Source organism: Streptomyces sp. NPDC007875 (genome assembly GCF_042868035.1).
Lineage (GTDB): Bacteria > Actinomycetota > Actinomycetes > Streptomycetales > Streptomycetaceae > Streptomyces > Streptomyces antimycoticus.
In genome coordinates this window covers 728,898-783,589 of record NZ_JBIADZ010000001.1, presented here as the reverse complement: position 1 = coordinate 783,589, position 54,692 = coordinate 728,898, and the positions used below count along the sequence as shown (strand labels likewise).

Here is a 54,692-nt window from a genome sequence, read left to right as displayed (position 1 = left end):
GGCGGGGCGCGGGGGGCCGACGGCGCGGCCGCGGCAGCCTCGGCGGTCTGCCGCCGCTCATGACTCCTCGCCCTCGGCCTCGGGGGCGCCCGGCCCACCGGCCGGGGCGCCGCCGCCGGCGGGCCCCTGGGGGCCTTTCGGGGGCTTGGGCGTGTTGGCCTGCGGGGGCTTCTGGGTCTGGGGCTTCTGGGGGGACTTGGTGTGGCCGGGCTTCGTGGTGCGGCCGGGGGCTTGCGGGCGGCCGGAGCCCTTGGCCGGCGGCTTGGCGGTGGCGGGGTGCTTCTTCGGCGGGGTGTGCGACGCGTCCGCGGGGTGTTTGACGGGCGGGTGGGCAGCCGGATGCGAGGGCGCGTGGGTGTGCTTGCGGTGCCCCGCGGCCCGGTGTCCCTCGGCGGACTCGCGGGTGCCGGGGCGGGGGTGCGCGGGGGAGTGCCGGGGCGCCGCGCGGTGGGCCTTGGGCGGGGCGGGCTGCGGGGGCGCGGGCCGCGGCCGGGTGGTGATGGGGGGCAGGGCGACGGGCTCCCGGGCGGCCCGGGGCGCCGGACGCTCGGAGTCGCGCCGGTGGCGCTGGTGCTGACGGTGAGTCGGGGCGTACGCGTACTCCTGCGTGTCGTCGCGCCGCTCATGCGACTCGGAGGGCCCCGAACGCCCCTCCGGGGTGTGCTTCGGCTGCCGGCCGAACGCCTCGGTGGCGACGGGATGCCCGGGGATCAGCGTCTGCGGCGCGAACGGCGTACCGCCCGCGTAGCCCAGCCCCAGGACCGCCGAATAGCCGAGGCAGGCGGCCCCCGCGACCACGCCCACATGTCGTACCAGTCGGCCACGGCGCCCGGAGAGGTCCACGAACACGGGCCCCTTCCGGGCCACGTCAGCGCGGAGGGGACGCGAGGGCGCGCGCTCGGCCACATCTGACTGAGGATCCATACGGAAGAGGCTAATGCAGAAAATACGACATGCGACATATAAGTCAAACATGCGGTGTGTCATAGTTCAGTAGGCTTCACCGAATATGCGAGGTTTGGCGAGGAGAACGGCACGGGCGGCGCAGCCCCCGGCGCCTCGTACCGGACCGCAAGAAGGAGCCAGAGCCATGAGGGCCAGCCCCCGCATGAGCGGAATCGCCGTGGCCGGCGCGGTGGTCTGCGCCACCATCGCCGTATGGGCGGGACACCACAAACAGTCGCCCGAGCCGCACGCCGCGCCCTCACAGCCGCAGGCGTCGCAGCCCCCCGCGGCGAGGCCACCCGCCGAGTTCGTGCCGTACGTCAACGCCTGGTCGGACTCGGGGTACGACATGGCCGCCGCGGCCGCGCGCGGAGTCAAGGAGTTCACCCTGGGCTTCGTCGTCGCGGGCGACGGTTGCGTCCCGGCGTGGGACGGCGGCACCTCGCTCGACGACCAGGCGCTGGAGGCCCGGGTCGAGGGCGTCCGCCGGGCGGGCGGTGACGTACGGATCTCCTTCGGCGGCGCCGAGGGCACCGAGCTCGCCACCGTCTGCACCGACGTCCCCGAACTCGCCTCCGCCTACGCCGAGGTGATCGAGCGATACCAGGCGCACCGGATCGACTTCGACCTCGAGGGCGAGGCGCTCGCCAACACCGAGGCGGCCGCCCGCCGCGCCCAGGCGCTCGCGCTGATCCAGCGCACCCACGAGGGCCTGAACATCTCCTTCACCCTGCCCGCCATGCCCGATGGGCTGACCGCCGAGAGCGTCGCCCAGTTGGAGGCCGCCAAACAGGAGGGGGTCATCCTCTCGACCGTCAACATCATGGCGATGAACTACAGCGGGGACCATACGGGCGACATGGGCGACTACGCCGTCCAGGCGGCCACCGCCGCACAGGCCCGGATCCGCGAGGTGCTCGGCATGTCCGACGCCGCCGCCTGGAAGGTGCTCGCCGTGACACCGATGATCGGGGTCAATGACGTCACCGGCGAGACCTTCACGCTGGAGGACGCGTCCGGGCTGGCGCGGTTCGCCGCGGACAAGGGGATCGGACGGCTGTCGATGTGGTCCGCCGAACGCGACCAGCCGTGCACCCCGGAAATGACCCAGTCGGCCACCCCCGCCGCCCCCACGGCCGGTGCCGCGGGCCCCGAGACGGTTGAGAACGTCGTCCCGAACACCCGCTGCAGCGGCGTCATCCAGCGCCCCGGCGCCTTCGAGGCGGCACTGAGAGGCTGAACGGCCCAGCCCGCCCAGGCCCCTGTCCCAGCCCGTCCCGCGCTCGAGGACAGGGCTGGTCCCGGGCCCCTGTCCGAGCCCGTCCGGCGTTTGAGGACAGAGCCGGTCCCGGGCCGGGCGGGGGTCCGGGGGCGGAGCCCCTGGGATGGGACGGGTAAGGGCGGCCGGGGGCGCATCCGGCCCCGCCGCCCCGAAGGCGTTACGCCACCCCCGGCCCCCGCACCGGAATACTCGTGAACGTCGGCTGCGGCGCCGGGTCCTGGAAGAAGTCGTTCCCCTTGTCGTCCACCACGATGAACGCCGGGAAGTCCTCGACCTCGATCCTCCAGACCGCCTCCATGCCCAGCTCCTCGTACTCGAGAACCTCGACCTTCTTGATGCAGTCCTGCGCCAGCCGCGCCGCCGGACCGCCGATCGAGCCCAGATAGAAGCCGCCGTGCGCGGCACACGCGTCGGTGACCTGCTTCGAGCGGTTGCCCTTGGCCAGCATGACCTTCGAGCCGCCCGCCGCCTGGAACTGCTCGACGTACGCGTCCATCCGGCCCGCCGTCGTCGGGCCGAACGAACCGGAGGCGTAGCCCTCGGGGGTCTTGGCCGGGCCCGCGTAGTAGACCGGGTGGTTCTTCAGGTACTCGGGCATCTCCTCGCCCGCGTCCAGCCGCTCCTTGATCTTCGCGTGCGCGATGTCCCGGGCGACGACCAGCGTGCCGGTGAGCGAGAGCCGGGTCTTGACCGGGTGCCTGGTCAGCTCGGCCAGGACGTCGTCCATCGGCCGGTTGAGGTCGATGGCGACCGCGTCCAGGTCCGGGCCCGCGCCCTTGGTCAGCTCCTCCTCCGTCGTCTCCGGCAGGAAGCGCGCCGGGTCGGTCTCCAGCTGCTCCAGGAAGACACCCTCCGGCGTGATCTTGGCGAGCGCCTGGCGGTCGGCGGAGCAGGAGACCGCGATCGCGACCGGGCAGGACGCGCCGTGGCGCGGCAGCCGCACCACCCGGACGTCATGGCAGAAGTACTTGCCGCCGAACTGCGCGCCGATCCCGATCTTCTGCGTCAGCTCGAAGACCTTCTCCTCCAGCTCCTTGTCGCGGAAGCCGTGCCCGGTCGGGGAGCCCTCGGCGGGCAGCTCGTCCAGGTAGTGCGCGGAGGCGTACTTGGCGGTCTTGAGCGCGTACTCGGCGCTGGTGCCGCCGACCACGATCGCCAGGTGGTACGGCGGGCAGGCGGCCGTGCCCAGCGAGCGGATCTTCTCCTCCAGGAACTTCATCATCGATGCCTCGTTCAGCACCGCCTTCGTCTCCTGGTAGAGGAAGGACTTGTTGGCCGAGCCGCCGCCCTTGGCCATGAAGAGGAACTTGTAGGCGCCGCCGTCGGTCGCGTACAGCTCGATCTGCGCGGGCAGGTTGGAGCCGGTGTTCTTCTCCTCCCACATGGTCAGCGGGGCCATCTGGGAGTAGCGCAGATTGAGCTTGGTGTACGCGTCGAAGACGCCCCGCGACAGGGCCTCCTCGTCGCCGCCTTCGGTGAGCACGTTCTGCCCGCGCTTGCCCATGACGATCGCGGTGCCGGTGTCCTGGCACATCGGGAGCACCCCGGCCGCCGCGATGTTGGCGTTCTTCAGCAGGTCCAGCGCGACGAAGCGGTCGTTGGCGCTGGCCTCCGGGTCGTCGAGGATGCGGCGCAGCTGGGCGAGGTGGGCGGGGCGCAGATAGTGCGAGATGTCGTGCATCGCCTCGGCCGCGAGCCTGCGCAGCGCCTCCGGCTCGACCTTCAGGAAGGTGCGCCCATCGGCCTCGAAGGTGCTCACGCCGTCGGAGGTCACCAGGCGGTACGGCGTGGTGTCTTCTCCTAGGGGCAGCAGGTCCGAATAGGCAAACTCTGGCATCGCGGCCATTCCTCACTCGACAGGGCTTCGGCTGACTTCGTCGACAGCGCGTCCATAAGCGTAGAACGGGGCGGCGGAACGGGACCTGTGAGGTAAGGCTCAGTAGCGGGCGCGGGGGTGGGTAGGGGAGAGGATCAGGGAGACGTCAGGGATCGTCCCCTAGTCGCGATAGATCGCGACTGGATACCCTGAGTCCGTGGATGAGCAGCAGCCCGTGCCCCTGACCAAATCCGCCCTCGCACCCGCCCCCGCGGCCCCCGGGGTCGCCTCGGCTCCGACCCCGGCTCCGGCCGCGGCCCCGGCTCCGGCCGCGGCCCCGGCTCCGGCCGCGGCGCCCGCGCCCGTCGCGGAGGGGGAGCTCCGCGCGTCCGACGCGGACCGCGACCGGATCGCGGACATCCTGCGGGAGGCCCTCGCCGAGGGGCGGCTCCAGCCCGAGGAGCACGCCGAGCGGATCGACGCGGTCTATCGCGCCAAGATCCTCGGCGAGCTGGAGCCCCTGGTGCGCGATCTGCCCGTCGCCCCCGCCCGCGGCGCCGGCTCGGCGCCGGCGCACGACGCGGAGACGGACTGGGCGCGCACCGTGCCCGAGTCGGAGAACCTGGTGGCGGTCTTCGGCGGTTCGACGCGCAAGGGCCGCTGGCGGGTCAGACGCCGTACGAACGCCCTGGCGGTCTTCGGCGGCGTCGAGATCGATCTGACCGAGGCGGTGTTCGAGCACCGGGAGATCGTCATCAATGTCGTGGCCGCCTTCGGCGGGGTGGACATCAAGGTCCCGGAGAACGTCTCGCTGCGCGGCTCGGGCGCGGGCATCCTCGGCGGCTTCGACGTCAGGACGTACGAGGCGCAGGACCCCGACGCACCGGTGATCCACGTCACCGGGTTCGCGGTCTTCGGGGGTGTCGAGGCCAAGCCCAAGCGGGGGAAGCGGCTGAAGAACCTGCGGGCATAAGCCCTGAAGAACGAGCATGTGCGGGGGAAGTTCCGGGTGGGACAACGGTGTGCATAAGCGCGCGCACAGCGGGTAAGGCTTGGTGCATCGTCTCTCGTACGGCTGATGGGGGTGCTCACGGGGCCGTACACCTCGAGGCGGGCAAGGGTGACCACCGGAGCCGTCGTCAGGAGTAGACCGTGCTGCAACCGCATCAGCCCCTGCTGGAAGCCGCCGTGCCCCCGCAGCGCGTCCCCGCGCGGGATCAGGCCGGCCCCTGGCACTCGGAGGCGGTGTGCCGACGCGACGAGGCCGGGCTGTTCTTCGCTCCTTCCAAGGAGCCCACGGCTGCCAGGCTGTCGCGGGAAGAGGCCGCCAAGCGCGTCTGTGCGCGCTGCCCGGTCATGGTCGAGTGCCGGGAGCACGCACTGCTGCAGCCCGAGCCGTACGGCGTGTGGGGCGGGCTGACCGCGGCCGAGCGCCGGGTCGTGCTGGCCCGCCGCCGGCGCCGGGAGGCGGAGCTGCAGCGCGCGGTGCGGGTCGCCGCCGCGGGCTGAACTCTTCGGGACCTGGGCCGGGCCCGCCGGGAGGCGGAACCCGGCCCTTGTCATGTGCCGTCTGCGCTGGGTGCCGTCGGCATTACGTGCCGTCTGCGTGATGTCCCGTCGCGCGCTCAGCTGGGCCGTTCGAAGTCGACCGCGGCGTAGGCGCGCAGCTTGGCCAGCCGGTGGGTGGAGTCGATCTGCCGGATGGTCCCGGACTTGGACCGCATGACCAGCGACTGGGTGGTGGCGGTCTCCGCGCGGTACCGCACCCCGCGCAGCAGATCCCCGTCCGTGATGCCGGTCGCGACGAAGAACACATTGTCGCCGCTGACCAGGTCGTGCGTCTCGAGGACCTGGTCGAGGTCGTGGCCCGCGTCGAGGGCGCGCTGCCGCTCCTCGTCGTCCTTGGGCCACAGCTTGGCCTGGATGGTGCCGCCGAGGCACTTGATCGCACAGGCCGCGATGATGCCCTCCGGTGTACCGCCGACGCCCAGCAGCAGGTCCACACCGGTGCTCTCGCGCGCGGCCATGATCGCTCCGGCCACATCGCCGTCGGAGATGAACTTGATCCGGGCGCCCGCCTCCCGGATCTCCTTGACGATGCCCTCGTGGCGCGGGCGGTCGAGGACCACGACCGTGACGTCCTCGGGGCTGGACTTCTTGGCCTTGGCGATCCGGCGGATGTTCACGCCGGGGGGCGCGGTGATGTCGACGAACTCGGCGGCGTCGGGCCCGGTGACCAGCTTGTCCATGTAGAAGACCGCCGACGGGTCGAACATGGTGCCGCGCTCGGCGACCGCGAGCACGGAGACGGCGTTGGCCATGCCCTTCGCGGTGAGCGTGGTGCCGTCCACGGGGTCCACGGCCACGTCGCACTCCGGGCCGGTGCCGTCGCCCACGCGCTCACCGTTGAAGAGCATCGGGGCCTCGTCCTTCTCCCCCTCTCCGATGACGACGACGCCGTTCATCGAGACGGTGTGCACGAGGGAGCGCATGGCCTTCACGGCGGCGCCGTCGGCGCCGTTCTTGTCGCCGCGGCCCACCCAGCGGCCGGAGGCCATGGCACCCGCCTCGGTGACCCGGACGAGCTCCAGGGCGAGGTTGCGATCGGGAGCCTCGGGGCTGACCTCGAGCTGGGAGGGGAGATGATGCTCGGTCATCGGAGCGCACCTTTCTGTACGGCGACGGACCGGGATGTCCCTCCTTCCCGCAGGGGGCTAGGAGGGTGAGGGTGTTCATGACTTTATCCGCTGATTGGCTAAGTGAGCAGACAGCCCCACGCATGAGCACGGCCCTGTTGCGAGGTGCGGCGACCGGATGAGGGACGATAGGGGGCGTGGCAGGTATGCGTGGCAAAGAGACGGTCCGGGACATGGTGCTGTCGCTGGCGGCGATCGGCGTCGTCGCGGCGGCCATCTACCTCTTCGGTATCCCGCACGACGAGGGCGCCAAGGGCTCCGGGGTGAAGACGGTGGACTACCGCGTGGAGCTGGACACGGCCCGCCGCGCCGCCCCGTACCCGGTGGCCGCCCCCGAGCCCGGGAGCCTGCCCAAGGGCTGGCGCGCGACGTCGGTGACCTACCGCCCGGCCGCCGAGCCGGACGGCGCGCTCTGGCACCTCGGCTTCCTCGACCAGGGCGAGGAGTACGTCGCGGTCGAGCAGAGCGACGGCAAGCCCGTGCCGTTCGTGGAAGAGGTCACACAGCAGGCGCGGGAGACGAAGCGCACCCAGCGGATCGACGGCGAGGAGTGGGTCCGCTACGAGGGCGACAAGTACGACGCGCTGGTGCGCCAGGAGCCGGGCGTGACCACGGTGGTCACCGGGACGGCGTCGTACGGGCAGCTGACGAAGATGGCCGCCGCGCTCACCGAGAAGAAGGGCTGAGCGCGACGGCCGAAGGGCGTGGTCCGGACCGCTGGTCCGGACCACGCCCTTCGGTCTGTGGTCTGTGGTCTGAGGCCGATCAGACCGTGGTGATGACCTGGTCGTAGTCCAGGCGCGGGCCACGGGGGAACCAGGCGTCCTCGCCCGGCTTGCCGATGTTGATGACCACCAGCGGGGTGTGGTCCTCGTCCAGGAATTCCTTCTGGACCCCGGCGGCGTCGAAACCGGTCATCGGGCCGGCGGCGAGACCGGCGGCGCGGATGCCCAGGATGAAGTAACCGGCCTGCAGCGAGGCGTTCAGCCCGGCGGCCTGCTCACGGGCGGCCCGCTCGGAGAAGAAGACGTCCTTGGCCTGCGGGAAGTGCGGGAAGAGCGCGGGGAGCTCCTCGTGGAACTCGTTGTCCGCGGCGAGGATCGCGACCAGCGGGGCGGTGGAGGTCTTGGCCTGATTGCCCTCGGCCATGTGCTGGACCAGCCGCTCACGGGCCTCCGGGGAACGGACCAGCACGACGCGCAGCGGCGACTGGTTGAACGCGGTCGGCGCGTACTTGATCAGGTCGTAGATCGCCTGCACCTGCTCCTCGGTCACCGGCTCGTCGGTGAAGGTGTTCGCGGTGCGGGCCTCACGGAAGAGAAGGTCCTGAGCGGCGGAGTCGAGTACGAGTGCCATGGAAGAAACCTCTGCATAAGCGGGGATATCGCTGACGGGTCCTACTGTACGGCGCTTAGATTAATGTTCAACTAAAAAGCCGGCGCAGTGTGCGGAAGGTGCTCTGAATCACACAGTGCGCAGCGCGCCCGTGCCGGACGCGGTGGATCGAGTGCGGCCGTACGACGGCGGGCAGCAACCCAGCCCGGCCGGTCGGCGGCGAGTAATAAGCGGTGAGCGGTAAGTTGTGAGCGATAAGCGGTGAGACGTAAGCGGTGAGCGGTAAACCGCCGGCGGTCATCCCTCCGCCGGGCGCTCCGCGCCTTCGGCGCCCCCGCCGTCCCCGTCCTCGTCCGCATCCGTCCCGTCCGCCAGCGCCGCGTCCAGCCGCGCCCGCGCGCCCTCCAGCCAGCGGCGGCAGACCTTCGCCAGCTCCTCGCCCCGCTCCCACAGCGCGAGCGACTCCTCCAGGCTGGTGCCGCCCGCCTCCAGGCGGCGGACCACCTCGACCAGCTCGTCCCGCGCCTGCTCATAGCCGAGCGTGGTCTCCGCCCGCGGTGCGGCGCTCTGCGCGGTCTGCTGGGCCTGCTCGTCCGTCTTCGCCATGCCCCTCACCCTATTCAGCCGGACCGACAGTGACGCGCGCCCGGAACTCGCCCTCGGCGACCCGGGCCCGCAGCTCCTCGCCCTCCGTGACCTCGTCGGCCGCCCGCACCACCGAGCCGTCGGGATGCTGCAGCACCGCATAACCGCGTCGCAGCGTCGCGGCGGGGGAGAGGGCCACCACCCGCGCCTGGGTGTGGGACAGCTCGGAGTCGGCGCGGTCCAGCAAATGGCCCAGGCAGCGGCGGGCGCGCTCCAGCACCGCCGTGATCCGCTCCGCCCGCTCGTCCACCATCCGGTGCGGCTCCCGCATGCACGGCCGGGCCAGCGCGGCGGCCAGCCCCCGCTCCTCCCGGTCCAGCAGCCCGTGCACACTGCGCAGCGCGCGCTCCCGCAGCTGCTGGACGCGCATCAACTCCTCGCCCACGTCCGGCACGATCTTCTTCGCCGCGTCGGTGGGCGTGGAGGCGCGCAGATCGGCGACCAGGTCGAGCAGTGGCGAGTCCGGCTCATGGCCGATCGCGGAGACCACCGGCGTACGGCACGCTGCCACCGCCCGCACCAGCTGCTCATCGGAGAACGGCAGCAGGTCCTCCACACTGCCGCCGCCGCGCGCCACCACGATCACATCCACTTCCGGCAGCGCGTCGAGCTCCTTGACCGCCTCGATCACCTGCGGCACCGCGTGCACCCCCTGCACCGCCACATTGCGCACCTCGAAGCGGACGGCGGGCCAGCGCAGCCGTGCGTTCTCCAGCACATCGCGCTCGGCGGCCGAGGCGCGCCCGCAGACCAGCCCTATCAGCTGCGGCAGAAAGGGCAGCGGCTTCTTGCGGCCGGCCGCGAACAGCCCCTCCGCCGCCAGTGCCTTCTTCAACTGCTCGAGCCGCGCGAGCAGTTCGCCCACGCCCACCGGGCGGATCTCGGCGGCCCGCAGGGACAGCTGGCCCCGCGGCGCGTACCACTCCGGCTTGGCGTGCACCACGACCCGCGCGCCCTCGGTGACCGTGTCCGCGATCCGGTCGAAGACGGCGCGGAAGCAGGTGACGGTCAGCGAGATGTCGTAACTGGGGTCGCGCAGGGTCAGAAACACCACACCGGCGCCCGGGCGCCGGGACAGCTGGGTGATCTGCCCCTCGACCCACACCGCGCCGAGCCGGTCGATCCAGCTCCCGATCAGCCGGGACACCTCGCCGACCGGGATCGGCGCCTCCGCGGACGTGTTGACAGCCATGACCGCGAGGGTATCGGTCACCACCGACAGACCCCGGGGTCATCGCCCCTACCATGGGGGACATGACTGCAACCTCCGCCCGCCGGGTCCTGCTCGCGGCCCCCCGTGGCTACTGTGCCGGTGTCGACCGTGCCGTGATCGCCGTCGAGAAGGCCCTGGAGCAGTACGGCGCGCCGATCTATGTGCGCAAGGAGATCGTCCACAACAAGTACGTCGTCCGGACCCTGGAGAAAAAGGGCGCCATCTTCGTCGACGAGACCGAAGAGGTGCCCGAGGGCTCCATCGTGATCTTCTCGGCGCACGGTGTCGCGCCGGTGGTCCACGAGGAGGCCGCCGAGCGCAAGCTGGCCACCATCGACGCCACCTGTCCCCTGGTGACCAAGGTCCACAAGGAAGCAGTCCGGTTCGCCAAGGAGGACTACGACATCCTCCTGATCGGTCACGAGGGCCATGAGGAGGTCATCGGCACCAGCGGTGAGGCTCCGGACCACATCACCCTGGTCGACGGCCCCGACGATGTGAAGAACGTCGACGTGCGCGACGAGTCCAAGGTCGTCTGGCTCTCCCAGACCACCCTCTCGGTCGACGAGACCATGGAGACCGTGGACGCGCTCAAGGAGCGCTTCCCGCAGCTCATCAGCCCGCCCAGCGACGACATCTGCTACGCCACCCAGAACCGCCAGATCGCCGTCAAGCAGGTGGCCGCCGAGTCCGACCTGGTCATCGTGGTCGGCTCCAAGAACTCCTCCAACTCGGTGCGGCTGGTGGAGGTCGCCATCGGCGCGGGCGCCAAGGACGGCCATCTGGTCGACTACGCGAGCGAGATCGACGAGGCATGGCTGGAGGGCGTCACCACGGTCGGCGTGACCTCGGGCGCCTCCGTGCCGGACGTGCTCGTCGAGGGCGTCCTGGAGTGGCTGGCCGAGCGCGGCTTCGGCGATGTCGAGGTCGTCCAGCCCATGCAGGAGTCCCTGACCTTCTCGCTCCCCAAGGAGCTGCGCCGGGACCTGCGGGCGGAGGCGGCAGCGGCCGCGACGTCCGCCGGTGAGCCGGAGGCCGCGGCGGTCGCCGCCGAGGCGGAGGGATCCCAGCGGTGACGCAGGACCAGGGGGCCACGGGGGTGTCCGCGGCGAAGGTGTTCGGCCTCGACATCGGCGGTTCGGGCATCAAGGGCGCCCCGGTGGACCTGGACCGGGGCGAGCTCGTGGAGGAGCGCCATAAGGTGCTCACCCCGCATCCGTCCACGCCCGAGGCGGTGCTGGACGGTGTGGTGGAGGTCGTCCGGCATTTCGACTGGTCCGGGCGGCCGGTCGGGGTGACCTTCCCGGGCGTGGTGAAGAACGGTGTCACCCTTACCGCCGCGAATGTCGACAAGAGCTGGATCGGCACCGATCTGGCGTCACAGCTCGGCGAGCGGCTGGGCTGCCCCGTCACGGTGCTGAACGACGCGGACGCGGCCGGGGTCGCGGAGGTGGCCTTCGGCGCCGCCCGCGGCGTCAAGGGCACCGTGATCGTGCTCACCCTCGGCACCGGCATCGGCAGCGCGCTCTTCACCGACGGGCATCTGCTCACCAACACCGAGCTGGGCCATCTGGAGCTGGACGGCCACGAGGCGGAGAAGCGGGCCTCGACCAAGGTCAAGGACGATCATGAGCTCAGCTGGTCGCACTGGGCGCGCCGGGTGCAGAAGTACCTCCATCATCTGGAGATGCTCTTCTCACCGGAGCTCTTCGTGCTGGGCGGCGGGGTGAGCCGTAAGGCGGACAAGTTCCTGCCGCTGATCGAGGGCGTCAGGGCCGAGATCGTGCCTGCGCAGCTGCAGAATAATGCGGGGATCGTGGGTGCCGCGATGGCCGCGGCCGCTGCTGCCGACGACGCCGGGTGACCAGCACGGCCCGCCGTACGAGCACGATCACCACGGTCAGCAGCGTGCCCGCGTAGAGCCAGCCGGCCTGCAGCGACAGCGCGGTGAACACCCCCACCGCCTGTCCGCTGAACCCCGCGGAACCGTCGTTGATCGGCAGCAGCCCGACCGTATAGGCCAGCGGCGCCGTCACCGGCGCCGCCAGCAGATCGGCGGGGCGCACCCACATCCCGCAGGCCGCGCAGGCCGGCAGGAAGAGCACGCTGTAGACGGCGGGCGAGCCGGAGAACAGCAGCGCGTCCAGGCAGCCGATGCCCAGCATCGTGAGCGCGGTCAGCAGCCCCGCGCCCAGCCCGGTCAGCCGGGGGTCCGGGAGGGACAGCCCCCGGGCCCGCCGCAGCGCGGCGGGCAGCGCCGCGGCCGGACCGGACGGCCCCGTCCGGCGCGCGGGCGGCCGGGCGTCCCGGATCGGGCCGCCGGGCCGTCCACGGCCCTGACCCGTGCCTCGGCTCCGGCCGGTATACGTGTCGTCCGCGGCCGGGCGGGGCGGCGGGGCCGCCGCGCGGCGCGGCGTACGCGTGCTGTATTGCTCCACCCGACCAACGTAGGCGGCCGGAGGGCGGGAATCCGGTCTTGGACACGCCCTTCGCAGGACCTTGGCAGTGTGTTCGACCGATTGTCAGCCCGGCCGGGTGATCGGCCGGGTGGTCGGGGGCGGCCCCGTAGACTGGTGGACCGGCCCCGCCGGGGTCCGTCCTCTGTCCTCACATCCCGACCACGGGAAGTTACGGGAAGTCGCCAACGTGTCGCTCACGATCGGAATCGTCGGTCTGCCGAATGTCGGCAAGTCGACCCTTTTCAACGCCCTGACCAAGAACGACGTGCTGGCGGCCAACTACCCGTTCGCCACCATCGAGCCCAACGTCGGCGTGGTCGGCGTCCCCGACCCCCGCCTGGACAAGCTCGCCGAGATCTTCGGCTCGGCCCGCAAGCTGCCCGCCACCGTCGACTTCGTCGACATCGCGGGCATCGTCAAGGGCGCCTCGGAGGGCGAGGGCCTGGGCAACAAGTTCCTGGCGAACATCCGTGAGTCCGACGCCATCTGCCAGGTCATCCGCGCCTTCAAGGACGAGAACGTCGTCCATGTCGACGGCAAGATCTCGCCGAAGAGCGACATCGAGACGATCAACACCGAGCTGATCCTCGCCGACCTCCAGACCATCGAGAAGGTGCTGCCGCGCCTGGTCAAGGAGTCCCGGATCAAGAAGGACAAGCAGCCCCAGGTCAAGGCCGTCGAGGAGGCCAAGGCCATCCTCGACGAGGGCCGCACCCTCTTCTCCGCCGGCATCGTCCAGGGCAGCGAGCGCGCCGCCCTCCTCCACGAGCTGCACCTGCTCACCACCAAGCCCTTCCTCTACGTCTTCAACGTCGACGAGGACGAGCTCACCGACGAGTCCTTCAAGGCCGAGCAGCGCGCCCTCGTCGCCCCCGCCGAGGCGATCTTCCTCAACGCCAAGCTGGAGGCCGACCTCGCCGAGCTGGACGAGGACGAGGCCCTCGAGCTCCTCCAGTCCGTAGGCCAGGAGGAACCCGGCCTCGCCACCCTCGCCCACGTCGGCTTCGACACCCTGGGCCTGCAGACCTACCTCACCGCCGGCCCCAAGGAATCCCGCGCCTGGACCATCAAGAAGGGCGCCACGGCCCCCGAGGCGGCCGGTGTGATCCACACCGACTTCCAGAAGGGCTTCATCAAGGCCGAGGTCATCTCCTACGAGGACCTGGTCGAGACGGGCTCCGTCGCCGAGGCCCGCGCGGCCGGTAAGGCGCGCATGGAGGGCAAGGACTATGTGATGCGGGACGGGGACGTGGTGGAGTTCAGGTTCAATGTGTAGCGGCTGACTTATCACCACGTCGCTGATCTTGCGAATGTGCAGGTCGGAAGGGGTCTGACTCTCCGGGGTCAGGCTCCTCATTTATTCCCGTGCTGGGATGGTGCTGGGAAGAGATGAGAAAACTGACCTTGAATCCGCGGGTCAAGGGGATCATCGCATCTGGCGCCGGCATGAACGTGAAGTACCAGGAGACGGCCCGGGGCGGGCTCGCGGTGAACATCATCGAGTGCTGAGGGGCTGGGGCTCCTACCCAGGTCCACGCACCCCGGATGCGATGACGACCGCCCGTGCGGCCGGGTCTCGGCTGCACGGGCGGTCGTCTGCGGCGGGCGCGGGGCCGTCTCAGAGGTGCTGTTCGGTGGCCCGGGTGCGGTGGTACTCGTCCTGGCGCTCGTCGGTGATGTACGCCGGGATCGGGAAGTCCCACCAGCCGGGCACCCAGGGGCCCGCGGCGTCGCGGTCCGTGGGAACCTCGATCACGGCGGGTGCCCCGGACTGGACCGCCTTGCGCAGGGTCGGCTCCAGGGACGCGGCGTCGTTGACCTTCCACGACTCGATGCCGAAGGCCCGGCCCATGGCCGCGAAGTCGGGGCTGTACGGCGAGCCGTCGGGGTGGGAAAACTCGGTCCCGATGTGGCGCGAGGTCTGCTTGCGCTGGCCACCGCGGATGGACATGTAGCCCGCGTTGTTCTGGACGACGAAGATCACCGGTGCGCCGGCGGTGACGCTCAGGGCGATCTCCTGGGAGGTCATGAGGAAGTCGCCGTCGCCGAGGACACACACGACCGGGCTGTCCGGTCGGGCGAGTTTGGCGCCGATGGCCGCCGGGATGGCCCAGCCCATGGAGGAGAAGCCGCCGGAGGTGAGGTGGGTGCGCGGCGAGTAGACGGGGAAGGTCTGCTTGACCGCCCCTTGGGTGTTGCCCGACCCGGCGACGATGATCGCATCGCGCGGGAGCACGGAGCGCAGGGCGCCGAGCGGGCGCTGCGAGGTGAACGGGAAGCGGTCGCTGTCACGGCGGCCGGCGAGCTTCTCCTCCCAGTCCTGCTTGAGGCTTGCGAGTTCGGCCAGGTACTCGGAGCGGTCTACGCCCTTGCTGGGGAGGGAGTCGACGATGGCTGCCACGGCTCGCTGCGCGTCCGCGACGATGCCCACTTCGGCGGGGTAGTTCTTGCCGATCTCGTGCGGGTCGATGTCGATGTGGATGAGCTTCGCGGGCGGGATGGAGAAGCTGATGCCCTTGGCGTAGCTGGAGGCGGACCAGTCGGTGAAGCGGCAGCCGACGGAGATGACGACGTCGGCGGAGCTGGCGATCGCGTTGCCGGTCATCGTGCCGGTCTGGCCGACACTGCCGGCGAACAGCTCGTGGTCCTCGGGGAAGGCGCTCTTGCCGTTCCAGGTGGTGACGACCGGGATCTGCCACCGCTCGGCGAGCGCGAGGACCTGGTCGGACGCCTCGGACGTGATCGCACCGCCGCCGACCACGATGACCGGCCGGGTGGCCGCGCGCAGCACGTCGACCGCACGCTCCACGGCTTCCGGGTCGGGGTGCTGGCGGCCGACCGGGATGCGCCGCTCCAGGTCGTGAAGCTGCACGTCCGCCGCCTCGGCCTGTACGTCCATGGGGACTTCGAGGTGCACCGGGCCCGGGCGGCCGGTCAGCATGGAGTTGAAACAACGGTGCAGGACGAAGGGGAGCTCCTCGACCCGGGTGACGACCCAGTGCCGTTTGCTGACGGCCTCGGCCACCTTGGGGAAGTCGTTCGCCGTGTAGCGGTCGAGTTCCTGCAGCAGTCCGTGGCCGCGCATGTGGGTCGGCGGGCCGCCCGTGACGACGAGGACACTGGTGGAGTCCGTGAACGCGGTGCCCATGCCGATGACGGTGTTGCTCGCGCCGGCGCCGATGGAGGTCACCGCGGCCTGCGGGCGGCCGGTGACGCGGTAGTAGCCGTCGGCGAGGTGGACAGCGCTCTGCTCGTGGAAGGTCTGGATGAAGGGGATCCTGGACTCGTCGTCCAGGAAGGCGTCGGTCAGTGACCAGATGCCGTGGCCGGGGATACCGGCGACGACGTCGACCCCGTAGTTGCGCAGGGTCCGTGCGACGATCTGGCCTCCGGTGAGGACAGGCATGGTGTGTTCCCAATCAGCTCGGATCGGACGGTGGGATCAGGCGTTCTGACGGGCGGCCCAGGCGAAGCCCTGGGTGCACAGGCGGGTGACGTCCGGGTTCTGGAGGTCGTCGAGGTCGTGTCCGACCGCGCTGTAGAAGACGCGGCCCTCGCCCCAGGTGCGGGTCCATGCCTGAGGGATCGTCTTTCCCTCCAGCCACGCCAGGTGTTCGCCGGTGAAGGTGGACTCGGCCAGGACGTGGTTGTTGGGGTCGACGGACATGTAGTACTGCTCCGACGCGACCCGGAAGTCCTTCACCCCGGCGGTGATCGGGTGGCCGGTGTCCGTGACGGTGACCTCGTAGGGGTACTTCACGCCTTCGCCCGCGGGGTGTTCGAGGAAGCTGCCGCCGAGCAGCCAGTGGTACTTGAGGCTGGTGCGGAACGCGGCAGCCGCGCCGTGCCAGGCGGCGATCCCGGTGCCGCTCTCCACCGCCCCAAGCAGGTTCGACTCCTGGGCGGCGGTCAGCCCCTCGGACAGCAGGGCGTTGTTCCAGTTGAGCGCGATGAGGTCGTAGCCGGTGAGGTCGGCGTCGAGCGAGAAGATGTCGTTGGTCTCGTCGACGTCGAATCCGAGGCTCTTGAAGATCGGGAGGGCCCACCCCTCGGCCACCTGGTAGGGCTTGTGCCCCGGCCAGCCTCCGTACAGATACAGGACGCGTGTCATGCGGGGTTCCCTCCGGTCGTGCTCTCAAGGGCCGCGGCGCGGCTGCGCAGGCGCTCGGCCACCTCCATGGCGTCGCCTTCCGGCGCGGTCGACTTGCGGTCCGGCTTCATGGTCAGCAGATACACCAGACCCACGGCCGAGACGACGAGGAAACCGACGAGTGCGATCCACTGGTCCACGAACGAGGTTCCCGAGCCGCCGGTGGGCAGAGCGAGAAGAACCATCCCGAGCACGCCGTAGACCAGGGCCGCCACGTTGACCACGAATCCCCAGCGGCCGAGGCTCCAGGCTCCGGCGGGACGCCAGCCCTTCAGGCGCATCCGCAGCGCGGCCAGTACGACCATCATGAACGCCGCGTATCCGGCCAGCACCTGGAACGACACGATCTTGGTGAGGGAGTCGGGCGAGAAGTAGACGAACACGTAGATCAGCACCGGGACGACGTTCACGGCCAGCAACGCGTTCATGGGGACGCGGCGCTTGCGGGAGATCTGCGAGAAGACGCGGGATCCCGGGAACATGTCGTCGCGGGCGAAGGAGAAGACGATCCGGCTCGCGGCGGCCTGCTGGCTCATCACGCCAGCGATGAAGGACGTGATGGTGACCGCGAGCACCGCCTTCGTGCCCACGATGCCGAGCGAGCTCTGCAGGATCGAGGGGATCGGGTTGGTGTCCTTGCCCGAGAGGATCGAAGCGAGGTCCGGAGCCGCGAGGGCGTAACCGACGAACGCGAGGAGCGCGGCCACTCCACCGACGGCCACGGTCAGCTGCATGGCCCGCGGGATGCTGCGGGAGGGATTGGGGACCTCCTCCGCGATCTCGCCGCATGCCTCGAAGCCGTAGAAGAGGAAGAGCCCGACGAGCGAGGCGGCGATGAAGGCCACGAGGTAGTTGTCGTGGTTGGAACTGCTGGTCTGGAAGAAGACCGAGACGGAGTTGTGCCGTTCGAAGATCAGCAGGTAGAGGCCCACGAGAACGATGCCGATCAGCTCCGCGGCAAGTCCGATCTTCGAGATCAGAGCCAGTGTCCTGGTGCCGAAGCAGTTGCAGATCAGGCAGATGACGGTCATGCCGATCGCGATCCACAGGCGCTGGGTGGGGGTGGAGCTGATGCCGGGCGCGTCGGCGGTTCCGGCGAAGAGGCTGGCCAGGAAGTCCGAGCTGAAGAGTGCGGTGCTGGTGATGCCGATGGTGATGGTGCATATGTAGATCCAGGCGTTGAACCAGGCATATCGCCCGTTCCACAGTCGTCTGACCCACTGGTAGAGCCCGCCCGCGAGCGGGAACTGCGAGACGACCTCGCCGAAGACCAGCGCGACCAGGAACTGCCCGACCCCTACGATGCCGAGCGCGGGCTTTGCGGAGAAGGCCGGGACGTCACTGCCCGCCGAGGGCGCCGGCAGCACGGGCCGGGTCTGGCTGCTGGCCGTCCTGGCGCTGATGGTGATGCTGTGCGAGGGCGCCGCCAACGACTGGAGCGCCCTGCACCTGAAGGACGTCATGGGTGCGTCCGCCGGTGCGGCGGCCTTCGCGTACGGCACCTTCGCCGCGGCCATGACCGTCGGCCGACTGCTCGCCGACCGCGTCGCCGCCCGGTTCGGTTCCCTGGCGATCCTGCGTCATGGCGCGGCTGTGGCCGCCGTCGGCATCACCCTCGTGGCCCTGGGCCCGTGGATGTGGGCGGTGTTCACCGGCTGGACGCTGTTCGGGCTGGGGCTGTCCGGCTGCGTCCCGCAGCTGTTCAGCGCGGCCGGCCACGCCGACCCCTCCGCCGCCGGGGCCAACGTCTCCCGCGTCGCCGGACTCGGCTACGTCGGCATGCTCGCCGGCCCGGCCGTGATCGGCTGGCTGACCCACGTCGTCGCCCTCAACCACGCCTTCGTCCTGTTGACCCTGCTGTGCGCGACCACCGCCGTGAGCGCCGGCGTCCTGCACGCCGGACCCGACCGCGCCCGCCGCCCCGTGATGGCGGCCGGCGTCCACTGACCGCTTGTGCGGCACGGTCCCTGACAGCCGTGCCGCACAAGCTCTCCTCCCCCGGTCACCAGGGCCGGGAGCAATGCCCTCAGCCGACCGAAGGAGCCCCAGATGTCCGAGTCACCCGCACCCCCCGCCCGCGGCCCTGTCGGTGTGATGCTGCCGCTCGATCTCCCCGTCGGCGAGGTGCTGCCTTATGTCCGGCGCGCCGAGGAGCTGGGGTTCGACCAGGTCTGGGTGGTGGAGGACCTCGGCTGGCGCGGCGGTGTCGCCCAGGCCGCCACCGTCCTTGCCTCCACCAAGAACCTCACCGTCGGGATCGGGATCATGCCCGCCGGCGCCCGCAACGTGGCCTTCGCCGCGATGGAACTGGCCACCCTCGCCCAGCTCCACCCCGGCCGGCTCATCGCGGGGATCGGCCACGGCATGCCCGGCTGGATGCGCCAGGTCGGGTCCTGGCCCGAAAGTCCTCTGACGCTGATCAAGGAGTACGCGAGGGCGCTGCGCCTGCTCATCGCAGGTGAGCCCGGTCCCGAGAACGGCCGGTACGTCCGCTGCGAAGGCGTGGTCCTCACCGAGATCCCGGACATCGTCCCCCCGGTGATTCTTGGCGTCCGCGGCCCCAAGTCGCAGGCAGTCGCGGGCGAGGTCGCCGACGGGCTCCTGCTGGCCGAGCCCGCCGCACCCGCGTACATCACCGCCTCCCTGCGCAACCTGGGCGCCTCCGCGAACCCTCGGGAGACCGTCGTCTACGACGCTGCAGCCGTGGACGACGACGAGGAAGCCGCCCTGACCCGTGTCCGCGCCGTCCTGGAGTCGGTCGGTGAGCCGCAGTGGGCCGCGCACATCGACCCCCTGCCCTTCGCCGAGGAACTGCACGCACACCGCGCCGCCAGCCCCGACGCCCGGCACTTCGCCCGGACGATGCCCGCCGACTGGGTCCGTCAGCTGAGCATCGCCGGCACCCCCGCCCAAGCCCGCGCGGCGATCGACGCCCGCCACGCCGCCGGGGCGACCAGCGTCGTGCTCGCCCCGGCGGGCCCCGACGCCCTGGCCGCCCTCGACTCCCTCGCCCGCGCACTGCCCGACCGGCACTGAACTCGACGCCCCGAGACCCAACGGAACCGACCTTCATGACCACCGACCGCCGCCGCATCGTGCTCTTCGACCTCTTCGGGGTCATCGCCCGCCACCAACGCCCGGGCGCACTGGAGAAGATGGCCGCCCGCTGCCACACCTCCGCCGACGCCTTCACCACGGCCTACTGGACCCACCGCCTGCCCTACGACGCCGGCCGGCACACCGCATCCGCGTACTGCACCGACGTACTGCACGCGCTGTCCCGCCCTGCCGACGCCGACACGATCGAAGAGCTGCGGCTCACCGACATCGACAGCTGGTCCCGCGTCGACGACCGCATGGTCACCTAGTGCGGACCCTGCGGGACCGCGCCCGGGTCGCCCTGCTGTCCAACATCCCGGCGGACCACGCGGACGCCTTCCTCGCCGCCCAGCCCTGGCTGCACGACCTCGGCCTCCCGTGCTGGGATGGTGCTGGGAGGCGCCCGCATTTCCGCAGTTCAGGGCCTCCGCCATCCACGGTGGGCCACCGAAACTGGATGGCGTCGTCCTCCCAGAAGCAGACGGGGCAGATCTCGTACGTAAACAGCCATAACGCATGCCAACGGAGAAATGGCTGGTCAGAGCAGTGGATGGAGCTCCGCCGCAGGTCAGGATCGGCCGCAGGCATTCCGGTTCAACGTGTGAACTCCCCCGCGTCGCTGACCCGGGGGCGACCCCGGCAGGGGCCCCGGCACGTCAGCCGCCGCGTCCAGTGGGATACAGCCGGCCGGATCGATGAATAAAATCGGCTCTCATGTCGAACGCTGACGAACTACTCGTTGACGTGGCCGCCATGGTGGAGTCCGAGCAGAGCAATCAGATGTCGCTGACCGTGGTCACCGGCGGCGCTGTCATCACCGGACGGTTGGCTCCCGAAGCCGTGTGGAGGCGGCGTGTGTCGGAGATCCTGAGGGACTCGGACCGTCTCCGCCCCTTCGCCGGTGTCTTCACCGCCGACGGGACGCAGGAGGGGCCCGACCGCGGTGGGCTGCCCACCCATCTGCATTTTCACGTGGCCCGAATCCTGCAAGGAAGCATGGGGATCCCCGAGACGGGGGGAATGTACCGCGTCGCGATCAAGGACGTCAGCGGTTGGACCGTTGGCGACTTCAGCTACTCCGACTCATGAGTCACGGACCTCTGGTCGGCCCTGGAGGCGCTGTCCTGCCGACCGGACACTGAACGCGTTGAGGGCTCGACCGGCGCGCGCCGGTCGAGCCGGTGACCGTCGGGTGGGAGAACGGGCTCGGGAACGCCTCGCGCTCCGCTCAGCCCGGGAAGCGGCCCGTCGACCGCAGCTGCCAGCGCCGCTCGGCGTAGGCCAGGTCGTCCCGCCACAGCCGCCCGGCCACGGCGCGCACCAGGGGACGCAGCAGCGGCGCGGCCCGGCGGGCGGCGGCGAAGCCCGGACGGTCCGAGGCGGTCACCACCGCCTCGATGACGGCGGTGCGCGGGCGGCCGGACGCGTCCGCGCCGAGCGGGGTGGCGTGGGTCTCCACGACGGAGCCCGCGCCCTCGCCCTTGGCGATGTGCATGACGACAGTGCGGGGTTCGGGCGCCGTGAAGACGGCACGGACCGGTACGACCAGCCGGCCCGCCACCTTGAAGGACACGTCGACGGTAAGGGCGTCCGCGCCGTCGTCCGCCGCGCAGGCCGGGCCGCCGGGCGCGTCCACCACCGTCAAGTCGACGAACGAGTAAGGGTGGAACCACGCCCCGTGCCATGGATCGAGCCGGTTGGCCAGCACGTCCTCGGGCTCACAGACACCCACCCCGGTGTAGACGGCCGTCAGGGCGCGGGCGGGCTCGGGCCGCCGCGGTACGACCGGTGCGTCCAGCGGCTCCTCCCCGCCCACCGTGTCCAGCCGCACCCACACCAGCACCCCGTCGTCACGCACCGGCAAGGGCGACCAGCCCGCGTACGGGCTGCCGTCCAGGGCGAGCCCGTGCCAGTGGCACACCAGCGTGCCGCAGCGCACCGGGCTGTCCCGCAGCGGAGCCCCCAGGTGCGGGCAGATCCCCGGTCCGCCGACGAGGCGCCCGTCGGGCCCGCGCCAGACCACGACCTCCTGACCCGCCACGGTCCGCGCCAGCTTGCCGTCCCCCCGCAGGGCGCGGGAGGCGCCGACGACGTACCAGTTCCCGGACGGGCGGGCCTGCGCCCGCTTCAGCGCCCCGGCGATCACCGCGGGCCGCGCCTCGCGCCAGGTGGGCCGCTGACGCCCCCAGGGCACGGCGTGGCGGCGCAGCGACAGCGGCAGGCGAGGGCGGTTCACGCGGCCTCCTCGGCGGAGCGGACGGCCATCGCCGGGGAGGGCGCGGCCGCGGGCAGGGGCCGGGCGCAAGCGGGCGGCCGGTGTCCGGGACCGGTCCGCGCACGCAGCCGGGCCGCCGCCACCCGGGCCAGCCCGTCGACGGCGACCACCGCCCTGCGCCGCCGCCGCACCACCGACCGCCGGTGCAGCACGGCGTAGCCGTCGCGGGCGACGGTGTCCAGGATGCCGCTGTACAGGACGGTCGCAGTGCGGATGCAGGGCCGCGCCACCGGTTCGAGCATCTCGATGCCGGACACCGCCACCCGGTACACGCCGCGGGTCAGCGCCTCGAACTCTTTGAGCGCGGCGGTGATCCGGCGGTCCGGGTGGCCCGTCGCGCGGCTGCGGACCAGCAGCTCCCGGTCCACGCCGTGACCGGCGAGCAGGTCGGCGGGCAGGTAGACGCGCCCGCGGTCCAGGTCCTCGCCGACATCCCGCAGGAAGTTGCTCAGCTGGAAGGCGACGCCCAGCGCCGCGGCGTACGGCGCGGCCTCCTCCCGCGGCACCACCGTGCCCAGCACCGGCAGCATCTCGAGCCCGATCACCGCGGCCGAGCCGTGCATGTAGGCGCGCAGGTCGGCGTAGGTGGGGTAGTCCGTCACGATTAGGTCGGAGCGCATCGCGGTCATGAAGTCCCGGAAGTGGGCGTGGTCGATGGCGTAGCGGCGGGCGGTGTCGGCGAGTGCGCGCACCACGGGCTCGCCGCTGCCGCCCCGCCGCAGCCCCTCCTCCAGCTCGCCCTGGAGCCGGCTCAGCGCCCGCACCCGCACCTCCGCTCCGGTGCCGGGGTCGAGGGAGTCGACGATGTCGTCGGCCCAGCGGGCGAAGCCGTACAGGGCGTGCACGGCGGGCCGGCGTTCGACGGGCAGCAGCCGGGTGGCGAGGAAGTAGGTCTTGCCGTGCCGGGCGTTGAGGGCGCGGCAGTGGCGGTAGGCCGCACGCAGCGCCGGATCGGTGATCCCCGCCGCGTCGAGCTCTCGATCGGTCATCCGGTCCTGCCTTCGGTCGCGGGGGCCGTGGGGTCGGTGAGATCGGCCGGGGGGCTTTCCGGCGCCGGGCGCTGAAGTGCGGCGGCCGGGGGCTTCGGCGAGGAGGCCGGCGGCTCCTGCGCGCCGGTCAGGCCGGGGCGAGGTGCCTCGAGCGCTCGTGGGGTGGCCGCCGCCTCCCGCGCGGCGGCCCGGAACACGGACGGGACCGAGGAACGCGGGCGAGCCGGGGCGCCGGCCCTCGCCGGGTGGGCGGTGGTCGCAGAGGGGCGCGAGCGGGTGGTCCCGCGTCCGGGTACGCCGGTCACGCGGGCCGCGGCCAGCTTCCCCGACAGCAGCACGGTCGGCACGCCGACGCCGGGCGTGGTGCCGCAGCCGGCCAGAACCGCGTTCTCCGTGCCGCGCACCAGGTTGCGCGGCCGGAACGGGCCGGTCTGGGCGAAGGTGTGGGCGGCGGAGAAGGGTGTCCCGGCGGCGTGCCCCCGGGTGTGCCAGTCGGCCGGGGTGATCAGGCACTCCTCCTCTAGGGCGGCTTCGACGCCGTCCAGCCCGCGTCGTTCCAGCTCCCGCAGCAGCGTGTCCCGGTAGCGCGGGCCGAGGTCGGACCAGGCCGCCGCGTGCGGGCCGATGTCGGTGTTGGGGCAGGGGGCGAGGATGTAGTGCAGGTGGCGGCCCGGCGGCGCGAGGCCGGGGTCGGTGGCGGTGGGGCGGGTGATGAGCAGCGACGGGTCGCTCATCAGCCGTCCGGCACGGGTGAGTTCGTCGAACGTGGTGTGCCATGCCGCGCCGAACGAGAGCGTGTGGTGGGCGAGGTGGGGCCAGGTGCGGTCCGTGCCGGCGTGCAGCACGACCGCGGAGGGGGAGTGGCGCAGCCCGAGCGGTCTGCGTGGCCGGCGGCCGAGCAGCCGGTAGGCGACGGGCAGGTCCGGAGTGAGGACGACCGCGTCGCACGGGATGCGGCCGGTGTCGGTGACGACGGCCGTGATCCGCTCGCCCGACCGCTCCAGGCGGGTCACCTGCTGCCCGTACCGCAGCTCGGCGCCCGCGTCGGCGGCTGCCTCCGCCATCGCCCGCGGAAGGGCGTGCATGCCGCCCCGGGGGAAGTACACGCCGGCGACGGTGTCCATGTAGGCGATGACCGCGTAGGCGGCCAGCACTCGCGCCGGGGGCACACCCGCGTACAGGGCCTGGAAGGAGAACACCCGGCGCAGCCGCTCGTCCCTCAGGAAACGGCCGATCCGGGCGTCGAGACGGCCGAAGCCGCCCAGCGCGGCCAGCCGGGCGAGGTCGGTGTTGAACAGGCCGAGCGGCGAGTCGAAATTGACGTCGATGAACCGGCGCATCTGAGCCCGGTACAGCCGCTCCAGCCAGTCGCGCAGCCGCCGGTAGCCCGCCGCCTCGGCCGGCCCGGCGAACCGCTCCACCTCCGCGGCCATCGCGTCCGCTCCGGTGTGCACGTCAAGACTGCTGCCGTCCGCGAAGCAGGCCCGGTAGGCCGGGTGCAGCGGGACCAGGTGGACCCGCTCGTACAGGCTGTCGCCGACGGCGGCGAACGCCTCGTCGGCCAGCTCCGGCATGGTCAGCACGGTGGGCCCGGTGTCGATCCGGTAACCGGCCAGGTCGAGGCGTCCGGCCCGGCCGCCGGGCAGGTCCTCGCGTTCGACGACGGTGACCCGGCGTCCGGCGCCCAGCAGGTGCAGCGCCGCCGACAGCCCGGCGAGTCCGGCGCCTACGACCACCACGTGGTCCGTGGGGCCGGGCAGGGCGCGGGTCATCGGCCGGTCCCCTCGGTGCCGCAGGGCCGAGTCCCGCACGGATCGTGCGCGGGCCGCAGGCGTACGGCGGCATCCCCACCCGGTCGAGCCCCGGCCGCCGCGAGCAGCAGACTGCGCAGCGGGCCGGTGCCCTCCGGGTCGAGCGGGGCGCTGTCGAAGTGTCCCAGCCCGTGCGCGGCAAGCCGGTCGATCCTGGTCTCCACGGTGGCGCGCGCCCCTGTCGCGATCAGTACGTCCCGCACCTCGTCCAGGCCGCGTTCGGTGAGCGTCGCGTCACCGAGCCACCGCTCCAGCACGGCGAGCGCGGCGCCGTCGCCGGCGGCCTCGGCCCGCGCACGTGCGACCGCGACCAGATAGGTCGGTTTGCCCTCCCGGACGTCGCCGCCGCACGCCTTGCCGGTCTCCCGCGGGCCGCCGAAGACGTCGTCCAGGTCGTCGCGGAGCTGGAACGCCAAGCCGACACAGCGGCCGGCGTCGCACAGCCGGCGCAGCGTCGCCTCGTCCGCGCCCGCCACGGCGGCCCCCAGGGTGAGGGGCCGCTCCACCGAGTACCGGGCGCTCTTCAGGCAGGCGGCGCGCAGCGCGCGGGACAGGGACCGCGTGGCGCTGATCTGGCCCCGTACGTCCAGGTATTGGCCCGCCACCATCTCCGTGCGCATGTCGCTCCACAGCCGCCGCACCACCACCCCGGTGCTGGGCGCCAGCGGCGTTTCCGCCATCAGGTCGTCGGCCCAGGCCAGCGCCAGATCCCCGGCGAGGACCGCCGCCGACTGCCCGAACCGCTCGGCCCGCTCGGGCCCCACCCGGTCGGCGTACCAATCGGCCACGTCCGTGTGCAGCGCGGGCCGGCCGCGCCGCAGCACCGCCCGGTCCATGACGTCGTCGTGGACGAGCGCGCAGGTCTGGAGCAGTTCCAGGGCGCCCCCGATCCGCAGGGCCGCTGCCGCGGACACCGGATCCCGGCCGGCGCAGGCCCGCGAGGCCCACCACACCAGCTGCGCGCGCGTGCGCTTGCCGCCCTCCAGGGTGAAGCGTGTCACCCGTTCGGCCAGCTCCTCGGCGAACAGCGGATCCGCCAGCCGAGCGCGGGGCAGGCGCTCCGCCAGCACATGGCCGAGCATCCGGCCGACGGCGCCGGGCACGTCGGCGTCGATCTGGCGCACCTCAGCGGATCCGGTGGGAAGCGGCCCGCTCGCCGCGGGCCACGCCTCCGTCGTGCCATGTCCTGCGCCGCCGTCGGCCACCGGGCTGCGCGGAGGTGACGCCACGGGCGCCTCCACCACCGCGACCAGGCACGGCGGCGCGGTCGCAGGGTCCTTCGCGTGGGTGGGACGCATTCCGGTTCCCTCCGTCGTGTCCGTCGTTCTCGTCACACGTCTGCTTCGCGGGCGGCGCGGACGGATGTGCGAACGCCGCACGCGATCGCGGCGACCACCGCCCCTTCACGGTGCCGTGTCCGGCGCTCGGGCGCTCGCCGTCAGGGGGCGCCCTGCATCCGCCGGGGTACACAATGTGGAAAACCGTGACGAGATATCCGGAAACGGGTGTCGTGTGCCCCATCCGCCGGGCGGCGGGGGAATCACCCCGGAGCCCCTCACCGCCGTAGGACCCCGCCGCCGCGCGTCGGAAGCAGACCGCGTCGGAAGCAGACCGGGTGGGAAGCAGACCGGGTCGGAAGCAGACCCAGGAAGGGAGGCGCCGTGCCGGAGACGGACGTGGCCCTTGTGGGGGCGGGCGCCGCCGGGCTGTCGCTGGCCCACCGGCTCGCCGGACGCGTTCCCGGCCTGCGGACACCGTCCGTGGTCCTGGTGGACGCGCCGCCTGGTCCGCTGCGGCCGCCGCCGCGGACCTGGTGCTACTGGGCGGCGGGACCCGGGCGGTTCGACGCGGCGGTGCGGGCCGAGTGGCGGCGGCTGAGGGTGCGCCCGCGCACCGGCGCCCCGGTCGAGGGGGACATCGCCCCGCTGCGGTACCGAATGATCCACTCCGCCGACTTCGAGCGCCTGGTCTCCCGGGACCTGGCCCACAGCCCCAACGTCCGGCGCCTGGAAGCGATCGTCGAAACGGTGGAGGACGAGCCCGGTGGGGCTCACGTCCACCTGAGGGACACCGACGGCCGGGTGCGGGTGCTCAGCGCCCGCTGGGTGCTGGACTCCCGTCCCCCGAGCAGCCTGCCGGCCGCTCGCACCACTCTGCTGCAGCACTTCCACGGCTGGTTCGTGCGCACCGCCCGGCCCGCCTTCGACCCGGCCGCAGTGGAGCTGATGGACTTCCGTACCCCGCAGCCCGCCCACGGCCTGTCCTTCGGCTACGTCCTGCCACTCGGGCCGTGCGAGGCGCTCGTGGAGTACACCGAGTTCTCTCCGCGCGCCCTCACGCCGGACCGTTACGAGGCCGCCGTACGGCACTACGCCGATGAAGTGCTGCGGCTCGGCGAACGGCAGGTGCTGGCCACCGAGACCGGCGTCATCCCGATGACGGACGCGCCGATCCCCCGGCAGGCCGGCGCCTCGGTCTTCCACATCGGCGCCGCCGGCGGAGCAACCCGCCCCGCCACCGGCTACACCTTCGCCGGACTGCAGCGCCAGACGCGGGCCGTCGCCGACGCCCTGCGCCGTGGGCGCCGCCCGGTGCCGCCCGCCGCCCACTCGGCGCGCTCCCGTGCCATGGACGCCGTCCTGCTGCGTGCCCTGGACAGCGGCCGGGCCGACGGCCCGGAGCTGTTCAGCCGCCTGTTCGCCCGCGTGCCCATGGCACGGCTGCTGCGCTTCCTCGACGGAGCCACCCGTCTGCACGAGGACGTGTCCATCGGCCTGCGGACGCCCATCGGGCCGATGCTGCGCTCCGCCCTGGAGCTGCCCCGCCTGCCCCGCCGCCCCTTCGACCTGCCCGCGTCGCCGCGTCCGCCGGTGCGCCCCGCCACTGCGCCGTGTCCCACGCCGGACCCGCCCGCCCCGCCCCTCCCCCCGACGGAGACCGCATGACGCTGCTGCGCGACGAGCGCCTCGCCGCCGCCTTCGACCATGCCTCCCGCAGCTACGACACGCTCGTGGCCGCCAACCCCGGCTACCACGCCCACCTGCGCCGCTCGGTGCGCCGGCTCGGCCTGCCCGGACATGGGCAGGGGCTGCGCCTGCTCGACCTCGGCTGCGGCACCGGCGCCTCCACCGCCGCACTGCGGTCCGTCCTGCCCGCCGCCGACATCACGGCCGTGGACGCCTCGGCCGGCATGCTCCGGCGGGCCGCGGCCAAGCCGTGGGCGGGCGGGGTGACCTTCGTGCACGCCCCCGCCGAGCGGCTGGCCGAAGCAGGGGTGCGCGGCCCCTTCGACGCGGTTCTGGCGGCCTACCTGTTCCGCAACGTCACCGACCCCGACGCCGTCCTCGCCGGCGTGCGCGGGCTGCTGCGGCCTGGCGGCCGGCTCGGCGTGCACGAGTACACCCTCCGCGGGCGGCGCGCCGACCGCGCGGTGTGGACGCTGGTGTGCCGGGGCGTCGTCCAGCCCGTCGCGACCTTGTTGGGGGACGGGACGCTCTACCGGCACCTGTGGTGCAGCGTGCTGGAGTTCGACACCGCCGGGCGGTTCGCGCGGCGCCTCGGCACGGCCGGCTTCGACCAGGTCCGCGCGCTGCCGCTGCCGGGCTGGCAGACGGGCATCGCCCACACCTTCGTCGCCCACCGGACGCAGGACCGGAGGCAGGACGCATGAGGACCCCGCGCCAGGGCGCCGCGCGCCGGGGACGCGACCGCCGGGCCCGGACGCTGCCGGCCCGGCCCGGAGCGCCCCGGGTGCGGGGGACCCCGCCGTCGGTGGCGGTGGTCGGCGCGGGCATCGCCGGCCTGGCCGCCGCCACCGTGCTCGCCGAGCGCGCGGTGGCCGTCACCCTGTACGAGAAGCGGCCCTGTCTCGGCGGGCGGGTCGGCGGATGGCCGACCGAACTGCGCGACGGCACCACGGTGACCATGAGCCGCGGCTTCCACGCGTTCTTCCGGCAGTACTACAATCTGCGCGGACTGCTGCGCCGGACCGACCCCGGCCTGGAGCGGCTCACCGGCCTCCCGGACTACCCGCTGCTCAACGCCGGCGGCCTGCACGACAGCTTCCGGCACGTCCCGCGCACCCCGCCGTTCAGCGCGCTCGGCTTCGTGGCGCGCAGTCCCTCCTTCCGGCTCGCGGACCTGCGCGCCATGGACCCCGTCGCGGCCCTGCCACTGCTCGACGTGCGCGTGCCGGAGGTGTACGAACGCCTGGACGGCACCAGCGCCCACGACTTCCTGGCCGCCGTGCGCTTCCCCGAAAGCGCCCGCCATCTGGCCTTCGAGGTGTTCTCCCGCAGCTTTTTCGCCGACCCGCGGGAGCTGTCGGCGGCCGAGATGGCGCTGATGTTCCACATCTACTTCCTCGGCTCCGCCGAAGGGCTGCTGTTCGACGTGGTCCGCGACCCCTTCCCGGCCGCTCTGTGGGACCCGCTCGCCGGCTATCTGGCCCGGCACCATGCCGAGGTGCGCACGGGCACGGCCGTCGAGCACATCGCGCCCGTCCCGGACGGCGGGTTCGTGGTCGCCTCCGACCGGGACGAGCGCCGCCACGACGGGGTCGTCCTCGCCTTGGACACCGCGGGGCTGCGCTCGCTGGTCGCACGCTGCGGACAGCTGGGCGACGCGCCCTGGCGCGAGCGGATCGGACGGCTGCGCACCGCACCGCCCTTCCTGGTCAGCCGCCTGTGGCTGGACCGGCCTGTCGCACCCGACCGGCCCGGCTTCCTCGGCACCAGCGGCTTCGGCACCCTCGACAACATCAGCGTGCTGGAACGCTACGAGGACGAGGCGGCCCGCTGGACCGCGCGCACCGGTGGCTCCGTCGTCGAACTGCACGCCTACGCCGTACCGCCCGACGCCCCCCGGGATGTCGAACACAAGCGTCTCCTCGACCAACTGCACCGCGTCTACCCGGAGACCAGCAAGGCCACGGTCGTCGACGCCCGCCACGAGTGGCACGACGACTGCCCCCTGTTCCCGGTGGGCGGCTACGGCAACCGCCCCACCGTCCGCACCCCGCACCCTCGACTGGTCGTGGCCGGCGACTTGGTCCGCACCGGCTTGCCCGTGGCGCTCATGGAACGGGCGGCGACGAGCGGGTTCCTCGCGGCCAACGCCCTGCTGGAGCGGTGGGGGGTGCGGGGGCAGACGCTGTGGACCGTGCCGCACCGCGGGCGGGGGGCACTCCTCAGAGCCCTGGCCACGTGGGGACGGACACCCGCCGTCCGCGGACGGTCGGACTGATCGGCCTCGCGGGACCGGACTGGTGCCGCCGGACCCAACCCGCTCCCGCGCAGACGAGGACGCCGGAAGAACCGTGGGGACAGACCCGTCGGCAGGAGAGGAGGGCCATGAAGACAAGCGGACGAGGACTCGGCCGCCACGGCATCGCCCGCCGCCAGAGCCCGCACAGCGGCGGCTCACCGCTGCGCGGACGCGTGGCCGTCGTCACCGGAGCCGCCCGCGGCGTCGGCGCGGCCCTCGCCGCCGCGCTGTCCGAGGCCGGAGTACGGGTGGCGCTGCTCGGCCGGGAGGCGGAAGGGCTGCGGGAGGCGGCGGCCGGGCTGCCCGCGCCCACCCTGTGCGTCGAGGCGGACGTCACCGACCCGGCCGCCCTGGACGACGCGGCACGCGAGGTCGAGGCACGGCTCGGCCCCGCCGACGTCGTCGTGGCCAACGCGGGCATCGCCGTCAGCGGGCCCTTCCGCGACACCGGGGCCGACCTGTGGCGGAGGGTCGTCGACGTCAACCTGACCGGCGCCGCCAACACCGTCAGGGCCTTCCTGCCCCACCTCACCCGCACTCGCGGCTACTTCCTCCAGGTCGCCTCCACCGCCTCGTTCGGCTCCGCGCCCATGATGAGCGCGTACTGCGCCTCCAAGTCGGGCGCGGAGTCCTTCGCCCAGGCCCTGCGCTGCGAGTTCGAACCCGAGGGCATCGCCGTCGGCGTCGCCTACCTGCACTGGACCGGCACCGACATGATCGGCGGCATCGACGACAACCCGGTACTGCGGGCCCTGCGCGCACACCAGCCCCGGTTCGCCCGCCGCGTCCAGACCCCGGCGCGGGTGGCCGGCCTGCTCACCGCCGGTATCGTCCGCCGCGCTCCCCGCGTCTACGCGCCGCCCTGGCTGCGCTGGTGCCAGCCGCTGCGCCCGGTCTTCCCCGCCCTCGTCGCCCACATCTCCCGGCGCGAGCTGCGGCGCCGGAGCGGGGCCACGTTCACCGCCGGCACCGGAGTAATGGGCGCGGGCGGCCGCGCCGACTGGAACGCGCACCGGTCCGCGGCGAGTCCGCGGCCGGGCGGGCAGGCGGACTGACCGACCGCCGGTTGCGGTGACATCGACAACGTACGGAAGATCGTCCAATCCGGGGGCCGCTGAGCACCTGGCCGACGCTCCGCCCCCGAAGACGCACGCCCACGTCAGGCCGGGCACTCCGGCACATCGTCGTCGATCACAGGCGGTGCTCCTGCACTGCAGGAGCACGAATACGGCCCGGGCTCACACACGTCCCGGGCAGGTGCGGCGCGGAGTTCAGGCGAGCATGCCGGTGCGGAGCTGGACGAGGGTGCGGGAGAGGAGCCGGGAGACATGCATCTGAGAGATGCCCAGGTCGGCGCCGATCTCGGACTGGGTCATCTCCTGGCCGAAGCGCATCTCGATGATGCGGCGCTCTCGCTCATCCAGTTGCTGAAGCAGCGGGGCCAGGGTGTGCAGGTCTTCCACGGTCTCCATGGCGGCGTCTGCTTCACCGAGCGTGTCGGCATAGGAGCGCATGGGGGTGGCCCGGCCGTTGCCGCCACCGTCGCTTGGCATGTCGAGGGAGCCGGCCGTGTAGCCGTTGGAGGCGACGATGCCGTCGATGACCTCGTTTTCGCGCAGCTTCAGATGCTCAGCGAGTTCCCTGACGGTCGGTTCGTGGTCCTGGTGGGCGGCGATCTGCTCCTTGGCCTGGGCGATGTCCACGCGCAGTTCCTGCAGTCGGCGTGGGACGTGGACGGCCCAGGAGGTGTCGCGGAAGAAGCGTTTGATCTCACCGACGATGTAGGTCGGCCCGCGCCGTGTCCTCGGCCCGCGTGTAGGCGGTGGCAGGCACAGAAGTCGGCGCCATGGCCCCATCCTCTCCTCGGTGGTGCACTCGTCCCCGAACAGCTCCTGCCCCGACGCGGGGCAACGATGTCCTGGGCCGTCGGACTGGTCCTCTTCTGGGCCTCTTCTGGGCCGGTTTCCGGCCTGTACGGCAGTGCGTGCGGGTTCAGTGACGGCCGTGCGCCGTGTCCGACGCTCCACCGAAGAGCCGGGCCACGGCCCGGAACGGCAGGGTGACGACGGTGGCGATGGCCCCGCCGATGGCGCGGAGTACGTCTGCGATTGCCTTGAACATAAGTGTGCGGACCTCCATGGACCGCCGTGGCGAAGCCCGAGTTGGCGACTGCCACGGTACGGCCGCTCGCTCAGCGGGTTCCCGATCATTGGAGGAGGAAACAGCGTCCGCATTCCTCGGCAGCTTCAGCGTCGAACGTGGCGTCAGATGTTGGGGGCGGTGGCGGGGGCGCGGACCGCGATGAGGGTGATGTCGTCGCGCTCGTCACCGAGGTCGCGGGCGAGTTCGGCGACGAGTCGGGGCAGGGGCAAGTGGCGGCCGGAGGTGGCGTGCTGGCGCAGGCGGGTCATGCCGTTGTCGAGGGACTGGGTGCGGGATTCGACCAGGCCGTCGGTGTAGAGCAGCAGGGTGGCGCCGGCGGGGAGCGTGGCGTGCGCGGTGGGGCGTTCGAAGGTGGGGCGCACGCCCAGGAGCATGGTGTGACCGCCGGTGAGGTAGGTGGCGCTGCCATCGGCGGTGAGCAGCAGGGGCGGTGGGTGCCCGGCGACCGACCAGGTCAGGTCCCAGGCACCGTCAGGGGCGGGGCGCAGGCGGGCGAGGACGGCGGTGGCGGAGTCCGCGAGGGTCAGGCGGGCCTGAGCGGTGTCCAGGCGCCGCAGGATCTGGCCGGGGGTTTCCTCGGGGCGGTCGACGGCCAGGGCGCGGAGCATGTTGCGCAGTTCGCTCATGCGGGAGGCTGCCTGGATGTCGTGCCCGGTGACGTCGCCGATGACCAGGGCGAGGTCACCGTCGTCCAGGAAAAAGGCGTCGTACCAGTCCCCGCCGACTTCGGCGGCGCGCTGTGCGGACTGGTAGTGGGCGGCCAGCTCCAGGCCGGGGACGGCGGGCAGGTCCGTCAGGAGGGCGCGTTGCAAAGTGGCGGCGATGTCGGCCTGGGCGGCGTGCAAGCGGGTGTTGTCCAGGCCCAGCGTGGCGCGGCGGGCCACTTCTTCGGCCAGGAGGCGGTCTGCCTCGTTGAAGGCGGGGCTGGCCGCCGCGCGGGTCAGCGTCAGCGCCCCGAAGGTGCTGGCGCGCAGCCTGAGCGGTATGACCAGCGCCTCCCGGGCTTCCACCAGCGTGAACAGATCAGCTGATTCCGATGAGGTGGCGGCCGACGGAGGCTTCAGATGCTGGGTTCCCGCGCCGTGGAACACCCGGGTCAGCGCCTCGTCGTGGGCAGGGTGGTACGGCAGGGGCGAGGAGTCGTCCGAAGGGCCCGGCAGGATGCCGGGAGCGTGGTGGGCGGCGGCGGCCCGGTGGCGTGTGCGGCCGTTCGTCAGGTCGATGAGGGCGGTGTCCGCCAGGTTGGGAACCAGCAGACGCGCCAGGCGTTCCAGCGTTTCAGCGGCGTCCAGCGTGCTGACCATCGCCAGCGTCAGTTCGCTCAGCCAGGTGACCTCGGCCAAGTCGTACTCGGCCTGTTCGCGCATGGTCTCGCTGTGCGCGTTGCGGTTCGCGCGGCGCTCGGCCCGCTCACGCTCGGCGGACGCGTCGTGGAAGACGACCACGGCTCCCGGTCCGTGCCCCAGGTCGGCGGGCAGGGGCGCCGCGGTCCACCACACCGGCAGCGCGGTGCCGTCAGCGCGCGTCAGGACGGCCCGGTCACCGCTGATCCGCTTGCCCAGCGCGATGTCGGTGAGGATCGGGTGCTGAGCGGGCAGCCCGCCGCCGTCTTCCGCTGGTGGATGCAGGGCCTGATGGGCGTTGACGCCGATCAGCGTGCCGGGCGGGTAGCCCAGAAGCCGCTCCGCCCACGGATTGCAGGCGATCACGAGTCCGGCCGCGTCCACCGCGTACACGCCGGCCCCCGCTGCCGCGAACAGCGCGGCCATCAGCGCGTTACCCGTCACAGCGGGGACGACGGCACCCGCCTTCGGGGAGCTGTCCACCCCCCGTATTCTGCCCGCTCCTCCGGATACACCAGAAGGCTCCGGCGGGGGCACATCAGCGGCACGGCTCATCGCACGCCTTGACCACGTCGGCGAACACGCCGATCACCGCATCGGCTCCGGTCAGTTGCAGCAGCCGCCGCACCTGCGCACCAGGTCCGGCCAGGCGCAGGCGGCCCCCGTGCGCCTCGGCACGCCGCATCCCGTACACCACCACGCCCAGCCCGGCGGAATCCATGAAGGTGACCTGCTCCAGGTCCAGCACGATCCAGCTCTGGCCCTCGCCCGCCACCGCGTCCACGCCTTCGCGCAGGGCGGGAGCCAAGGCGAGATCCACCTCCCCGGCCAGGACCAGCACGGCCCAGCCCTCGCAGTCCGCTACCCGTCGCACACTGGACGCCGGAACCAGCACAGTGGTTCCTCCTCACACTGGAATACGCCGATCATCCCACCCGGCGACCGCACCGCTCACGCCGACGTCGTCGCCCTCCGGGCCGCAGCCGACGTCCCACCGCCATCACCCCTGCACGGCCTCCCGGCGCCCCGGATACCCTGACGGCGGATGCACGCACCAAGTGCCCACCGTGGGCGTGTGGAAGACACGGATGACGGCGAGAGGGACAGCGGTCATGGACTGGGCAAGGTTCGCCGAGCGGATGGCGGAGATGGCGCGGGACCTGCTGGCGCAGGACTCGGTGGACGCGACGCTGGAGCGGATCACCGCGCGTGCTGTGGAAATCGTCGAGGGGTGTGAGGCGGCCGGAATCCTGGTCTTCCGCGACAACCGGGTGGAAACCCTGGCCCCGACCGACGGGCTGGTGGTCCGCTCCGACCAGTTGCAGGAGCGGCTCGGTGAGGGCCCGTGCTTCGATGCCGCACTCCGCAGCCAGCGGGTCTACCGGATCCAGGACCTCGCCGAGCCGCAGGAGAGGTGGCCCGAGTTCGGCGGCCGGGCCCGCGCGTTGGGTGTCGGGAGCATGATGGGGTTCCTGCTCTACACGGGGGAGGAGGAACTCGGTTCCCTGAATCTGTACGCGCGGCGGCCGGCCGCTTTCACCAAGGGCAGTGAGACGGCGGGCTGGCTGCTGGCCTCGCACGCCGCGGTCGCCTTCTCCAGCGCCCGTACCGCAGACCAGCTCCAGCAGGCGCTCGCCAGTCGGCACACCATCGGCGAGGCCATGGGCATCCTCATGGAACGTCTCGGGGTCGGTGAGGACGACGCGTTCAACGTGCTGCGGCGGGTGTCCCAGGAACGCAACATGAAGCTGCGGGACATCGCCCGGCAGGTCTGTGAGAGCGGCGGCATCGACGGCTGACCGCCGAGGGCGGGCGGCTCCACCGGCCCCCATTCCGGACCGGAAGAGCCTGGCCATCGCGTTCGCCCGGGGGATTCGGCAACGGCTTGCGCCTCGGGTACCCGGGACGCCCAGGGTACGCATCGCACACCCACCCCTCATGGGCCGCAGTTGCGATAAAGCGGTTTGACCTCAGTGAGGCGGGCTAGGAGAGTCAGGGACTGAGGTGCTTCGGAAAGCAGGCACACCTGGCGGGAGCCACGCGTACGCGCTGTGGGCCCCAGATGTGCCGTTCCGGCCTCCCGCTCTGCTGAACAGCAATGAGCAGGGAGCAAAGATGACACCGATAAGCACCACACCCGCACGCGCTCGCCACCGTCATGACGACGCCCCCGACACCGCGGCCGATTTCGAGCGGCTGGCAATGGCGTCGGATGGACCCGAGCGGGAGGTACTGGCCGGGGAACTGGTCGCGGCCTGGCTGCCGATGGCCCACCGCCTCGCCCGCCGCTACCGCAACCGTGGAGAGAACCTGGATGACCTGCGACAGGTCGCGGCGATGGGCCTGGTCAAGGCCGTCGGCCGCTACGACCCGCAGCGCGGTGGCGCGTTCGAGTCGTTCGCGATCCCCACGATCGTCGGGGAGCTTCGGCGGTACTTCCGCGACTACAGCTGGGCCCTGCACGTCCCCCGGCGGGTTCAGGAACTGCGCAACAAGGTCCGCGTCACCCTTCACGAGTTGGCCGCCGCGGGAGGCACCGACCGTTCCCCGACCGTGGCGCGGGTCGCCGAAGCCGCCGGCATGAGCGAAGAGGACGTGCTCGCCGGGATGGAAGCCATGGACAGTTTCCGTTCCCTGTCCCTGGACGCCGAGTTGGCCGGTGCGGAGGACGGCTACTCGCTGGCCGATACCCTCGGCCGGCCCGAGGCCCGCTACGAGACGGTCATCGCCCGGGAATCGGTCAAGCCCTGGCTGCGCCGGCTCCCGGAGCGGGAGCAGTACATCCTGTACCTGCGCTTCTTCCGCGACATGACCCAAACCCATATCGCTGAGGAGCTGGGCATCTCCCAGATGCACGTCTCCCGCCTCATCTCCCGCAGCTGCCGCACGATTCGCGAACAGGTCGAGGCCGAGCCGCAGCTTCAGCGAATCCCGGCGGCCGCCTGATATTCCGCGCCTCGCATCGCGGGGCCCGCCGTCTCAGCTCGTACCACCCCCTTACGCGAAAGAGGAGCCTGCCATGCTCATGGCCCACCCTGCGGTTCTCGCCGACCTCGTCCAGCAGTACGAAACCCTCCGTGGCCTGCACGCCGAGGACGGCGGCCCGGAGGCACAGCAGCGACTCGATGACGTTGCCTACACGCTGTGCATCGCCACCGGCACCCGCGATGTCGACGCTGCTCTGATCGCCGCCCGGTACCAACTCCCCGGCGCCCGCGCCGAAGACGACTCCGTCCTTGTCCCTGATGCCTGAGAAACCCCCTGTGGGCCCGGCCGACGGCCGGGCCCACAGGGGCCGAGCACGTCGGCCGGGTTGGCGTCTGCTGGCCCGTGCGCTGTCCGCGGTGACCGGCGGACGAGGCGGTGTCAGGGACGCAGCAAAGCCTTGATGGTGCGGCGCGGGTGTGGGACGGCCCTGGCCGTGGGGTTTCGTCCGTCGGCAGCCAGGGCGAGAGCCGCGCCGAGGACGGCGGGGACGGCGAAGAGGATGAAGTTCCACCGGGGTGCCAGGTCGGCCGCGAGGAGCCAGCCGCCGAGCGTGGGGCCGGCGATCGCGCCGATGCGGCCCACCCCGAGCGCGACGCCCACCGCGCTGGCCCGCGCTGTCACCGGATAGGTGCGAGAGATATACACATTGAGCAGTCCCTGGACCCCGACCGCGCCGCAGCCGCCGAGGATCACGATGCCGTAGAGCACCGGCAGCGGCAGCTTGGCGCTCATGCCGACGAGCGCGGCGGCTCCGAGGACGAAACTGGCGGTGACCGCTCCCTTCGATCCGGCACGGTCGGCCAGCAGCGCCATGGCGAGTCCGCCGACGGTGGCGCCGAGATTCAGCAGGATGAGGAAGGTCTGCGAGGATCGCAGCGGATAGTCCGCGGTCCTCATCAGCTCCGGCAGCCAGGTGTTCATGCCGAAGATGAGCAGGAACGAAAGGGCCGCCATGGCGCAGAACAGCAGTGTGGTGGTGAGGTAGGGCGGCTTCAGCACCAGCCGTACACCGCGGCTGCCGGGGGCCGGGGCCGACGTGCTCACCGCCTGCTGGTATTCCGTGGACTCGGGCAGCCAGGTGTAGGCGATGGGCAGCACGAGCAGTCCGGCGAACCCGCCGACCAGGTACTCCGCATGGAAACTGTGCCCGTTCAGCAACGTATTGGCGGTGAGGGCCGCGAACGCACCGCCGATGGGCGTCCCGCACTGCACGATCCCCGAGTACAGATTCTTCCGTCTGTCAGGAGCGAGTTCGAAGATCAGCGGAGCCATCGCCGGGTAGATCGCACCGGCGCCGAGCCCGACGACGAAACGGCCCGCACCGAACAGGGACGGGAGGGGAGCCGCGGCGCACGTAAACATCCCGGCGCTGACGAGCGCGGCGCTGACCAGGGTTGTCCGGCGCCGGCCGAACCGGTCGGTGAACTGGCCGACCAGCAGGGAGCCGACGAGCATACCGATGGGCGTGAGGCTGCCCAGCAGGCCGACCATGGCGACCGTGAGGTCCCAGGGCCGGTAGTCGAGCAGCAGTGGTGTGGTCGCGCCGAAGGCGACGAGATCGAAGCCTTCCAGTGTCATCACCGCCAGGCCGACGGCGAGTGCGGTGCCGGTCGGCGTGGACAGGCTCCGGGGCGGTTTCCCGCCCGTGCGGGGGAACGCGGGTGTGCTCAATGATCCGATTCCGTTCTCACCGCCTCTCACCCGGTCGCTGCCGCTGATCGGCCATGCGCGGAACGGCGCAGGTACGTCGGTGCGGCCCGCCGGGGTGGGCAGGCAGGGTCAGGGGAGGCGGCCTCGTTCGCGCGGTCGGGGCAGGGCGGGCCGTGCCCGATGGGGCGCGAGGCTCGAGCCCCGACGGCCCCCTCCGCACCCGGCTCCTCAGGAGCGCGGGCGACGGAGAGCGCGGGGGCCATGTGGTCTCAGGAGGGCCCGGTACCCGTGCGAGGCGGGGGCCTCATGCCCGCCGTCCGCCGTCGACCGACAGGGCGATGCCGGTGATGTAGGACGCCGCGTCCGAGCAGAGCCAGACGGCGGCGGCCGCGGCTTCCTCCGGGTTGGCCATCCGGCCGAGCGGCGTGATCGCCTCCTGCATGGCGATCAGATCGGTACCGGCCGCCACCCGCTCGAACCCGGGAGTGCGGGTCGGGCCGGGGCAGACGGCGTTGACCCGGATGCTGTCCGGTGCGTAGTCGACCGCGGCGACCTTGGTCAGCCCGACGATGCCGTGCTTGGCGGCCACGTAGGCGGGGGCGGTCGGGATCGCGTACAAGCCGCCGTTGGAGGCGATGTTGACGATCGCGCCGCCCTCGCGGCGGCGCAGTGCGGGCAGTTCGTACTTCATGCACAGGAAGGTTCCGGCCAGATTGACATGAACCACGCGCTCGAACTCGTCCAGTGTCATCTGCTCGAGCTGCCGGTGATGGGAGTCCAGGCCGGCGTTGTTCACGGCGAAGTCGAGGCCCCCGTACTCCGCGACCGTACGCTCGACGGCCGCCCGCACGGAGTGTTCGTCGCCGATGTCGACGGCGACGGCCAGTGCCTCTCCACCGTCCTCCCTGATCATCTCGGCGGTCTCGGCGGCCGTGCTCTCGTCGATGTCGAGCACGGCGACCGCGGCGCCGCACCGGGCGAACTCCAGCGCCGCCGCGCGGCCGATCCCACTGCCCGCGCCGGTGACCAGACCCACCTTCCGGGATGCGACGCTCATGCGAGCGGCTCGTGGTTCGCCCAGGCGACCTTGTACGGGTGCCGCGACTGCCAGCGGTGGATGACCTCGTGCAGGCCGGGCGCGGCGAACCCCTTCGCCAGAGCGTCGATGTCGGCCACGGCGAACTGCACGATCGCGGTCGCGATCAGCGCGGGAATGGCCTCCTCCCCGGGAACGGGAATGTGGCGGCGGGCCACGACCGACTGCGCGAGACCGGTGTCGAGCATGGCCCGTTCGATATCCCCAAGGTATTGGTCGAGTTCCGCGTCGGGCAGAGGCTGATCGAAGGAGACGATCATCGTGTGCTGGATCATGTGGCAATTCTTGCGACCACATGCCGCAAGTGTCCAAGATCAATATGGAATTCAGCGATAACCTACAGGCATGGTTGAACTGGAGACCCGCGAGCTCGAGTACTTCGTGGCAGTCGCCGACGAGCTGCACTTCGGCCGGGCCGCCGCCCGGCTCTCGATCGCCCAGCCGGCGCTGTCGAAGGCGATCCGCCGGATCGAGACCCGGCTCGGCGTCCCGCTGTTCCTCCGCTCCAGCCGGCACGTCGAGCTCACACCGGCCGGGGAAGCGTTGCAGGAGCACGGACGGCACGCGCTCAACGCGGTCGCCGCCGCCGTCCGCAGCGCCCGGCGTGCCGTCGACACCCAGGCCCACCTTCGGCTCGTACTCAAGCCCGGCGGCGACGCCGGCCTGCTGTCCGGGATCCTGGCCGAGTACGCCCACCAGCCCGATGCCCGCCGGGTCGACATCCTCTTCAGCGGCCCCGCCGACCGCACCGACTTCCTGCTCGACGGCCGTGCCGACGTCGGCCTGCTCTACGTACCGTTCGACGATCTCGACGGCCTGGACCACGAGACGCTCCACGCCGAGGAGCGGGTGGCCATCGTCCCCTCCGCGCACCGCCTGGCCGGGCTCGCTTCGGCGCGGATGGCCGACCTGGAGGGTGAGACACTGCCGCGCTGGAAGGGCGTGCCGGGTGGTGACGGCACCGGTCCGGAAGTCGCCGACGTGGTCCAGCTGCTCCAGATGATCAAAGTGGGCCGGATGATCGGGGTACTTCCCCGGTCACTGGTCGATCCGCTCCCGCCCGGCCTGGTCGGCGTACCGGTATCCGATGCGCCGCTCAGCCGCCTGGTACTCGCCTGGAACGAACAGGACCGCCGCCCGCTGCTCGCCTCGTTCGTGGCCGCGGCGCTGAGGGTTCCGCCCAGAATGGCCGGCATGGTCGGGGCCGATGCGTCAGGGGCGTCCTTGACGTCGTGACGAGGGGGCGTCTGAGCCCCCTTACGGGGATGCCGCTGCCGTGCTGGGATGGTGCCGGGATAGGAGTGGTACGTTATTCAGTACCACTGTCGGAAAGGGGCAGGTCATGTCCATAACTGCGAGCGAAGCCCGCAAGGCTCTCTTTCCGCTGATCAAGAAGGTCAACGACGATCACGAGGCAATCGAGATCGTTTCCAAGCATGGCAACGCCGTACTTGTCTCGGCCGAGGACTACGCGGCGCTGCGCGAGGGCTCGTACCTGTTGCGCTCGCCGGCGAACGCACGCCGACTGCTCAAGGCATACGAGAACGCGCTGGGCAACATCAACGTGTCGGAGCGGGAGCTGATCGACCCCGACTCGCCGGATGCGGCCGGCGAGGGCGCTGCGTGAGGCTTGTCTTCGAGGATCAGGGCTGGGAGGACTACGCGTCCTGGCTCAAGAACGATCGCAAGATGCCGGCTCGGATCAACAGGCTCATCGAGGACGTCAAGCGCGACCCCTTCGCGGGGATCGGCAAGCCCGAGCCGCTCGAGTACCACTTGCCCGGAGCGTGGTCGAGGCGGATCGACGACGAGCACCGCTTGGTCTACCTGGTCACGGACAAGGAGATCGTGATCCTCGCGGCTCGTTACCACTACTGACTGGAGGCCCGACCGGCCGGTCGTCTCTGCCCGGAAGATTCCGGCGGGGGCGTAGGCACCGGTCGGCACGTCAGCGCGGCGGTCAGGGTGGTGACGAGTCGGCTGTGCCGCCACCGCTGGGGCGACATCCTGAAGACGAGAGTTCCGTCGATCAGCTCGGTGTGGCGCGGCGCCTCGGGGAGGCGGTCCAGGTCCTCCGCGAACCAGCCTTCCGGGCGGGGCGGTCGCATCCAGGCGGGCGGGGTGGTCATGGCTCGACCGTAGCCACGTGGAAGGACATCGGTCCCGGGCCGCCCGCAGCCGTCACGGCTTCTTCGGCTTGCCCTCGCCGTACAGCCAGACGTCGAAGAGGCGGGTCAGGTCCTTCCCCGACGTGCGTTCGCACAGCTCGATGAACTGCTTTGTGTCCGCGTTGCCGTGCCGGTGGTCCTTGAGCCACGTGCGGAGGATGGAGAAGAAGGTCTTGTCGCCGACGGCCCCGCGGAGCTGGTGCAGCACCATCGCGCCGCGGCCGTAGACGGGCGGGTCGGAGACGCTGGCGACGCTCGGGGGGTTGGCGGGCGGGAAGTCCCAGATGCCCTCGCTCTCGTCGTCGGTGCCGTCGTAGAAGTCGTCGAAGATCTGCTGGGCGGTGCGGCCGTCGTGGTCCTCCTCCCACAGCCACTCGGCGTAGGTCGCGAAGCCCTCGTTGAGCCACATGTCCTTCCAGACCCGGGGCGTGACCGAGTCGCCGAACCACTGGTGGGCGAGCTCGTGCACGACGAGCGCCTTGTCCGGGGCCGCGTCGAAGTACGGCTTGGTCTGGGTCTCCAGGGCGTAGCCGAGGCCGGGGAGGTGGTCGACGACCGCGCCGGTGGAGGAGAAGGGGTACGGGCCGAAGGTGCGGGTCTCCCAGGTGATGACGTCGTCGACCTGGGCGGTGATGTTCTTGGCGCGTTCGGCCTCGGTGGGGTCGACGGCGACGTAGACGGGCAGGCCCTTGCCGGTGGCCGTGGTGCGGACGCCGAAGCGGCCGATGGCGACGGTGGCCAGATAGCTCGCCATGGGCTCGCCCATGTGCCACCGGAAGGTGGTGTGGCGGTCGCGGGTCTGCCGGCCCTTCGGCTCTCCGTTGGAGACGGCGGTGTAGCCCTCGGGAACGGTGACGGCGATGTCGTAGGCGGCCTTGTCGGAGGGGTGGTGGTTGCCGGGGAACCAGGTCATGGAGCCGGTCGGCTCGCCGAGCGCCACGGCGCCGTCGTCGGTGCGGATCCATCCCTCCTTCCCGGTGTCCTCGCCGGTGAGGGTTTTCGGCTTGCCGTCGTAGACGACGGTGGCCGTGAAGGTGTGGCCCTTGGGGAGGGCCGAGGCGGGGGTGAGGACCAGCTCGGTGCCGCTGCGGGCGGCCTTGGCGGGGCGGCCGTTCACCGTGGCCTTACGGACGCGCAGCCCGGCGAGGTCGAGGTGGAAGGAGTGCAGGGCCCGGTCCGCGCGGGCGGTGATCCGGGCGGTGCCCTGCAGGTGGCGGGTGCCGGGTGTGTAGTCGAGGGCCAGACGGTAGCTCCGCACGTCGTAGCCGCCGTTGCCGAGCCGGGGGAAGAGCGTGTCGCCGACCCCCGCGGTGCCCGCTCCGGCACCGGACGCCCCGGCCGCGCTCCGCGCCCCGGAGTCACCGGTGCAGCCCGCGACGCACAGCGCCAGCAGCACGCCGGGCAGCACCCGCGAGATGCGGCGAACGGGCCGGGGCGCCACGCGGTGGGGCTCCGAGGCGAGCGGTTCGTCGTCCATCGCGGTCCCTCGCTTCGGCGGCTGCTTTCAGGAGAGTAACGGTCGCCGGGGCCCGCCCGGCGGAGATCCAGGGCCCGCCCGGCGGACATCAGGACCGGCCCCGCGCCGCCTGCACGATCAGCGTGACCTCTCGGACACACCTCGGTGGGCAGCCCACGCCCGTGCTGCGTCGGCCATGTCCGCCAACCAGGCCGCGTCGGGGTGCCGGTCCGCATGTGACACGCTCATGCGGAGGGTGGCCGCGGCGAAAGCGTCGATGGCGGCTGCGTCCGCGTTCATCCACGCCTTGCACTCAGACACCCATATCTCGGCCTCCTCGGCGGAGTGTCCGGCTGCGATGAGCTGCACGACGAGGCACGCGGGGTCGATGAACCCCGCCCCGCGGGTGGGCAACGACCAGTCCACCGCCCAGGCTCGCCCCTTCCCGATCATGAAGTTGTCCGGGTTGACGTCGGTGAAGAGAAGCGTCTCGCCTTTGAACAGCTTGGCGTCCCCCTCGCCGGCGAACCGGTTCCAGCGGGTCTCCGGCCAGTCGTATGCCTCAGCCGGCAGTCGGAGGCCCCCGATCCGGTCGAGGAGGTCGACCACCACGGGAAGGTCGGGCGAGTCCTGTGTGAAGTCCGACGATCGTCCTTCCAGGACCTCGAAGCCGAGTGCGGTCCACGCCTCGTCCTCGGCGTGCCACCACGGCTTCGGCGAGACAGCCCGCACCAAGGGATTGACCAGTCGCTCCCGGACCATGGAAGCGCGTCGGCCGCGTGACTGGTTGCGGCACGCTTTGATGAAGACCGGGCCGTGTTCACACCTGACGATGGCGGTGACGTCCGAGCCGTTTCCCCGCGAGGCGGGTTGGACCTCGTGTTGTGCGCCGGTGTGCGGGCGCACCAGCGCCCACAGCGCTTCAGCATGGGGCGAGTCGTTGTCCATCAGTTCCTCGGGCTGCATGAGCTGCTCGGATATCCGGGGGAGCATTCCCCGTCTCCCACGGGGTCGCATTCGTCGTCGTCCTCGTCCTCACCTTTCGCGACCGCGCCACGAATGGACGCGCGTGCTTCGGCCATGACGGGACCGCTGAGAATAGCGGCCAGCGGGGAGCGCCGGACGTTTCCGACGCCCATTGTGTCGGCGGAGAATACGCACGGGGACACGTTGCCGTCCGGGCCGACGGAAGCCTTGCCGATGCCGCATCGTCCGCACAGGCCGGAGGGCTCTGGAGCCTGCCCGTGCGCTCCCCTCCCGAAGGGGCGCACGTGATCCAGGCCGATGCGCTTCACCCCGAGTGCTTCGAGCTCCCTCCGCGCCGCCTCGACACGCTGTCCTCGGAGGCAGCGACGATCCCGACACGCACGGAAATGCCGAGCCGTAAGGCTTTCTTGATGTTGGCCAGGGTGCGGGTGTGGCTGGGGCGACCGGTCATCGCGTTGTGCTCAACGGCCCGATCCGAGTAGTACGACGTCGCCACGGAGACTCCCTTGCGCCCGAGCAGTTCCCACCACTTGTCCGAGACGTGCACGAGATTGCTGTAGACCTCGATGCCGAGGCCCAGGGACAGCGCCCGTTCGACGATGGCCGGACCGTCCGGGTGCATCGTCGGCTCGCCTCCGATCAACTGCACACGGCGTACGCCACACCCGGCTCCCTGGTCGAGAACAGTAAACCAGTCCTCACGCGTCATGGCGCCGTGCGTTCCGTCCGGGCCCGAGCTGTTGAAGCAGTGGCCGCAGGCGAGTTGGCATTTGCGCGTCAGGTCCAACCACAGGAAATGAGTGGCGTGCTCACTGGGGTGCCTCCGGGACGGTGGACCACCCAGCCCATGACATTGAGGCCGAGCGATCTGGCCATTCGCCATCACGACCGCATCCCGTGATGGTTCGCGCCGGTTGGTGATGCTGACAACGTCAAGAGAACCGCTCCGCGCCGGTGCGCTCCACGGCATCCATGCGGCAGCCTCGATGCAGAAGCGTGCACGGCGTGCGGGACCGCCGAGTGGCGGTCGGCGGGGTGGGGTAGGGAGGTGTCGTGGGACTCGCTGAACGGCGGAAAGCGCTGGGTTACAGTCAAGAAGGGCTCGCTCATGTGCTCGGTGTCGACCGCACCACGGTTGGCCGTTGGGAGAGCGGTGAAACCGAGATCCAACCGTCGTTGCGCCAAAAGTACGCAGCGGCGTTGCAATTAGACCTTGCTGAATTAGACGCCCTGGTAACCGGGTCCCCGGCAACGCTCCCGGAGTCCGCAGGGTCGTCTTCAGGGACAGCTATGGCTCAGGGGATATCGACGACATGATTCGGCGCGAGTTTTTCCGCATAATTACGGTTGCCGGGGCCTTGACCGCCCTCTCTGCGGAGGAATCGGAAGCTCTCGCAGAAGGGTCCACCGTCGAGCTTCCGAAGACTTCCTCCGAATGAATGGTCACCTGTGGCAGGTGTATCAGCTTGCACGTGCCAAGGGATCTGTCCGCCCGATCGTTCGCGATCAGCTCACGGGGCTCACGAGCGCCCTGGGCGGCCGCTCGGACAAGGAGACACGTGCCTTGTGCGGTGCGGCGGGCGACCTTTTTCAGCTTGCGGGCGAGCTGGCTTTCGACAGCAACCGGTACACCGATGCTGCGGCTTCGTACACGTTGGCGGCGTCGGCCAGTAAGGACGCGGGGGCCTTTGACCTCTGGGCCTGCGCTCTTACCCGACATGCGTACGTTGGTGTGTACGAAGGTCGCTACCGGGAGGCTGCCGGTGCGGTCTATGAGCAGGTGCGTCAGTTCCTCGAGCTGAGTGGTGGGCATTCCTCGCGTCTGACGCGTGAGCAGAAGGGCCGGCTCGTCGCGACATGCTGGATCGCGCAGATGTACCGGCACTTCGAGGACCCGAAACCGGGGTACGTGGCCGACTGGGCCGATCTCCCCGACTGGCAGCAGGAGACGGACGCGGACATCTTCGAGCGATCGAGAAGAGTGTGAGCTGACGGGGCGACAGCGCGTCGCGGTTGCAAAGGGCGGGGCAAGGGCCGGGGTTGGGCAGCTCGGTGGGCTTTGAGCGAGTTAAACGTCTCTGAGCTGCAGTTCACCACTTCTAGTGAAGCTATGGCCTTGAGTTGCAATCGACAACGCTGGGTTGCCAAGCTGTTGCCGACTGTCAACCCAGGGAGTGCACGTGGCCTTTGGTGACCAGCCCGCATACCTCCGCGTCGCCGACGATCTGCGGAAGAAGATCGCCGGGGGTGAGCTGCCACCGCATGCGCGTCTCCCCTCTCAGGCCAGGATCCGGGAAGAGTACGGGGTTTCGGACACCGTCGCCCTCGAGGCTCGCAAGGTGCTGATGGCCGAGGGGCTGGTCGAGGGGCGGTCGGGGTCGGGGACGTATGTGCGGGCCCAGCCTGTGCCGCGGCGGGTTTTCCGGGGTGGGTTTCATACCGCTGGGGAGGCCACGCCGTTCCGGCAGGAGCAGGCCGATGAGCGGGTCATCGGGAGCTGGGACGCCCACAGTGAGCAGGAGGAGGCCGGGGCGGAGACCGCCGGGCGGCTGGGGATCGACGTGGGGGAGCGGGTGATGCGCACCCGCTATGTCTTCCAGTCGCAGGGGGAGGCGGTCATGCTCTCCACCTCCTGGGAGCCGCTCGCCGTCACCGGTCGTACGCCCGTGATGCTGCCCGAGGAGGGGCCCCTGGCCGGGCGCGGGGTCGTCGACCGGATGGCCGCCCTCGATCTGGTGGTGGACAACGTGGCGGAGGAGGTCGGCGCGCGCCCCGGCCGGGCCGAGGAGGTGCTGGCGCTCGGCGGGGTGCCGGGGCACTGGGTGCTGGTCACCTCGCGTACGTACTTCGCGGGCGGCCGTCCGGTCGAGACCGCCGATGTGGTCGTGCTCGCCGAGCGTTATCGGGTCGCCTATCGGCTGCCGGTGAAGTGATCTTTCGTTCGGCCCGTGGGTGCTCGGCGTCTCCGTCGGTGCCCATCGCCCGCGCTGGTGCTCACGGCCCTGTCACCGTTCGCCGTTCCCATCGGCGCTCACCGATAGTCGGGCGGCCCGTCCCGGCACGTCTTACCGCGAGTTAACCGCCTCCCCGCCGCCGTAACGGCCCGGCAATGCCGCACCGCGGCCGCCCGTCACCTGCGGCTTCTAGCTTCCTGGTTCGTAACGGAACGGCCCGAGCGACAGGGGAAGCCGGTATGACGGATACGGTCGATGCGGTCGGCACGGTCGATACGGTCACACCCGAGGCGGGAGCGTCCGCGGCAGCCGCCCCGCGGCGCGGCTACGCCAGGCTCGCGGCGGACGAGAGCCGCGAGGACTACTCGCTGCGCTACGCACCCCACTCCTACCGCCGCTGGTCGCCGACCATGGTCGCCTCCACGGCGCTCGGCGGGATCGCCTATCTCGCGGACTTCGCCATCGGCGCGTCCATCGTCTTCACCTACGGCTTCACCAGCGGGATCGCCTCGATCCTCACCGCGGCGACGATCATCTTCCTGACCGGCATCCCCATCGCCCGTGCCTGTGCGACCTACGGCCTGGACATGGACCTGATCACCCGCGGTGCCGGATTCGGGTACTTCGGCTCGACGCTGACCTCGCTGATCTACGCCAGCTTCACCTTCATCTTCTTCGCGCTGGAGGGCTCGATCATGGCGCAGGCCATGCATCAGGCTCTCCATATCCCGCTGCCGGTCGGCTATCTGCTGACCACCCTCATCGTGATCCCGATCGTCTTCCGCGGCATGGGCGCGCTCGCCAAGGTGCAGGCGTGGACCCAGCCGGTCTGGCTGATCGGGCTCGCCCTGCCGTTTGTGGTGCTGGCCTTCGAAGCGCCGGACTCCTGGGGCGCGTTCGCCTCCTTCGGCGGGACCGAGGGCGCGGGCTCCGGTTTCGACTGGATCGGGTACGGCCTGGGCACCGGCGTCGCGCTCTCGCTGATCGCGCAGATCGGTGAGCAGGCCGACTATCTGCGGTTCATGCCCGCGAAGACCGAGGAGAACCGGCGGCGTTGGAATCTGGCGGTCCTGGCCGCCGGCCCCGGCTGGGTGGTCATCGGCGCGGCCAAGCAGATCGGCGGCGCCTTCCTCGCGTTCGTGGCGCTCGGCGCGGTTGGTAAGACCCATGCGCTGGAGCCGATCGCCCCGCAGATCGAGGCGCTGAAGCCCTGGCTGGGGTCGGTCGCGCTGCCCGCCGCCGCGCTCTTCGTGGTGGTCTCCCAGATCAAGATCAATGTGACCAATGCCTATAGCGGCTCGCTGTCCTGGTCCAACTTCTTCTCCCGGGTCACCCACCGCCACCCCGGCCGGGTCTGGTACATCTTCCTCAACCTCGCCATCGCGCTGGCGCTCATGGAGATGAACATGTTCGCGGCGCTCAACAAGCTGCTGGGCTTCTACTCCAACGTCGGCATCGCCTGGATCGCCGCCGTCGCCGCCGATCTGGTCATCAACAAGCCGCTCGGGCTGAGCCCGAAGTACATCGAGTTCAAGCGGGCCTATCTGCATCCGGTGAACCCCGCCGGATTCGGTGCGATGGTGATCGCCTCGACGGTCTCGATCGTCGCCTTCTTCGGGGCCTTCGGGGAGGTGGCCGAGGCGTTCTCGACCTTCATCGCCTGCGGTCTGGCGCTGGTGCTCTGCCCGCTGCTGGCCTGGCTCACCGGGGGCCGCTACTACCTGGCCCGGCAGAACCCGGTGAACGGGCCCGGCGCCGAGGTCCCGGACATCACCGCCACCCACCTCTGCGCCTCGTGCGAGACGGCCTACGAACTGCCGGACATCGCCGACTGCCCGGTGCGGGCGGGGGCCGTCTGCTCGCTGTGCTGCTCATTGGACGCCGAGTGCGGGGATGTCTGCCGTAAGGCGCCCACGGGTGAGCCGGTGCTGATGCCGCTTCCCAGCGTGCGTACGGGGTCAACCACCGGCATCTGAGGGTGGACCCCGCTCACGGCCACGGCCCCTGAGCCCGGGGCCGGCCACCGGCGCCTGAGCCGGTTTCCGCCCACGGCACCTGAGCCCGGTTCCGGCGTCCGCTGTTGCAAAACTCACATCAGCGCAGGTGAAAGGGGTTACTGGAAGGCGATCATCCATTTCGCTCTTACGATGGACCGGTTTGTGTCCGGTCGTCGGGGGGGCGAAGGGAGTGCCAGGAACGTTGAGCACGGAGCAGGGTTCCCACTCGCATTATCGAAGGTCACTCGGACCGGTGGCCCTCACCGCCGTGGGGCTCGGGTCGATCATCGGTTCCGGCTGGCTCTTCGGCGCCGAGCGCGCCGCCGCGCTGGCCGGACCCGCCGCCATCCTGGCCTGGGTGATCGGCGCCGCCGTCGCCCTGACCATCGCCCTGACCTACTCCGAGCTGGGTTCGATGTTCCCGAAGGCCGGCGGCATGGTCCGGTACGGCCAGTACTCCCACGGCTCGCTGGCCGGATATCTGGCCGCCTGGGCCAACTGGATCGCCATCGTCTCCGTGATCCCGGGTGAGGCCACGGCCTCCGTGCAGTACATGAGCTCCTGGGACTTCGGCTGGGCCAAGGCGCTCTACGACGGGAAGGAGCTGACCGGCAGCGGTGTCGCGCTCGCATCCGTGCTGCTGCTCTTCTACTTCTTCCTCAACTGGTTCGCGATCACCCTCTTCGCGAAGACCAACACCGCGATCACCGTCTTCAAGGTGGTCGTGCCGACCCTGACCGCAGGGGCCCTGCTGCTGTCGCACTTCGACACCGGCAATGTCACCGACCACGGCGGCTTCACCCCCAACGGGTGGAGCTCCGTGTTCACCGCGGTCGCCGTCTCCGGCATCGTCTGGGCCTACAACGGCTTCCAGTCACCGCTCAACATGGCGGGTGAGGCCCGCAATCCCGGGAAGTCGCTGCCCAAGGCCGTCATCAGCTCGATCCTCATCTCGCTGGTGATCTACGTCGCGCTGCAGATCGCCTTCCTGACCGCCGTCCCTGCCGCGGATCTGCAGCACGGCGGCTGGTCCGGGCTCTCCTTCAACTCCCCGCTCGCCGATCTGTCCCTGGCCTGGGGCCTGAACTGGCTGGCGATGCTGCTGTACGCCGACGCCTTCGTCTCCCCGTCCGGCACCGGCATGATCTACGCGGCCACCACCTCCCGCATGATCCAGGGCGTCCAGGAGAACGGCCATCTGCCGGGGATCTTCGGCAAGGTCGACCCCAAGACCGGCATTCCGCGCCCGGCGCTGCTGCTCAACCTGGTGATCGCCTTCATCTTCCTCGCGGTCTTCCGCGGCTGGGGCTCGCTGGCCGAGATCGTCTCCGTCGCGACCGTGATCTCGTACATCACCGGTCCGGTCGCCGTGATGTCGCTGCGCCGTCTCTCCCCGGACCTGCCGCGTCCGGTGCAGCTGCGCGCGATGCCGGTGATCGCGCCGATCGCGATGGTCTTCGGCTCGCTGGTGCTGTACTGGGCCCGCTGGCCGCTCACCGGCAAGGTCATCTTCATCATGGCGATCGGCCTGCCGATCTGGGCCTGGTACGAGCTGCGCAAGCCGTGGGCGCAGCTTCGGCCGCATCTGGCCGCCGGTGCCTGGATGGTCACGTATCTGCTGGTCATGGCGGCGGTGTCGTGGGCCGGTGGCAAGGAGTTCGGCGGCCGCGGCTATCTGCCGGGCGGCTGGGACATCCTGGTCGTCGCCCTGATCGGGCTGGCCTTCTACGTCTGGGGCGTACGCAGCGCATGGCGCAATCCGACGCTGCTGGAGGCCGAGCGCGAGCTGGGCACCGCCCCGGCCGGTGCGGACAGCGAGGACGACGACCGGGCGAAGGCCGACGCGCGCGTCTGAGAGATACGTCTGCGACATGGCCGGATGAGTGCCTCGTTGTAAGAACACGTATCCGCTGCGTGAAGGTAGGGCGTAGGCTCGGGCATATGCGGATCGGGATTTCCTTCATGGTGTCGCGGGGGCGTACGCCCGGGCGTGCCACAGCGGAGAGGGCGGGGAGATGAGTGACGGGAACGCTGTGCTGCCCTGGCTCGTGATCCGCCAGGACACCAATGGCAACCGCTACCGCGTCGGGCGCTACGCCACGAGGACGGAGGCCCAGGAGGTGGCCGACCGCCTGGAGGGCCAGGGCCAGGAGCAGTTGTACGTGGTCGAGCGGACCGCCGCGACCCGTCAGTCCGGCTAGGCCGCAGGAATCGGCTGGGCCGCAGGAATCGGCTCGGCCGACAAGAACCGGGCCCGCCCGCAGGAATACGGACATTTTCCCAGGGCCCCGGGGCGTCCGCCCCGGGGCCCTGGTGTGTATCGGCGCAGGCCAGGCAGGCTAAGGTGCGGCGCATGAGCGTGCGTGTGGTGGTGGGTGGAGCGGTGTTCGACCGGGGGCGGCTGCTGGCCGCGCGGCGCAGCGCCCCGCCCGAGCTCGCGGGCCGCTGGGAGCTGCCCGGCGGCAAGGCCGAGCCCGGGGAGACACCGCCGCAGACGCTCGTCCGCGAACTGCGCGAGGAGCTCGGGGTCGAGGTCGAGCCGCTCGAACCGCTGCCGGGGGAGTGGCCCTTGAAGCCCGGCTATGTGCTGCGGGTGTGGACCGCGGCCCTGCGCTCCGGGGAGCCGCGCCCGCTGGAGGACCACGACGAGCTGCGCTGGCTCACCCCGGACCGGGTGGACGAGGTCGACTGGCTGGACGAGGACCGTCCCGCGGTGGCCGAGGCGGTCCGCCGGCTGCGCGCGGCGGGGGGCGCCGGGCAGGGCGCCGAGCGCGGTGCCGAGCAGGGCGCCGAGGGCGCCCCTCCGCGCACCCCTTGAGGCCGTCCCGTGCGGGGCCTGTTCGAGGTCTCGTACAGGGAGAATCCATGGGGTTCGAGCCGCCTCCACCTGGTTAGGAGTGAGGGGGAGCGCTGATCATGAGCGCTTCACCAAAAGCCGGGACGGAAACCGATGGCGGGCTGAGATAGTGCTGTGATCGTGAAGACCGTACTCGGGATGGCCGAAGTGCTGGATACTCGGCTATCTGGAGCCGGTCGGAGCACCTGAGCCGGAGGGGACGGGCGCATGAGCGAGAAGCCAGCGGGGGCTGATATGCCCGAGGAGACGGTTGGTTCGCAGGTGTCGCCGGTGTCACAAGGGTCTTCGCTGCCGGACATGTCGCCCATGTCCTCGATGTCGGCGGTATGGCAGAGCAGCCCGCCCGGCTCGATCTATGACTACATTCAGGTCGCTTCCTTCGCGCTGGGATCCGACGGCCGGATCGCGCAGTGGAGCGAACGGGCCGCGGAATTGCTGGGGCTGACGGCACGCCAGGCCATCGGCAAGGATCCGGTGGAGGCGTTCGTACCGCCCGAGTACCAGGAGACCGGCCATCGCGCGGTCGCCGATATCCTGGACGGCCGGGAGTGGACCGGGCTGGTCCCCTACCGTAGCCCCCAGGCGCCGAGCGGACATGGCATCGCCGAGGTCTATGTGATGCCCGCTCAGGATGAGCACGGGAAGCGGGCCGCGCTCTGTATCGCGGTGGACGTCAGTGCGTTGCGCGGGCTGGAAACCGATCTTGCGTCTTCACAGGCCGTTTTCGGTCAATCTCCGCTTGGTTTCTTCCTCTTCGGGACCGATCTGCGAATGCTCCGGGTCAATGAGCGTTTTGCGAAGGTTTTCGGCCGCCCCGCCGAGGAATACCGCGGGGTGACCCCGCACGATCTGCTGCCGCGCGGCGAGGCCGACCGGCTGGCCGCCGCCCTGCGCCAGGTCCTGGACTCCGGGCAGGCGCTGACCGATATGCCGCTCATGGGCCAGACTCCGGGCAGCACCGACCGCCGCCGCTGGTCGGTCTCGCTCTACCGGCTGCACAGCGGCTCCGGCCGGCCCATCGGCATCGCCGGACTGGCCACGGACGTCACCGGCCGCCGCCGCGCCGAACAGGAGGCCGCGGGCGTACGGCGCAATCTGGCGCTGCTGAACGAGGCCGGGGCCCGAATAGGCACCTCGCTCGATCTGGAGACCACCGCCCGGGAGCTGCTGGACGTGGCCGTGCCGCAGTTCTGCGACCTGGCCTCCGTGGACCTCTACCAGGGGCTGCTCTCCGGCGACGAGACGCCGCCCGGACTCGCCGACGGCAGCGCCGAGTTGCGCCGCGTCGCCTTCGCCAGCGCGGTCTCCGACGGCCCGGTCGCCTTCGGCGACATCTGCCGCGTCAACACCGCCGAGGACCCCAAGCCCATCCAGGTCGGCGAGGTCCACCGCTACCCCTTCAACTCCCTGTGCGCCCACGCCCTGCGCACCGCCCAGGTCCGGGTCGTCCCCGGCCGGGACGGCAGCGAGAGCCTGGAGTTCGGCGCCATGCTGCAGTCCACCCTCGTGGTGCCGATGGTCGCCCGCGACACCGTCGTCGGCCTGGCCCAGTTCTCCCGTACCAAGGGCAGCGAGCCCTTCGGCGAACGGGACCGCGCGCTCGCCGTCGAGCTGGCCGCCCGCGCCGCCGTCAGCATCGACAACGCCCGGTTGTACCGCAGAGAACATGAACGCGCGCTGATACTGCAGCGCAGCCTGCTCCCGCCCGGCGACCCGGAGGCCGCCGGGCTCGACATCGCCTGCCGCTATCTGCCGGGAAACGCGGCGACCGAGGTGGGCGGCGACTGGTTCGACGTGATCGAGCTGCCCGGGCACCGCACCGCGCTGGTGGTCGGCGACGTGATGGGGCGGGGGCTGCGCGCCGCCGTGGCCATGGGCGAACTGCGTACCGCCGTACGCACCCTCGCCCTGCTCGACCTGGAGCCCGCCGAGGTGCTCTCCGCGCTGGACGAGATCGCCCTCGGCCTCGGCACACCGGGCGGCTCGCACGCCGGCGCGCGGCCGGGGTCGCGCGCCCTCGCCCGCGGCGGCAAGGCCGCCGAGGACTCCTCCGACCTGACCGAGGTCTACCTCGCCACCTGCGTCTACGCCGTCTACGACCCGGTCACCCGCCGCTGTACCTTCGCCAACGCCGGGCATCCGCCCCCCGTCCTGGTGGAACCGGGTGAGAACGCCCTGCTGATGGAGGTCCCGCCCGGTATGCCGCTCGGCGTCGGCGGCGAGCCGTTCGAGGAGATCGAGGTCGAGCTGCCCGACGGCGCGCTGCTGGCCCTCTACACGGACGGTCTGGTCGAATCCCGCGACCACACCCTCGACGAGGGGCTCCAGGCCCTGCGCGCGGCCCTCGACACCCCTGACGGCGCCGACGGCGGGAACGCCGCGGCCGGATCCCTCGAGGACGTCTGCGACCACGTCCTGAGCACCCTCGACACCCACCACGGAGAGGACGACATCGCCCTGCTGATGGCCCGGATGCAGGGCCTGTCGGCCGAGTCGGTCGGCGACTGGCACCTTCCCAGCGCCCCGCAGTCCGTGGGCCGGGCCCGCGAACTGGCCCGGGAGCAGCTGGAGTCCTGGGGCCTGGACGGTCTGGTGGACACCACCGAGCTGCTGGTCAGCGAGCTGGTGACCAACGCACTGCGGTACGGCGAGGGCGAGATCAGGCTGCGGCTGCTGCTGGACCGCACACTGGTCTGCGAGGTCTGGGACGGCGGTCTGGTCCAGCCCCGGCGGCGGCGCGCCCGGGACACCGACGAGGGCGGGCGCGGGCTGCAGCTGGTCGGGCTGCTCAGCGCGGGCTGGGGGAGCCGGCGGACCCCGCTCGGCAAGACCGTCTGGTTCGAGCTGGCCCTGCCGGACGGCCAGTCCTCGGGGCCGGACTCGGTGGAGGCGCTGCTCAGCCTCTGGTGACGGGCCACGGCTGGTACGGCAGCGGGGCCCCCCCCGGCGGGGCCCCCCCCCCCAACGGGCGAGAAACCCCCCCCCCCCCCACATTATTGCCCGCCCCAACCCCACCACCGCAAAAAACGAAACCCCCCCCCCGCAGGACAACC

General features: G+C 71.3%; 53 protein-coding genes and 3 pseudogenes. 29 read left to right on the top strand and 27 right to left on the bottom strand.

Annotation, left to right across the window (positions count from 1 at the left end):
- Positions 1-57: 57 nt before the first annotated feature.
- Complete coding sequence (locus tag ACFYOY_RS03405) at positions 58-924, bottom strand: hypothetical protein (protein ID WP_388584483.1); 867 nt, start codon at positions 922-924, stop codon at positions 58-60.
- A gap of 166 nt (positions 925-1,090) precedes the next feature.
- On the opposite strand from ACFYOY_RS03405, the gene ACFYOY_RS03400 reads away from it, so the two are divergent.
- Complete coding sequence (locus tag ACFYOY_RS03400; protein WP_351887185.1) at positions 1,091-2,185, top strand: chitinase; 1,095 nt, start codon at positions 1,091-1,093, stop codon at positions 2,183-2,185.
- A gap of 199 nt (positions 2,186-2,384) precedes the next feature.
- Here the strand turns inward: ACFYOY_RS03400 and ACFYOY_RS03395 are convergent, their stop codons facing one another.
- Positions 2,385-4,073 (bottom strand): fumarate hydratase, encoded by a 1,689-nt coding sequence (locus ACFYOY_RS03395; protein WP_351887188.1) that lies wholly within the window; start codon positions 4,071-4,073, stop codon positions 2,385-2,387.
- Positions 4,074-4,260: 187 nt separating this feature from the next.
- Between ACFYOY_RS03395 and ACFYOY_RS03390 the strand changes: the two genes are divergently transcribed.
- Both ACFYOY_RS03390 and ACFYOY_RS03385 read left to right on the top strand, forming a co-directional pair.
- Positions 4,261-5,016: a DUF1707 domain-containing protein gene (locus ACFYOY_RS03390; RefSeq protein WP_388584479.1), complete on the top strand. Its 756-nt coding sequence runs from the start codon at positions 4,261-4,263 to the stop codon at positions 5,014-5,016.
- Positions 5,017-5,195: 179 nt separating this feature from the next.
- Positions 5,196-5,552, top strand: coding sequence for a WhiB family transcriptional regulator (locus tag ACFYOY_RS03385; RefSeq protein WP_020868722.1), 357 nt, complete (start codon positions 5,196-5,198; stop codon positions 5,550-5,552).
- Between the two features lie 116 nt (positions 5,553-5,668).
- Here ACFYOY_RS03385 and glpX read toward each other — a convergent pair whose 3' ends face one another.
- Complete coding sequence (gene glpX, locus ACFYOY_RS03380) at positions 5,669-6,700, bottom strand: class II fructose-bisphosphatase (protein WP_351887194.1); 1,032 nt, start codon at positions 6,698-6,700, stop codon at positions 5,669-5,671.
- A gap of 185 nt (positions 6,701-6,885) precedes the next feature.
- Here glpX and ACFYOY_RS03375 point away from each other — a divergent pair, with 185 nt between their 5' ends.
- Complete coding sequence (locus ACFYOY_RS03375) at positions 6,886-7,425, top strand: DUF4245 domain-containing protein (protein WP_351887307.1); 540 nt, start codon at positions 6,886-6,888, stop codon at positions 7,423-7,425.
- A gap of 79 nt (positions 7,426-7,504) precedes the next feature.
- Here the strand turns inward: ACFYOY_RS03375 and ACFYOY_RS03370 are convergent, their stop codons facing one another.
- The 3 genes from ACFYOY_RS03370 to xseA all read right to left on the bottom strand — a co-directional run bounded on the left by ACFYOY_RS03370 (position 7,505) and on the right by xseA (position 9,911).
- Positions 7,505-8,095, bottom strand: coding sequence for a malonic semialdehyde reductase (locus ACFYOY_RS03370; RefSeq protein ID WP_351887197.1), 591 nt, complete (start codon positions 8,093-8,095; stop codon positions 7,505-7,507).
- 276 nt (positions 8,096-8,371) lie between these two features.
- On the bottom strand, positions 8,372-8,680 hold the full coding sequence (locus ACFYOY_RS03365; RefSeq protein ID WP_351887200.1) for an exodeoxyribonuclease VII small subunit: 309 nt from the start codon (positions 8,678-8,680) through the stop codon (positions 8,372-8,374).
- Between the two features lie 10 nt (positions 8,681-8,690).
- On the bottom strand, positions 8,691-9,911 hold the full coding sequence (xseA, locus tag ACFYOY_RS03360) for an exodeoxyribonuclease VII large subunit (RefSeq protein WP_351887203.1): 1,221 nt from the start codon (positions 9,909-9,911) through the stop codon (positions 8,691-8,693).
- 53 nt (positions 9,912-9,964) lie between these two features.
- On the opposite strand from xseA, the gene ACFYOY_RS03355 reads away from it, so the two are divergent.
- Together ACFYOY_RS03355 and ppgK are read left to right on the top strand one after the other, a co-directional pair.
- Positions 9,965-11,008: a 4-hydroxy-3-methylbut-2-enyl diphosphate reductase gene (locus ACFYOY_RS03355; RefSeq protein ID WP_351887206.1), complete on the top strand. Its 1,044-nt coding sequence runs from the start codon at positions 9,965-9,967 to the stop codon at positions 11,006-11,008.
- On the top strand, positions 11,005-11,796 hold the full coding sequence (gene ppgK, locus ACFYOY_RS03350) for a polyphosphate--glucose phosphotransferase (RefSeq protein ID WP_351887209.1): 792 nt from the start codon (positions 11,005-11,007) through the stop codon (positions 11,794-11,796). The genes ACFYOY_RS03355 and ppgK overlap by 4 nt, the downstream gene beginning before the upstream one ends.
- Here the strand turns inward: ppgK and ACFYOY_RS03345 are convergent.
- Positions 11,702-12,370, bottom strand: a complete 669-nt coding sequence (locus tag ACFYOY_RS03345; protein WP_351887212.1) for a DUF6542 domain-containing protein — start codon at positions 12,368-12,370, stop codon at positions 11,702-11,704. The two genes, ppgK and ACFYOY_RS03345, sit on opposite strands and share 95 nt — an antisense overlap.
- 208 nt (positions 12,371-12,578) lie before the next feature.
- On the opposite strand from ACFYOY_RS03345, the gene ychF reads away from it, so the two are divergent.
- Positions 12,579-13,667 carry a redox-regulated ATPase YchF gene (gene ychF, locus ACFYOY_RS03340; protein WP_351887215.1) on the top strand — a complete coding sequence of 363 codons (1,089 nt, stop codon included), beginning with the start codon at positions 12,579-12,581 and terminating at the stop codon, positions 13,665-13,667.
- 342 nt (positions 13,668-14,009) lie between these two features.
- On the opposite strand, the gene ACFYOY_RS03335 is transcribed toward ychF, so the two are convergent.
- From ACFYOY_RS03335 to ACFYOY_RS03325, 3 genes are read right to left on the bottom strand one after another with little or no spacing between them, the layout of a single operon-like run.
- Positions 14,010-15,797 carry a thiamine pyrophosphate-binding protein gene (locus ACFYOY_RS03335; RefSeq protein ID WP_388584471.1) on the bottom strand — a complete coding sequence of 596 codons (1,788 nt, stop codon included), beginning with the start codon at positions 15,795-15,797 and terminating at the stop codon, positions 14,010-14,012.
- 36 nt (positions 15,798-15,833) lie between these two features.
- The gene (locus tag ACFYOY_RS03330; protein ID WP_388584468.1) at positions 15,834-16,502 is read right to left on the bottom strand and encodes a ThuA domain-containing protein; all 669 of its coding nucleotides are present in this window, start codon (positions 16,500-16,502) and stop codon (positions 15,834-15,836) included.
- On the bottom strand, positions 16,499-17,908 hold the full coding sequence (locus tag ACFYOY_RS03325; RefSeq protein ID WP_388584465.1) for an APC family permease: 1,410 nt from the start codon (positions 17,906-17,908) through the stop codon (positions 16,499-16,501). The genes ACFYOY_RS03330 and ACFYOY_RS03325 overlap by 4 nt, the downstream gene beginning before the upstream one ends.
- Here ACFYOY_RS03325 and ACFYOY_RS03320 point away from each other — a divergent pair.
- The 3 genes and pseudogenes from ACFYOY_RS03320 to ACFYOY_RS03310 all read left to right on the top strand — a co-directional run.
- Positions 17,862-18,488: pseudogene (locus ACFYOY_RS03320) on the top strand (MFS transporter); the annotation flags it as partial. The gene ACFYOY_RS03325 and the pseudogene ACFYOY_RS03320 overlap by 47 nt on opposite strands.
- A 102-nt stretch (positions 18,489-18,590) precedes the next feature.
- On the top strand, positions 18,591-19,577 hold the full coding sequence (locus ACFYOY_RS03315) for an LLM class flavin-dependent oxidoreductase (protein WP_351900393.1): 987 nt from the start codon (positions 18,591-18,593) through the stop codon (positions 19,575-19,577).
- A 35-nt stretch (positions 19,578-19,612) separates the two neighbouring features.
- A complete protein-coding gene (locus ACFYOY_RS03310; protein ID WP_351900390.1) occupies positions 19,613-19,909 on the top strand; it encodes a hypothetical protein in 297 nt (98 codons plus the stop codon).
- On the opposite strand, the gene ACFYOY_RS03305 is transcribed toward ACFYOY_RS03310, so the two are convergent.
- Positions 19,902-20,228: a CPCC family cysteine-rich protein gene (locus ACFYOY_RS03305; protein ID WP_351900387.1), complete on the bottom strand. Its 327-nt coding sequence runs from the start codon at positions 20,226-20,228 to the stop codon at positions 19,902-19,904. The two genes, ACFYOY_RS03310 and ACFYOY_RS03305, sit on opposite strands and share 8 nt — an antisense overlap.
- A gap of 126 nt (positions 20,229-20,354) precedes the next feature.
- Here ACFYOY_RS03305 and ACFYOY_RS03300 point away from each other — a divergent pair, with 126 nt between their 5' ends.
- Positions 20,355-20,729 (top strand): hypothetical protein, encoded by a 375-nt coding sequence (locus ACFYOY_RS03300; RefSeq protein WP_351900385.1) that lies wholly within the window; start codon positions 20,355-20,357, stop codon positions 20,727-20,729.
- 139 nt (positions 20,730-20,868) lie between these two features.
- Here the strand turns inward: ACFYOY_RS03300 and ACFYOY_RS03295 are convergent, their stop codons facing one another.
- From ACFYOY_RS03295 to ACFYOY_RS03280, 4 genes are read right to left on the bottom strand one after another with little or no spacing between them, the layout of a single operon-like run.
- Positions 20,869-21,876 (bottom strand): DUF5914 domain-containing protein, encoded by a 1,008-nt coding sequence (locus ACFYOY_RS03295; protein WP_388584461.1) that lies wholly within the window; start codon positions 21,874-21,876, stop codon positions 20,869-20,871.
- On the bottom strand, positions 21,873-22,904 hold the full coding sequence (locus ACFYOY_RS03290; RefSeq protein ID WP_388584458.1) for a phytoene/squalene synthase family protein: 1,032 nt from the start codon (positions 22,902-22,904) through the stop codon (positions 21,873-21,875). Before ACFYOY_RS03290 ends, ACFYOY_RS03295 begins: the two co-directional genes overlap by 4 nt.
- The gene (crtI, locus tag ACFYOY_RS03285) at positions 22,901-24,676 is read right to left on the bottom strand and encodes a phytoene desaturase family protein (RefSeq protein ID WP_388584455.1); all 1,776 of its coding nucleotides are present in this window, start codon (positions 24,674-24,676) and stop codon (positions 22,901-22,903) included. The genes ACFYOY_RS03290 and crtI overlap by 4 nt, the downstream gene beginning before the upstream one ends.
- Positions 24,673-26,013, bottom strand: coding sequence for a polyprenyl synthetase family protein (locus ACFYOY_RS03280; protein ID WP_388584453.1), 1,341 nt, complete (start codon positions 26,011-26,013; stop codon positions 24,673-24,675). Before ACFYOY_RS03280 ends, crtI begins: the two co-directional genes overlap by 4 nt.
- A gap of 363 nt (positions 26,014-26,376) precedes the next feature.
- Between ACFYOY_RS03280 and ACFYOY_RS03275 the strand changes: the two genes are divergently transcribed.
- The 4 genes from ACFYOY_RS03275 to ACFYOY_RS03260 all read left to right on the top strand — a co-directional run bounded on the left by ACFYOY_RS03275 (position 26,377) and on the right by ACFYOY_RS03260 (position 31,035).
- Positions 26,377-27,660: a lycopene cyclase family protein gene (locus tag ACFYOY_RS03275; RefSeq protein ID WP_351900366.1), complete on the top strand. Its 1,284-nt coding sequence runs from the start codon at positions 26,377-26,379 to the stop codon at positions 27,658-27,660.
- Positions 27,657-28,385: a class I SAM-dependent methyltransferase gene (locus ACFYOY_RS03270; protein WP_351900362.1), complete on the top strand. Its 729-nt coding sequence runs from the start codon at positions 27,657-27,659 to the stop codon at positions 28,383-28,385. The genes ACFYOY_RS03275 and ACFYOY_RS03270 overlap by 4 nt, the downstream gene beginning before the upstream one ends.
- Entirely contained in the window at positions 28,382-29,959 is a 1,578-nt protein-coding gene (locus ACFYOY_RS03265) for an NAD(P)/FAD-dependent oxidoreductase (RefSeq protein WP_351900359.1), read from the top strand. Before ACFYOY_RS03270 ends, ACFYOY_RS03265 begins: the two co-directional genes overlap by 4 nt.
- A 107-nt stretch (positions 29,960-30,066) precedes the next feature.
- Entirely contained in the window at positions 30,067-31,035 is a 969-nt protein-coding gene (locus tag ACFYOY_RS03260) for an SDR family oxidoreductase (protein WP_351900355.1), read from the top strand.
- Positions 31,036-31,251: 216 nt separating this feature from the next.
- Here ACFYOY_RS03260 and ACFYOY_RS03255 read toward each other — a convergent pair.
- The 4 genes and pseudogenes from ACFYOY_RS03255 to ACFYOY_RS03240 form a co-directional block, all read right to left on the bottom strand.
- Positions 31,252-31,764, bottom strand: a pseudogene (locus ACFYOY_RS03255) (sigma-70 family RNA polymerase sigma factor); the annotation flags it as partial.
- Between the two features lie 208 nt (positions 31,765-31,972).
- Positions 31,973-32,101, bottom strand: a complete 129-nt coding sequence (locus tag ACFYOY_RS03250) for an LPFR motif small protein (protein WP_351900351.1) — start codon at positions 32,099-32,101, stop codon at positions 31,973-31,975.
- Between the two features lie 143 nt (positions 32,102-32,244).
- Positions 32,245-33,969: a SpoIIE family protein phosphatase gene (locus tag ACFYOY_RS03245; protein WP_351900347.1), complete on the bottom strand. Its 1,725-nt coding sequence runs from the start codon at positions 33,967-33,969 to the stop codon at positions 32,245-32,247.
- Positions 33,970-34,024: 55 nt separating this feature from the next.
- Positions 34,025-34,381, bottom strand: coding sequence for an STAS domain-containing protein (locus ACFYOY_RS03240; RefSeq protein WP_388584447.1), 357 nt, complete (start codon positions 34,379-34,381; stop codon positions 34,025-34,027).
- Between the two features lie 217 nt (positions 34,382-34,598).
- Here ACFYOY_RS03240 and ACFYOY_RS03235 point away from each other — a divergent pair, with 217 nt between their 5' ends.
- The 3 genes from ACFYOY_RS03235 to ACFYOY_RS03225 all read left to right on the top strand — a co-directional run bounded on the left by ACFYOY_RS03235 (position 34,599) and on the right by ACFYOY_RS03225 (position 36,739).
- Positions 34,599-35,285, top strand: coding sequence for a GAF and ANTAR domain-containing protein (locus tag ACFYOY_RS03235; RefSeq protein WP_388584444.1), 687 nt, complete (start codon positions 34,599-34,601; stop codon positions 35,283-35,285).
- 316 nt (positions 35,286-35,601) lie between these two features.
- Positions 35,602-36,432: a SigB/SigF/SigG family RNA polymerase sigma factor gene (locus tag ACFYOY_RS03230; RefSeq protein WP_351900335.1), complete on the top strand. Its 831-nt coding sequence runs from the start codon at positions 35,602-35,604 to the stop codon at positions 36,430-36,432.
- A 73-nt stretch (positions 36,433-36,505) separates the two neighbouring features.
- Positions 36,506-36,739: a DUF5133 domain-containing protein gene (locus ACFYOY_RS03225; RefSeq protein WP_351900331.1), complete on the top strand. Its 234-nt coding sequence runs from the start codon at positions 36,506-36,508 to the stop codon at positions 36,737-36,739.
- Positions 36,740-36,852: 113 nt separating this feature from the next.
- Here ACFYOY_RS03225 and ACFYOY_RS03220 read toward each other — a convergent pair whose 3' ends face one another.
- The 3 genes from ACFYOY_RS03220 to ACFYOY_RS03210 form a co-directional block, all read right to left on the bottom strand.
- Positions 36,853-38,145 (bottom strand): MFS transporter, encoded by a 1,293-nt coding sequence (locus ACFYOY_RS03220; RefSeq protein WP_388584441.1) that lies wholly within the window; start codon positions 38,143-38,145, stop codon positions 36,853-36,855.
- Between the two features lie 283 nt (positions 38,146-38,428).
- Positions 38,429-39,181, bottom strand: coding sequence for an SDR family oxidoreductase (locus ACFYOY_RS03215; RefSeq protein WP_351900324.1), 753 nt, complete (start codon positions 39,179-39,181; stop codon positions 38,429-38,431).
- Positions 39,178-39,495 carry a hypothetical protein gene (locus tag ACFYOY_RS03210; RefSeq protein WP_351900321.1) on the bottom strand — a complete coding sequence of 106 codons (318 nt, stop codon included), beginning with the start codon at positions 39,493-39,495 and terminating at the stop codon, positions 39,178-39,180. Before ACFYOY_RS03210 ends, ACFYOY_RS03215 begins: the two co-directional genes overlap by 4 nt.
- 70 nt (positions 39,496-39,565) lie before the next feature.
- Here ACFYOY_RS03210 and ACFYOY_RS03205 point away from each other — a divergent pair, with 70 nt between their 5' ends.
- The 3 genes from ACFYOY_RS03205 (at position 39,566) to ACFYOY_RS03195 (ending at position 41,098) form a co-directional block, all read left to right on the top strand.
- Positions 39,566-40,456 carry a LysR family transcriptional regulator gene (locus ACFYOY_RS03205; RefSeq protein WP_351900319.1) on the top strand — a complete coding sequence of 297 codons (891 nt, stop codon included), beginning with the start codon at positions 39,566-39,568 and terminating at the stop codon, positions 40,454-40,456.
- A 106-nt stretch (positions 40,457-40,562) separates the two neighbouring features.
- Positions 40,563-40,847 (top strand): type II toxin-antitoxin system Phd/YefM family antitoxin, encoded by a 285-nt coding sequence (locus tag ACFYOY_RS03200; protein WP_137967267.1) that lies wholly within the window; start codon positions 40,563-40,565, stop codon positions 40,845-40,847.
- The gene (locus ACFYOY_RS03195; protein ID WP_351900316.1) at positions 40,844-41,098 is read left to right on the top strand and encodes a Txe/YoeB family addiction module toxin; all 255 of its coding nucleotides are present in this window, start codon (positions 40,844-40,846) and stop codon (positions 41,096-41,098) included. Before ACFYOY_RS03200 ends, ACFYOY_RS03195 begins: the two co-directional genes overlap by 4 nt.
- Before the next feature lie 71 nt (positions 41,099-41,169).
- Here ACFYOY_RS03195 and ACFYOY_RS03190 read toward each other — a convergent pair.
- The 5 genes and pseudogenes from ACFYOY_RS03190 to ACFYOY_RS03170 all read right to left on the bottom strand — a co-directional run.
- Positions 41,170-41,349, bottom strand: a pseudogene (locus tag ACFYOY_RS03190) (Uma2 family endonuclease); the annotation flags it as partial.
- 52 nt (positions 41,350-41,401) lie between these two features.
- Complete coding sequence (locus ACFYOY_RS03185) at positions 41,402-42,865, bottom strand: M1 family metallopeptidase (RefSeq protein WP_388584435.1); 1,464 nt, start codon at positions 42,863-42,865, stop codon at positions 41,402-41,404.
- A 117-nt stretch (positions 42,866-42,982) separates the two neighbouring features.
- The gene (locus ACFYOY_RS03180) at positions 42,983-43,837 is read right to left on the bottom strand and encodes a phosphotransferase (RefSeq protein WP_351900312.1); all 855 of its coding nucleotides are present in this window, start codon (positions 43,835-43,837) and stop codon (positions 42,983-42,985) included.
- Positions 43,792-44,013, bottom strand: coding sequence for a hypothetical protein (locus ACFYOY_RS03175; RefSeq protein WP_388584598.1), 222 nt, complete (start codon positions 44,011-44,013; stop codon positions 43,792-43,794). The genes ACFYOY_RS03180 and ACFYOY_RS03175 overlap by 46 nt, the downstream gene beginning before the upstream one ends.
- 122 nt (positions 44,014-44,135) lie before the next feature.
- The gene (locus ACFYOY_RS03170) at positions 44,136-44,714 is read right to left on the bottom strand and encodes a radical SAM protein (protein WP_351900600.1); all 579 of its coding nucleotides are present in this window, start codon (positions 44,712-44,714) and stop codon (positions 44,136-44,138) included.
- Between the two features lie 170 nt (positions 44,715-44,884).
- Here ACFYOY_RS03170 and ACFYOY_RS03165 point away from each other — a divergent pair, with 170 nt between their 5' ends.
- From ACFYOY_RS03165 to ACFYOY_RS03130, 8 genes are all read left to right on the top strand, one after another.
- On the top strand, positions 44,885-45,148 hold the full coding sequence (locus ACFYOY_RS03165) for a helix-turn-helix transcriptional regulator (protein WP_388584432.1): 264 nt from the start codon (positions 44,885-44,887) through the stop codon (positions 45,146-45,148).
- 337 nt (positions 45,149-45,485) lie between these two features.
- Positions 45,486-45,818, top strand: coding sequence for a hypothetical protein (locus ACFYOY_RS03160; protein WP_388584594.1), 333 nt, complete (start codon positions 45,486-45,488; stop codon positions 45,816-45,818).
- Positions 45,819-46,011: 193 nt separating this feature from the next.
- Positions 46,012-46,764: a GntR family transcriptional regulator gene (locus tag ACFYOY_RS03155; RefSeq protein ID WP_351900308.1), complete on the top strand. Its 753-nt coding sequence runs from the start codon at positions 46,012-46,014 to the stop codon at positions 46,762-46,764.
- Positions 46,765-47,024: 260 nt separating this feature from the next.
- Complete coding sequence (locus tag ACFYOY_RS03150; RefSeq protein ID WP_351900306.1) at positions 47,025-48,761, top strand: hypothetical protein; 1,737 nt, start codon at positions 47,025-47,027, stop codon at positions 48,759-48,761.
- 223 nt (positions 48,762-48,984) lie between these two features.
- Positions 48,985-50,637, top strand: a complete 1,653-nt coding sequence (locus tag ACFYOY_RS03145; protein WP_351900305.1) for an APC family permease — start codon at positions 48,985-48,987, stop codon at positions 50,635-50,637.
- Between the two features lie 160 nt (positions 50,638-50,797).
- Entirely contained in the window at positions 50,798-50,983 is a 186-nt protein-coding gene (locus ACFYOY_RS03140) for an SPOR domain-containing protein (protein WP_078643335.1), read from the top strand.
- Positions 50,984-51,135: 152 nt separating this feature from the next.
- Complete coding sequence (locus ACFYOY_RS03135) at positions 51,136-51,600, top strand: (deoxy)nucleoside triphosphate pyrophosphohydrolase (protein WP_351900302.1); 465 nt, start codon at positions 51,136-51,138, stop codon at positions 51,598-51,600.
- A gap of 246 nt (positions 51,601-51,846) precedes the next feature.
- Entirely contained in the window at positions 51,847-54,549 is a 2,703-nt protein-coding gene (locus ACFYOY_RS03130) for a SpoIIE family protein phosphatase (RefSeq protein WP_388584427.1), read from the top strand.
- Positions 54,550-54,692 lie beyond the last annotated feature (143 nt).

Excerpts from the sequence above, each read along its gene's own strand:
- ACFYOY_RS03305 (WP_351900387.1), bottom strand. The coding sequence starts at position 20,228 with ATGCCTGCGGCCGATCCTGACCTGCGGCGGAGCTCCATCCACTGCTCT.
- ACFYOY_RS03370 (WP_351887197.1), bottom strand. The coding sequence starts at position 8,095 with ATGGCACTCGTACTCGACTCCGCCGCTCAGGACCTTCTCTTCCGTGAG.
- crtI (WP_388584455.1), bottom strand. The coding sequence starts at position 24,676 with ATGACCCGCGCCCTGCCCGGCCCCACGGACCACGTGGTGGTCGTAGGC.
- ACFYOY_RS03315 (WP_351900393.1), top strand. The coding sequence starts at position 18,591 with ATGTCCGAGTCACCCGCACCCCCCGCCCGCGGCCCTGTCGGTGTGATG.
- ACFYOY_RS03400 (WP_351887185.1), top strand. The coding sequence starts at position 1,091 with ATGAGGGCCAGCCCCCGCATGAGCGGAATCGCCGTGGCCGGCGCGGTG.
- ACFYOY_RS03290 (WP_388584458.1), bottom strand. The coding sequence starts at position 22,904 with ATGACCGATCGAGAGCTCGACGCGGCGGGGATCACCGATCCGGCGCTG.
- ACFYOY_RS03230 (WP_351900335.1), top strand. The coding sequence starts at position 35,602 with ATGACACCGATAAGCACCACACCCGCACGCGCTCGCCACCGTCATGAC.
- ACFYOY_RS03260 (WP_351900355.1), top strand. The coding sequence starts at position 30,067 with ATGAAGACAAGCGGACGAGGACTCGGCCGCCACGGCATCGCCCGCCGC.
- ACFYOY_RS03365 (WP_351887200.1), bottom strand. The coding sequence starts at position 8,680 with ATGGCGAAGACGGACGAGCAGGCCCAGCAGACCGCGCAGAGCGCCGCA.
- xseA (WP_351887203.1), bottom strand. The coding sequence starts at position 9,911 with ATGGCTGTCAACACGTCCGCGGAGGCGCCGATCCCGGTCGGCGAGGTG.
- ACFYOY_RS03135 (WP_351900302.1), top strand. The coding sequence starts at position 51,136 with ATGAGCGTGCGTGTGGTGGTGGGTGGAGCGGTGTTCGACCGGGGGCGG.
- ACFYOY_RS03375 (WP_351887307.1), top strand. The coding sequence starts at position 6,886 with ATGCGTGGCAAAGAGACGGTCCGGGACATGGTGCTGTCGCTGGCGGCG.
- ACFYOY_RS03200 (WP_137967267.1), top strand. The coding sequence starts at position 40,563 with ATGTCCATAACTGCGAGCGAAGCCCGCAAGGCTCTCTTTCCGCTGATC.
- ACFYOY_RS03140 (WP_078643335.1), top strand. The coding sequence starts at position 50,798 with ATGAGTGACGGGAACGCTGTGCTGCCCTGGCTCGTGATCCGCCAGGAC.
- ACFYOY_RS03310 (WP_351900390.1), top strand. The coding sequence starts at position 19,613 with ATGACCACCGACCGCCGCCGCATCGTGCTCTTCGACCTCTTCGGGGTC.
- ACFYOY_RS03150 (WP_351900306.1), top strand. The coding sequence starts at position 47,025 with ATGACGGATACGGTCGATGCGGTCGGCACGGTCGATACGGTCACACCC.
- ACFYOY_RS03180 (WP_351900312.1), bottom strand. The coding sequence starts at position 43,837 with ATGCTCCCCCGGATATCCGAGCAGCTCATGCAGCCCGAGGAACTGATG.
- ACFYOY_RS03270 (WP_351900362.1), top strand. The coding sequence starts at position 27,657 with ATGACGCTGCTGCGCGACGAGCGCCTCGCCGCCGCCTTCGACCATGCC.
- ACFYOY_RS03355 (WP_351887206.1), top strand. The coding sequence starts at position 9,965 with ATGGGGGACATGACTGCAACCTCCGCCCGCCGGGTCCTGCTCGCGGCC.
- ACFYOY_RS03235 (WP_388584444.1), top strand. The coding sequence starts at position 34,599 with ATGGACTGGGCAAGGTTCGCCGAGCGGATGGCGGAGATGGCGCGGGAC.
- ACFYOY_RS03170 (WP_351900600.1), bottom strand. The coding sequence starts at position 44,714 with ATGGCGAATGGCCAGATCGCTCGGCCTCAATGTCATGGGCTGGGTGGT.
- ACFYOY_RS03395 (WP_351887188.1), bottom strand. The coding sequence starts at position 4,073 with ATGGCCGCGATGCCAGAGTTTGCCTATTCGGACCTGCTGCCCCTAGGA.
- ACFYOY_RS03205 (WP_351900319.1), top strand. The coding sequence starts at position 39,566 with ATGGTTGAACTGGAGACCCGCGAGCTCGAGTACTTCGTGGCAGTCGCC.
- glpX (WP_351887194.1), bottom strand. The coding sequence starts at position 6,700 with ATGACCGAGCATCATCTCCCCTCCCAGCTCGAGGTCAGCCCCGAGGCT.
- ACFYOY_RS03300 (WP_351900385.1), top strand. The coding sequence starts at position 20,355 with ATGTCGAACGCTGACGAACTACTCGTTGACGTGGCCGCCATGGTGGAG.
- ACFYOY_RS03265 (WP_351900359.1), top strand. The coding sequence starts at position 28,382 with ATGAGGACCCCGCGCCAGGGCGCCGCGCGCCGGGGACGCGACCGCCGG.
- ACFYOY_RS03185 (WP_388584435.1), bottom strand. The coding sequence starts at position 42,865 with ATGGACGACGAACCGCTCGCCTCGGAGCCCCACCGCGTGGCGCCCCGG.
- ACFYOY_RS03215 (WP_351900324.1), bottom strand. The coding sequence starts at position 39,181 with ATGAGCGTCGCATCCCGGAAGGTGGGTCTGGTCACCGGCGCGGGCAGT.
- ACFYOY_RS03330 (WP_388584468.1), bottom strand. The coding sequence starts at position 16,502 with ATGACACGCGTCCTGTATCTGTACGGAGGCTGGCCGGGGCACAAGCCC.
- ACFYOY_RS03225 (WP_351900331.1), top strand. The coding sequence starts at position 36,506 with ATGCTCATGGCCCACCCTGCGGTTCTCGCCGACCTCGTCCAGCAGTAC.
- ACFYOY_RS03130 (WP_388584427.1), top strand. The coding sequence starts at position 51,847 with ATGAGCGAGAAGCCAGCGGGGGCTGATATGCCCGAGGAGACGGTTGGT.
- ACFYOY_RS03250 (WP_351900351.1), bottom strand. The coding sequence starts at position 32,101 with ATGTTCAAGGCAATCGCAGACGTACTCCGCGCCATCGGCGGGGCCATC.
- ACFYOY_RS03335 (WP_388584471.1), bottom strand. The coding sequence starts at position 15,797 with ATGCCTGTCCTCACCGGAGGCCAGATCGTCGCACGGACCCTGCGCAAC.
- ACFYOY_RS03405 (WP_388584483.1), bottom strand. The coding sequence starts at position 924 with ATGGATCCTCAGTCAGATGTGGCCGAGCGCGCGCCCTCGCGTCCCCTC.
- ACFYOY_RS03280 (WP_388584453.1), bottom strand. The coding sequence starts at position 26,013 with ATGCGTCCCACCCACGCGAAGGACCCTGCGACCGCGCCGCCGTGCCTG.
- ACFYOY_RS03210 (WP_351900321.1), bottom strand. The coding sequence starts at position 39,495 with ATGATCCAGCACACGATGATCGTCTCCTTCGATCAGCCTCTGCCCGAC.